Source organism: Sulfurimonas sp., from assembly GCF_047622445.1.
Classification (GTDB): Bacteria; Campylobacterota; Campylobacteria; order Campylobacterales; family Sulfurimonadaceae; genus Sulfurimonas.
Genome location: NZ_JBLHOE010000002.1, coordinates 1 through 57671 on the forward strand (window position 1 = coordinate 1; position 57671 = coordinate 57671).

60 protein-coding genes and 1 tRNA gene are annotated in these 57671 nt (G+C 32.7%); 31 read left to right on the forward strand and 30 right to left on the reverse strand.

The window, feature by feature from the left end:
• Positions 1 to 30: 30 nt before the first annotated feature.
• From ACI9TV_RS00650 to ACI9TV_RS00665, 4 genes are all read right to left on the reverse strand, one after another.
• Entirely contained in the window at positions 31 to 309 is a 279-nt protein-coding gene (locus ACI9TV_RS00650; RefSeq protein WP_415248911.1) for a diguanylate cyclase domain-containing protein, read from the reverse strand.
• Positions 299 to 796: a PAS domain-containing protein gene (locus ACI9TV_RS00655; protein ID WP_415248827.1), complete on the reverse strand. Its 498-nt coding sequence runs from the start codon at positions 794 to 796 to the stop codon at positions 299 to 301. The genes ACI9TV_RS00650 and ACI9TV_RS00655 overlap by 11 nt, the downstream gene beginning before the upstream one ends.
• A 286-nt stretch (positions 797 to 1082) precedes the next feature.
• Positions 1083 to 1158: transfer RNA gene (locus tag ACI9TV_RS00660), tRNA-Arg, on the reverse strand.
• A 156-nt stretch (positions 1159 to 1314) separates the two neighbouring features.
• Positions 1315 to 1683 carry an ArsR/SmtB family transcription factor gene (locus ACI9TV_RS00665; RefSeq protein ID WP_415248828.1) on the reverse strand — a complete coding sequence of 123 codons (369 nt, stop codon included), beginning with the start codon at positions 1681 to 1683 and terminating at the stop codon, positions 1315 to 1317.
• Between the two features lie 161 nt (positions 1684 to 1844).
• Between ACI9TV_RS00665 and ACI9TV_RS00670 the strand changes: the two genes are divergently transcribed.
• From ACI9TV_RS00670 to ACI9TV_RS00690, 5 genes are all read left to right on the forward strand, one after another.
• Positions 1845 to 2825, forward strand: a complete 981-nt coding sequence (locus ACI9TV_RS00670) for a mercuric transporter MerT family protein (protein WP_415248829.1) — start codon at positions 1845 to 1847, stop codon at positions 2823 to 2825.
• 358 nt (positions 2826 to 3183) lie between these two features.
• On the forward strand, positions 3184 to 3834 hold the full coding sequence (locus ACI9TV_RS00675) for a response regulator transcription factor (protein WP_415248830.1): 651 nt from the start codon (positions 3184 to 3186) through the stop codon (positions 3832 to 3834).
• A complete protein-coding gene (locus ACI9TV_RS00680) occupies positions 3824 to 4909 on the forward strand; it encodes a sensor histidine kinase (protein WP_415248831.1) in 1086 nt (361 codons plus the stop codon). The genes ACI9TV_RS00675 and ACI9TV_RS00680 overlap by 11 nt, the downstream gene beginning before the upstream one ends.
• 50 nt (positions 4910 to 4959) lie before the next feature.
• Positions 4960 to 5109 (forward strand): hypothetical protein, encoded by a 150-nt coding sequence (locus tag ACI9TV_RS00685; RefSeq protein ID WP_415248832.1) that lies wholly within the window; start codon positions 4960 to 4962, stop codon positions 5107 to 5109.
• 67 nt (positions 5110 to 5176) lie between these two features.
• Entirely contained in the window at positions 5177 to 6199 is a 1023-nt protein-coding gene (locus ACI9TV_RS00690; protein ID WP_415248833.1) for a hypothetical protein, read from the forward strand.
• 200 nt (positions 6200 to 6399) lie between these two features.
• Here ACI9TV_RS00690 and ACI9TV_RS00695 read toward each other — a convergent pair whose 3' ends face one another.
• A complete protein-coding gene (locus tag ACI9TV_RS00695) occupies positions 6400 to 6900 on the reverse strand; it encodes a ribonuclease HI (protein ID WP_415248834.1) in 501 nt (166 codons plus the stop codon).
• Positions 6901 to 7025: 125 nt separating this feature from the next.
• On the opposite strand from ACI9TV_RS00695, the gene ACI9TV_RS00700 reads away from it, so the two are divergent.
• A complete protein-coding gene (locus ACI9TV_RS00700; RefSeq protein WP_415248835.1) occupies positions 7026 to 7811 on the forward strand; it encodes an NYN domain-containing protein in 786 nt (261 codons plus the stop codon).
• A gap of 91 nt (positions 7812 to 7902) precedes the next feature.
• Here ACI9TV_RS00700 and ACI9TV_RS00705 read toward each other — a convergent pair whose 3' ends face one another.
• On the reverse strand, positions 7903 to 8064 hold the full coding sequence (locus ACI9TV_RS00705; RefSeq protein ID WP_415248836.1) for a hypothetical protein: 162 nt from the start codon (positions 8062 to 8064) through the stop codon (positions 7903 to 7905).
• Between the two features lie 224 nt (positions 8065 to 8288).
• Between ACI9TV_RS00705 and ACI9TV_RS00710 the strand changes: the two genes are divergently transcribed.
• From ACI9TV_RS00710 to ACI9TV_RS00745, 8 genes are all read left to right on the forward strand, one after another.
• Positions 8289 to 9206: a histone deacetylase family protein gene (locus ACI9TV_RS00710; protein WP_415248837.1), complete on the forward strand. Its 918-nt coding sequence runs from the start codon at positions 8289 to 8291 to the stop codon at positions 9204 to 9206.
• Between the two features lie 106 nt (positions 9207 to 9312).
• The gene (locus tag ACI9TV_RS00715; protein WP_415248838.1) at positions 9313 to 9939 is read left to right on the forward strand and encodes a Crp/Fnr family transcriptional regulator; all 627 of its coding nucleotides are present in this window, start codon (positions 9313 to 9315) and stop codon (positions 9937 to 9939) included.
• Between the two features lie 90 nt (positions 9940 to 10029).
• Positions 10030 to 10458: a globin domain-containing protein gene (locus tag ACI9TV_RS00720; protein ID WP_415248839.1), complete on the forward strand. Its 429-nt coding sequence runs from the start codon at positions 10030 to 10032 to the stop codon at positions 10456 to 10458.
• A gap of 6 nt (positions 10459 to 10464) precedes the next feature.
• Complete coding sequence (locus ACI9TV_RS00725; RefSeq protein WP_415248840.1) at positions 10465 to 10755, forward strand: HPP family protein; 291 nt, start codon at positions 10465 to 10467, stop codon at positions 10753 to 10755.
• 31 nt (positions 10756 to 10786) lie between these two features.
• Positions 10787 to 11005, forward strand: coding sequence for an HPP family protein (locus ACI9TV_RS00730; protein WP_415248841.1), 219 nt, complete (start codon positions 10787 to 10789; stop codon positions 11003 to 11005).
• Between the two features lie 118 nt (positions 11006 to 11123).
• Positions 11124 to 11318, forward strand: a complete 195-nt coding sequence (locus ACI9TV_RS00735; RefSeq protein WP_415248842.1) for a hypothetical protein — start codon at positions 11124 to 11126, stop codon at positions 11316 to 11318.
• Positions 11315 to 11488 carry a hypothetical protein gene (locus ACI9TV_RS00740; protein WP_415248843.1) on the forward strand — a complete coding sequence of 58 codons (174 nt, stop codon included), beginning with the start codon at positions 11315 to 11317 and terminating at the stop codon, positions 11486 to 11488. The genes ACI9TV_RS00735 and ACI9TV_RS00740 overlap by 4 nt, the downstream gene beginning before the upstream one ends.
• Positions 11489 to 11790: 302 nt before the next feature.
• Entirely contained in the window at positions 11791 to 13773 is a 1983-nt protein-coding gene (locus ACI9TV_RS00745; protein WP_415248844.1) for a DUF4365 domain-containing protein, read from the forward strand.
• Positions 13774 to 13913: 140 nt separating this feature from the next.
• Here ACI9TV_RS00745 and hrpB read toward each other — a convergent pair whose 3' ends face one another.
• Positions 13914 to 16430 carry an ATP-dependent helicase HrpB gene (gene hrpB / locus ACI9TV_RS00750; RefSeq protein WP_415248845.1) on the reverse strand — a complete coding sequence of 839 codons (2517 nt, stop codon included), beginning with the start codon at positions 16428 to 16430 and terminating at the stop codon, positions 13914 to 13916.
• A gap of 43 nt (positions 16431 to 16473) precedes the next feature.
• Complete coding sequence (locus tag ACI9TV_RS00755; protein WP_415248846.1) at positions 16474 to 17130, reverse strand: GGDEF domain-containing protein; 657 nt, start codon at positions 17128 to 17130, stop codon at positions 16474 to 16476.
• A 235-nt stretch (positions 17131 to 17365) separates the two neighbouring features.
• Here ACI9TV_RS00755 and ACI9TV_RS00760 point away from each other — a divergent pair, with 235 nt between their 5' ends.
• The 12 genes from ACI9TV_RS00760 (at position 17366) to ACI9TV_RS00815 (ending at position 32864) form a co-directional block, all read left to right on the forward strand.
• Positions 17366 to 17857: a hypothetical protein gene (locus ACI9TV_RS00760; protein ID WP_415248847.1), complete on the forward strand. Its 492-nt coding sequence runs from the start codon at positions 17366 to 17368 to the stop codon at positions 17855 to 17857.
• Between the two features lie 9 nt (positions 17858 to 17866).
• A complete protein-coding gene (locus ACI9TV_RS00765; RefSeq protein ID WP_415248848.1) occupies positions 17867 to 20587 on the forward strand; it encodes a RecB-like helicase in 2721 nt (906 codons plus the stop codon).
• Between the two features lie 90 nt (positions 20588 to 20677).
• The gene (locus ACI9TV_RS00770) at positions 20678 to 22447 is read left to right on the forward strand and encodes a PhnD/SsuA/transferrin family substrate-binding protein (protein WP_415248849.1); all 1770 of its coding nucleotides are present in this window, start codon (positions 20678 to 20680) and stop codon (positions 22445 to 22447) included.
• On the forward strand, positions 22440 to 23987 hold the full coding sequence (locus ACI9TV_RS00775) for a DUF3369 domain-containing protein (protein WP_415248850.1): 1548 nt from the start codon (positions 22440 to 22442) through the stop codon (positions 23985 to 23987). Before ACI9TV_RS00770 ends, ACI9TV_RS00775 begins: the two co-directional genes overlap by 8 nt.
• A 121-nt stretch (positions 23988 to 24108) precedes the next feature.
• Positions 24109 to 26241 (forward strand): TonB-dependent receptor, encoded by a 2133-nt coding sequence (locus ACI9TV_RS00780; protein WP_415248851.1) that lies wholly within the window; start codon positions 24109 to 24111, stop codon positions 26239 to 26241.
• Positions 26242 to 26244: 3 nt separating this feature from the next.
• Positions 26245 to 27057 (forward strand): hypothetical protein, encoded by an 813-nt coding sequence (locus ACI9TV_RS00785; RefSeq protein ID WP_415248852.1) that lies wholly within the window; start codon positions 26245 to 26247, stop codon positions 27055 to 27057.
• Entirely contained in the window at positions 27057 to 28088 is a 1032-nt protein-coding gene (locus tag ACI9TV_RS00790; protein ID WP_415248853.1) for a 4Fe-4S binding protein, read from the forward strand. The genes ACI9TV_RS00785 and ACI9TV_RS00790 overlap by 1 nt, the downstream gene beginning before the upstream one ends.
• On the forward strand, positions 28089 to 28745 hold the full coding sequence (locus tag ACI9TV_RS00795) for a sulfite exporter TauE/SafE family protein (RefSeq protein WP_415248854.1): 657 nt from the start codon (positions 28089 to 28091) through the stop codon (positions 28743 to 28745).
• Between the two features lie 139 nt (positions 28746 to 28884).
• Entirely contained in the window at positions 28885 to 29307 is a 423-nt protein-coding gene (gene rplM / locus ACI9TV_RS00800) for a 50S ribosomal protein L13 (RefSeq protein ID WP_415248855.1), read from the forward strand.
• Between the two features lie 10 nt (positions 29308 to 29317).
• Complete coding sequence (gene rpsI, locus ACI9TV_RS00805; RefSeq protein WP_415248856.1) at positions 29318 to 29707, forward strand: 30S ribosomal protein S9; 390 nt, start codon at positions 29318 to 29320, stop codon at positions 29705 to 29707.
• A gap of 129 nt (positions 29708 to 29836) precedes the next feature.
• Positions 29837 to 31342: a hypothetical protein gene (locus ACI9TV_RS00810; protein ID WP_415248857.1), complete on the forward strand. Its 1506-nt coding sequence runs from the start codon at positions 29837 to 29839 to the stop codon at positions 31340 to 31342.
• A gap of 10 nt (positions 31343 to 31352) precedes the next feature.
• Positions 31353 to 32864: a peptide-binding protein gene (locus ACI9TV_RS00815; RefSeq protein ID WP_415248858.1), complete on the forward strand. Its 1512-nt coding sequence runs from the start codon at positions 31353 to 31355 to the stop codon at positions 32862 to 32864.
• A 75-nt stretch (positions 32865 to 32939) separates the two neighbouring features.
• Here the strand turns inward: ACI9TV_RS00815 and ACI9TV_RS00820 are convergent, their stop codons facing one another.
• Positions 32940 to 34361 carry a peptidoglycan-binding domain-containing protein gene (locus tag ACI9TV_RS00820; RefSeq protein WP_415248859.1) on the reverse strand — a complete coding sequence of 474 codons (1422 nt, stop codon included), beginning with the start codon at positions 34359 to 34361 and terminating at the stop codon, positions 32940 to 32942.
• Between the two features lie 152 nt (positions 34362 to 34513).
• Between ACI9TV_RS00820 and ACI9TV_RS00825 the strand changes: the two genes are divergently transcribed.
• Entirely contained in the window at positions 34514 to 34996 is a 483-nt protein-coding gene (locus ACI9TV_RS00825; protein ID WP_415248860.1) for an OmpA family protein, read from the forward strand.
• 16 nt (positions 34997 to 35012) lie between these two features.
• On the opposite strand, the gene ACI9TV_RS00830 is transcribed toward ACI9TV_RS00825, so the two are convergent.
• The 3 genes from ACI9TV_RS00830 to gltX are packed head-to-tail and all read right to left on the reverse strand — an operon-like array spanning position 35013 to position 39309.
• The gene (locus ACI9TV_RS00830; RefSeq protein WP_415248861.1) at positions 35013 to 36782 is read right to left on the reverse strand and encodes an ABC transporter ATP-binding protein; all 1770 of its coding nucleotides are present in this window, start codon (positions 36780 to 36782) and stop codon (positions 35013 to 35015) included.
• A complete protein-coding gene (locus tag ACI9TV_RS00835) occupies positions 36783 to 37865 on the reverse strand; it encodes an SO_0444 family Cu/Zn efflux transporter (RefSeq protein ID WP_415248862.1) in 1083 nt (360 codons plus the stop codon).
• A gap of 55 nt (positions 37866 to 37920) precedes the next feature.
• Complete coding sequence (gene gltX / locus ACI9TV_RS00840; RefSeq protein ID WP_415248863.1) at positions 37921 to 39309, reverse strand: glutamate--tRNA ligase; 1389 nt, start codon at positions 39307 to 39309, stop codon at positions 37921 to 37923.
• Positions 39310 to 39489: 180 nt separating this feature from the next.
• Between gltX and ACI9TV_RS00845 the strand changes: the two genes are divergently transcribed.
• Together ACI9TV_RS00845 and ACI9TV_RS00850 are read left to right on the forward strand one after the other, a co-directional pair.
• Positions 39490 to 40326, forward strand: coding sequence for a peptidylprolyl isomerase (locus ACI9TV_RS00845; RefSeq protein ID WP_415248864.1), 837 nt, complete (start codon positions 39490 to 39492; stop codon positions 40324 to 40326).
• A gap of 3 nt (positions 40327 to 40329) precedes the next feature.
• The gene (locus ACI9TV_RS00850; protein ID WP_415248865.1) at positions 40330 to 40767 is read left to right on the forward strand and encodes a deoxycytidylate deaminase; all 438 of its coding nucleotides are present in this window, start codon (positions 40330 to 40332) and stop codon (positions 40765 to 40767) included.
• 39 nt (positions 40768 to 40806) lie between these two features.
• On the opposite strand, the gene ACI9TV_RS00855 is transcribed toward ACI9TV_RS00850, so the two are convergent.
• The 8 genes from ACI9TV_RS00855 to tig form a co-directional block, all read right to left on the reverse strand.
• Positions 40807 to 41274 (reverse strand): hypothetical protein, encoded by a 468-nt coding sequence (locus ACI9TV_RS00855; RefSeq protein WP_415248866.1) that lies wholly within the window; start codon positions 41272 to 41274, stop codon positions 40807 to 40809.
• A 2-nt stretch (positions 41275 to 41276) separates the two neighbouring features.
• Entirely contained in the window at positions 41277 to 41726 is a 450-nt protein-coding gene (locus ACI9TV_RS00860) for a hypothetical protein (protein WP_415248867.1), read from the reverse strand.
• Between the two features lie 144 nt (positions 41727 to 41870).
• Positions 41871 to 42437: a hypothetical protein gene (locus ACI9TV_RS00865; RefSeq protein WP_415248868.1), complete on the reverse strand. Its 567-nt coding sequence runs from the start codon at positions 42435 to 42437 to the stop codon at positions 41871 to 41873.
• A 114-nt stretch (positions 42438 to 42551) separates the two neighbouring features.
• Positions 42552 to 42917 carry a hypothetical protein gene (locus ACI9TV_RS00870; protein ID WP_415248869.1) on the reverse strand — a complete coding sequence of 122 codons (366 nt, stop codon included), beginning with the start codon at positions 42915 to 42917 and terminating at the stop codon, positions 42552 to 42554.
• Positions 42918 to 42988: 71 nt separating this feature from the next.
• Positions 42989 to 43396, reverse strand: a complete 408-nt coding sequence (locus ACI9TV_RS00875; RefSeq protein WP_415248870.1) for a group III truncated hemoglobin — start codon at positions 43394 to 43396, stop codon at positions 42989 to 42991.
• Between the two features lie 142 nt (positions 43397 to 43538).
• The gene (locus tag ACI9TV_RS00880; RefSeq protein ID WP_415248871.1) at positions 43539 to 43841 is read right to left on the reverse strand and encodes a hypothetical protein; all 303 of its coding nucleotides are present in this window, start codon (positions 43839 to 43841) and stop codon (positions 43539 to 43541) included.
• Between the two features lie 155 nt (positions 43842 to 43996).
• The gene (locus ACI9TV_RS00885; RefSeq protein ID WP_415248872.1) at positions 43997 to 44662 is read right to left on the reverse strand and encodes a leucine-rich repeat domain-containing protein; all 666 of its coding nucleotides are present in this window, start codon (positions 44660 to 44662) and stop codon (positions 43997 to 43999) included.
• A gap of 21 nt (positions 44663 to 44683) precedes the next feature.
• Positions 44684 to 45937: a trigger factor gene (gene tig / locus ACI9TV_RS00890; RefSeq protein WP_415248873.1), complete on the reverse strand. Its 1254-nt coding sequence runs from the start codon at positions 45935 to 45937 to the stop codon at positions 44684 to 44686.
• 217 nt (positions 45938 to 46154) lie between these two features.
• Here tig and ACI9TV_RS00895 point away from each other — a divergent pair, with 217 nt between their 5' ends.
• The gene (locus ACI9TV_RS00895; protein ID WP_415248874.1) at positions 46155 to 46457 is read left to right on the forward strand and encodes a hypothetical protein; all 303 of its coding nucleotides are present in this window, start codon (positions 46155 to 46157) and stop codon (positions 46455 to 46457) included.
• Positions 46458 to 46519: 62 nt separating this feature from the next.
• Positions 46520 to 46831 carry a hypothetical protein gene (locus tag ACI9TV_RS00900; RefSeq protein WP_415248875.1) on the forward strand — a complete coding sequence of 104 codons (312 nt, stop codon included), beginning with the start codon at positions 46520 to 46522 and terminating at the stop codon, positions 46829 to 46831.
• A 239-nt stretch (positions 46832 to 47070) separates the two neighbouring features.
• Here ACI9TV_RS00900 and ACI9TV_RS00905 read toward each other — a convergent pair whose 3' ends face one another.
• The 10 genes from ACI9TV_RS00905 to ACI9TV_RS00950 form a co-directional block, all read right to left on the reverse strand.
• Positions 47071 to 47295, reverse strand: a complete 225-nt coding sequence (locus ACI9TV_RS00905) for a ferredoxin oxidoreductase (RefSeq protein ID WP_415248876.1) — start codon at positions 47293 to 47295, stop codon at positions 47071 to 47073.
• A 12-nt stretch (positions 47296 to 47307) separates the two neighbouring features.
• Positions 47308 to 48018 carry a 2-oxoacid:acceptor oxidoreductase family protein gene (locus tag ACI9TV_RS00910; RefSeq protein WP_415248877.1) on the reverse strand — a complete coding sequence of 237 codons (711 nt, stop codon included), beginning with the start codon at positions 48016 to 48018 and terminating at the stop codon, positions 47308 to 47310.
• 1 nt (position 48019) lies between these two features.
• Positions 48020 to 48934 carry a thiamine pyrophosphate-dependent enzyme gene (locus tag ACI9TV_RS00915; protein WP_415248878.1) on the reverse strand — a complete coding sequence of 305 codons (915 nt, stop codon included), beginning with the start codon at positions 48932 to 48934 and terminating at the stop codon, positions 48020 to 48022.
• 12 nt (positions 48935 to 48946) lie between these two features.
• Positions 48947 to 50131 carry a transketolase C-terminal domain-containing protein gene (locus ACI9TV_RS00920; RefSeq protein ID WP_415248879.1) on the reverse strand — a complete coding sequence of 395 codons (1185 nt, stop codon included), beginning with the start codon at positions 50129 to 50131 and terminating at the stop codon, positions 48947 to 48949.
• A 12-nt stretch (positions 50132 to 50143) separates the two neighbouring features.
• Entirely contained in the window at positions 50144 to 50857 is a 714-nt protein-coding gene (locus ACI9TV_RS00925) for a carbon monoxide dehydrogenase beta subunit family protein (protein ID WP_415248880.1), read from the reverse strand.
• A gap of 610 nt (positions 50858 to 51467) precedes the next feature.
• The gene (locus ACI9TV_RS00930) at positions 51468 to 51743 is read right to left on the reverse strand and encodes a hypothetical protein (RefSeq protein ID WP_415248881.1); all 276 of its coding nucleotides are present in this window, start codon (positions 51741 to 51743) and stop codon (positions 51468 to 51470) included.
• Positions 51744 to 51892: 149 nt separating this feature from the next.
• Entirely contained in the window at positions 51893 to 52213 is a 321-nt protein-coding gene (locus ACI9TV_RS00935) for a hypothetical protein (RefSeq protein WP_415248882.1), read from the reverse strand.
• A 19-nt stretch (positions 52214 to 52232) separates the two neighbouring features.
• Positions 52233 to 55109, reverse strand: a complete 2877-nt coding sequence (locus tag ACI9TV_RS00940) for a putative inorganic carbon transporter subunit DabA (protein ID WP_415248883.1) — start codon at positions 55107 to 55109, stop codon at positions 52233 to 52235.
• Entirely contained in the window at positions 55097 to 55837 is a 741-nt protein-coding gene (locus ACI9TV_RS00945) for a hypothetical protein (RefSeq protein ID WP_415248884.1), read from the reverse strand. Before ACI9TV_RS00945 ends, ACI9TV_RS00940 begins: the two co-directional genes overlap by 13 nt.
• Positions 55834 to 57444 (reverse strand): proton-conducting transporter membrane subunit, encoded by a 1611-nt coding sequence (locus ACI9TV_RS00950; protein ID WP_415248885.1) that lies wholly within the window; start codon positions 57442 to 57444, stop codon positions 55834 to 55836. Before ACI9TV_RS00950 ends, ACI9TV_RS00945 begins: the two co-directional genes overlap by 4 nt.
• Between the last annotated feature and the right edge of the window lie 227 nt (positions 57445 to 57671).

The window sequence follows — 57671 nt, forward strand, 5'->3', positions numbered from 1 at the left end:
TGAAAAACATGATTAGTATACATCGTGGACTTAGTAAAAGTATGAAGTTAAATTTAGTCGATTATTATCTTGTGAATTATAAGAAAAAGTAGAAAAGTAAGCACCCGTTTTTTTCATTAAGTCGAAAAGTACAATATCCCCTGAATCGTGGCCGTATGTATCGTAGTATTCTTTAAGGTTATTAATATCTATCATTAAATGAGAAAGATATGTTTTATTACGTTTGGCTGTTGCAATATTTTCTTTGAGGCGTCGTTCATAAAAAAGACGATTTGCTAACTTAGTTAAAAAATCTGTCTCACTGCTTATTCGCTTTCTTAAGTTCTTTCATTCGACTTGCTACAACTGATTCAAGTTTAGTATTCATTTGATTAAGTTTTATTTCGGTAGACATACGCTCTGTAATATCTATCGAAACAATCATAAAGTATTCTAATTGATTTTTTTGATCATACATAGGTGTAATTGTTGAATGGAACCATAAATCATTTCCATTTAAATCTTGTAATGAAGCCTCTTGCGTCATACTTTTTCCCGTATCTCTTGCAGATTTTATAGTTTTAGTCATCTCATCGTGGAATGATTGAGGATAAAAATCAAGAGGGTATTGTTTACCGTAATAAGTACTAATATCAGCAATTTGCAAAGCTTCATAACCTGCTCTACTCATGTATTGGAGATTAAAACCAAGGTCTATTATTTTTGTACAAACAGGCGAACTTTCAATCCAAGAGTTACGTCTACTTTTAGCATTTTGTAATAAATCTTGATTATTGGTAGGAGGAGAACTTGGCATTTTAATTCCTTACTTCTTTCGTATATTATGGGAGTATATAATTTGCACTTAACAAGGAAGTTTGAAAGTAAAAATAAAGAACAATGTGAAATTAGGCTTAATGAAAAAAATAGGAATAAAACTAGGTGTTTAGAGATATTTTATCTGAGAAGGTTCTTATCTCTAATTATGCCCAAAGTGAACTAACTAAGGATTACACCAATGTAATAGATGGTGATGTATTTTTCCGATGAATAAGTTACTTAAAATACATAATAGGTTTGATAAAAGTTTGAAGCTAAAAAAATGGTCTCCCCACAAGGACTCGAACCTTGAGCTATCCCTTAGGAGGGGACTGCTTTATCCAGTTAAGCGATAAGGAGATGAAAATAGATGCGTAGTATACAAAAGCTAAACCAATATAGCAATTATAACTACTATTTTTGTTTAATTTATTATCCTCAGGGCATTTTTTGAGATGAATTTAGGTTACCACTCCAAGTTCTAAATAGAACATCTTTAAATAACCTATTATATATTTACTTGGTGTTATCATATTGATAAATAACACCAGATTCATATTCTTGAACTAATGTAGTAAAACATTCTGCTACTTCTTTCATGGTTTCGATATTTGGTTCAATGTAAATTTTATTTTTATTTTTAGTCATAGTTATTATTTTTGCATCTTTTAGCTCTTTTAAATGGCGAGAGATAGTTGGTAATGCAAAATCAAAATGTTCAGCAATGCTAGTGACACAAGTTGCTTGAGCGATTATGTCGTCTGTTGGCTTCGTATCATCAATAGAACAAGCATATCCACCAGTGAAAATATTTTTAAAAATTTTAAATCTTGTTTCGTTTCCTAATGCTTTGAAAATCTTTATTTTATCATTCATATCTAGCATTCAACAACCTATATAATTATTTAATTAAAGTGAATTGTAGCATAAAGTTTTTTTATTTAGCAATTTAGGCAATTAACTTTTATTTAAGTTTTATAGCTGTAAGATAATAAATCTATTTAGCTAATAAGCTAACTAACATAAAAGTAAATTAAGGGAATTTAATGGCAAGTAAAAAAATCATGGCTACCGTTATAACTACAATCGCAGCATCATTATGTTGTATTACTCCAGTTTTAGCAGTTTTAGTAGGTGCAGGTAGTTTAGCAAGTTCATTTTCATGGCTAGAACCTTATCGTAATTATTTAATCGCTATTACTATTCTCGTTCTTCTATATGCTTGGTATGATAAATTAAAACCTGTAAAAGAAGGTATTGATTGCGCCTGTGATGAAAAATCTGGATTTTTTGCTAGTAAATTATTTTTATTTATGATTAGTATATTTTCAATTATAATGCTTAGTTTTCCTTTATGGGGATATCAATTCTTTAATATTGAAGCAGACTGTAATAGCTGTGAAACTGAAATTATAAAGAAAAAGCTACCAGAAATAGAGCTAAAAAAATATGTTAAAACTCCGAAACTTGCTTCTTTAGCATGTGAGACTGGCTCAACTTGTGCGGCTCCATATGAAAAAAAAACAAGAAAAAAAGTGGATGCCAATAGTCTTCCAGTTTTAAAATATATGGATGATGAATATAAAAACCCAACTCCATGTAATCAAGTTCCATGTAGTGGAACTGGTTATGTAGAGTTGGATGCCTTAATGTCTCAAGCTAGAACAGATGTTGAGGAAATGAGCCCAACTGTACTTAAAAAAATGATTGATAATGATGAAGAACTTGTTTTAATAGATGTTAGAGAAGTTATACAAAGATCTGAGGGCGAAATATATGCGAGTGAGTCTTATGCTATTCCTCGAACAAATTTAGAGTTTGAAATATTAAATAAGATAAAAGATAAAAATATAGTTATAGTTTTGTACTCTCGTCAAGGTGCAAGAAGCCTTTTTGCGGCACAATCAATTCAAAAACTAGGATATAAAAATGTTTATAACCTCAGCGCTGGTCTTAAAGGATGGGCAAGAGCAAACTATCCTTTTGATAATGGATTGGGTGTGGTCGTTAAAGTAGAGGATGAATAAACAATTACTGATATGATTGATATTACAGTAGATAAGGGAACATATTGTTTAGTTGAGAGTTCATCTTGTTCTCATAGTGACGAGAATGATTGAGCTGATTGGAAGTAAAGATTATCTTCATGTTACTCCTAAGCCAAGTGAACAAAAAAAAATATTTTGTTATAAACAAGAGAGTAAAACTTTTATTTAAAAATAATTATTCTTTCATTACTTTAAAATAATATTAATAAATCAATATATGTTAATATTTGGATTTAATTTTGCTACAATTTTCTTATTACAAAATAAGAGGACAGTATATGTTATTCGTAATTCGGCAACCTAAAGGTCTTCAAATCCTTACTGTAGATAATATATAATGAAAAAATTATTAATACTAGAAGATGACGTAGTCTTATTAGAAACATTAGAAGATGAACTCAGTAGTGATGATTACAGTGTAGATGTTGCTAAGCATGGTGAAGAAGTTTTGGATTTAACATCTAAGCATCGTTATGATTTGTATATATTTGATATTAATGTACCCTATATTAATGGCTTATCACTTTTAAAAGAACTGAGAGACTCAGGAGATAAAACTGCAGCTATATTTTTAACTTCCAAATATGAAGAACAGAGTCGGATAGAAGGTTTTGAAGTTGGTTGCGACGACTACTTAACCAAGCCATTTTCTTTGAGTGAATTAAAACTTCGAATAAGAGCTGTACTGAGAAGAACAACTAACAACGCTTGCGTAACTTTTGATAACATCAAAATAAATCTACATGACAACACCTTAGTAATAGATGAAAAAATTGTAGATATTGATAAAAAAACTTTAGAGATACTCCATCTACTTATATCTAGTCCAAATGTTATTTTTTCAATGAATAATATTATTGATAAAGTATATAAAGATAAAATACCCTCTCACACAGTAATAAGAGTGCACATTAGTAAAATTAATGCAATGTTCAAGGAAAAACGAATTCAGAATATTAGAGGCTTAGGATATAAATATGAGAGTTAATGAAAAAAAATCTTTATTCCGTTTCATACTCATATATTTAACTATATCACTTTTACTTTTTATTTCTCTCGCCTATTATTATTATGATGATCAAAAGCGGCTTATTGAAGATAGCCTTGCTCTTGAAATGAGCCTTTATGGTGGAGAGTTTAGAGATTTAGGCAAAGAAAAGTTTCCTGAAGGCTTTGAAGTAAAAGTATTACAAAAAGATAGTTATCCATACCCTGCATTTATAAAAAATAAAGACTCATACATAAGTACCTCATGTGGTGGTTTTGATTATCAAAGTAAGATAATTGTCATTGAAGCAAAACCATCAATACTACAAAAAAGAGTGAAAGAGTTAAAAGAAAAACTTTACTATTTTATGGGAATTGCATTTATAGTTAATTTTTTTATTTCTATATTTTTGTCCTGGATTTCACTTCGTCCTGTACGAGAATCCAATTTAGAATTTAGACGCTTTCTAGATGATGTTATACATGACTTAAATGCACCAATTTCTGCTATAGATATAAATCTAGAAAACTTAGCTAATAAGTATGAAGATAAGCAAATTATTCGGATAAGCCGTTCGGTAGAGACTATTAAAAATCTTTATCTAAATCTAGAAGTTTTACTTCAAAAAAGGCATAAAAATATTGTAGAACCAGTAAATATCTCCAAAGCTTGTGAGCATATTGTTTATCAACTTCAACCACTTTTTCCTAATGTATGTTTTAAGCTAAACGTTCCGGATTTAATTGTAAATGTGAATAGCTTTGTTTTTGAACGAATTCTTGTGAATTTAGTCGAGAATGCAGCAAAGTACACAAAAGAAAAGCCTATCGTAACTCTTGGAATAGATGAGAAGCAAAGATTTTATGTAAAAGATAATGGCCCTGGAATGCATACACCAAATGATTTTCTTGAAAGATCAGTGCAATCGAGTACAAAAAACAGTGGTTATGGTCTAGGTTTAAGTATAGTAAAAAGATTAAGTGATGAGTGTGGAATTAAATTGAGTATAGAATCTAGGATAGATGAAGGAACTATTATCTATTTTGATATCTCGAAACAGATAATAGAAAGTTAAAAGAACATTGCAAGGATAAAATCTTCTTTTTAAAATAGAAGATTTATTACATGAAAAAGAAAATGCTATGGGCTTTTCCTATATTATATTTAAAAGCTTTTGGTAATTACTTTCATGGGGGCGGTGCTATTTTAGAATACGATTCAAGCCAAGACCTGATAATACAAACTTGGATTAATCAAGGAGCCAAACAAAACTAGAAAATGAACACTCAGTGAACAATCCTTATGTACAATTTTGTATATTTAAAATATAAGGAAAGATATTATGAACAGAAGAGAATTTTTTACGACAGCTGGTTTACTTACAGCTACAACATATATGAGTGCTTGTGCAAGTAATGATAGCGCTACTCTTGTGCCAATAGATCAAGTAAAACCTGTTGGAGCAGTTACTCTTTATCATGAATTTAAGATAGCTGGTCCGGCAATTCAAAATATGATGACAGCAATGGGAGAGCAAGGGATAGCTTTAGATGCGAAAACAGGCTTTTTAAATTTTACTCTCAAGTTGATGGTTGGAGATTCAACAATGGTAAATAATTTACTTGCAGACACTGGTCTAAAAGGCGTATTGAAATCAGCTTATTATGATGCTGCAGCAGCTGGAAAGCGTGCTTTTACTTATGCTCTACTTATCAGATTTGATTCTTATGACAACATGATGGCATCAGATGTAGAGACATGGTTTACAGATACTATAAAACCTCTTTTATTCGTATATGCTCCAGGAACACCACCAACTAAAACTGCTTTAGCGCTTGATTACTATAAAGGTGTATATCAAACTATCGCAGCAGGCGACGCAAACGGTATATATCAAACTCAAGAAGAAATTGTAACGTTTCTTTCAACGCAACAAGATATGGAAAGTTCTGTGTATCAGCCAATACCTTTGGATGGAACAACAAGTGGAGCGAGCATAAGTGTTAAAAACCATGTAGCAATTTCTGATATAAATACTGATACTATAAATACAATGGCAACAGCTCTTCTAACAGTTGCGCAACAAACGTATCAACCAGAAACAAATGTGACAAATGGTACTTCTGGAACACTTAGTGATAGCAACTACAGAAAAGCTGTAACAACGGAAATATTACAAAATGCTTTTGCATATGGTGAAATGAGAAATTACTTATTTCATGGTGTTTGGGAATCAGTAGCTGATCATGAAAATTCTCATATTGATCCAAGGTTTATGGCAGCAGCAAATCCAGTTGGAGCTTATGTAATTGCTGGCCCATCAGAGCCATTTTACCAAACAATGATTTTACATAATAAACTATAATACTTACAGTATCTCATTCTTAAAAAAGGTATAAATGCTTTTTTATTTATACCTTTTTCTTCATAGTTCTTTGGACTTACCTTTGTAGTTTATCTTTCACAACATTAAAACATGGGTGCCTAAAATAGCGTTTAAACTATGGTGTATTTGGAGTAAACAAAGGTTTATATAAAGCTTTTTTAGAAGAAAAAAGTGTATCATCAACTACTGGAGAACTTCATTATCCTCAGGGCATTTCTTGAGGCTTTATCAACAAGAGTGAAAATTTCATCTATATTATTTTTTTGAGATGATTTTTTATGACCTTTTACTTTAATAAATTCACAATCTAAAATATCTATTTTCTTAAAAAAGTCTTTATATAGTGCATGATTTTTTATCAGCTTACCTTTACTTGTCATATAGTTCTTCTTTTGAAATCCTTCTCTTCTAGCTGATAAGCCAATAATATTTTGACAATCAGTATAGACTACTACTTTACAGTTTTGCAAACTTACTTCACCTAAAGCCCATAAAAGTGTTTCTAGCTCTAGTTTTGTTGAGGAGGTATTGTCAAACTTCTTAATTTTAATTTCTTTTGCTAACTCAGCACAAAAGAACTCTTCATTTTGTAAAAATAGATAAGCCCCAAATCCTATTTCACTTTGAGGGTTTACACTTCCATCAGTAAATAAGTAGGAAATTTTTTTGCTGTTACTCATATCTTATTTTACTGCAAGTTTTTTAAAGAACTATAAACATCTATAAGAAACTTTCTATATTTTATGTACAATACTAAAAAAATCACATACTCTTTAAAAAAATATGAATTTGATCAGGAATTAAAATGAAAATACAACATAAAAATAATATAGCAATGTTTATAGATTGTGATAATGTAAGTTCTAAATATATAGAAAGCATTTTTGATGATTTATCGCAGTATGGTACAGTAAATATTAGAAGGGCTTACGGGGATTGGAAAGATAAAAAACTTTATGGCTGGGAAAATATTTTACAAGATTATAACATTAAACCGATGCAACAATTTGCGTATACAAAAGGGAAAAATGCTACTGACATCGCTATGATAATTGATATCATGGACATACTTTATACAAAAGAGCTTGAAGCTGTAGTTTTAATAACAAGTGATAGTGATTTTACTCCTATTGTTACAAGAATATTATCTGATGGGCTTACTGTTTATGGGTATGGAGAATCAAAAACTCCTATGGCATTTGTAAATGCATGTTCCCAATTCATATATGTTGAAAAATTAAGTGTTTTAGAAAATGATGAAACAATTGAAAATACTGCTACTCACAAGAAACATCCTGCGGTGACTGAAGCTGTCACTAAATATGTTGGAAATAACTATGACATAAGAAAAGATTTTAAACTTATAAACTTACTCAAGCAGGGCGTTGAAAGAACATCAGATGAGCAAGGATGGGCAGATGTTAAAGATATGTCTTTGTATATAAGAAAAAATTCTTCTTTCTCTCAAGTTAACTATGGGTTTAAAAAAATGGGTGATCTTATTAAGGCAGTGGAAATATTTGATATCGAATATGAGGGAGAGAGAAAAACGCAATTAATGATAAGAATAAAAGAGAAATCGTGGAAATGATGTCATAAAAAACATCTTATACATTGACAACAGCTATTGTTAAATTGTAGGATACCTAAGGTATATATAGCTATTGAATTATGTTTATGTATTATGCTTGTGAAGGAGTGGATTCATCTGAAGGAGTAGAAATTTCTTCTTCTTGTTTTTCGTCATTGTTTTTAGCTTGTTTTTTCTTAAGCTTTTCTTCTTTTTTCTTCTTTTTTTCCATCTCTCGACCATGCTTTTCATAACTGTAGTTTGTTTTAGCCATTAATAATCCTATTTTAAATATTTTAAACGTTGTAGTATCGTTAAGTATAGCCAATTTTATATCATTTTTATTGTTTAGCAATCAGTTTTAGCATTTAGAGTCACATTTGTAAGTACTTTCAAGATTTTTTGGCTTAATAAAAACCTCATTAGTTTAAAATAAATACTGAGAGTTTAGCTTTTTATTAAAAGCATGTTATACTTTTGTAAAGTAGGAGGTATATTATGTCATCCGTAGCATTTATTTACGATCCAATATTTTTAGAGCATGACACAGGTATGTCTCATCCCGAAAATGCTAATAGACTTCGAGCTATATTAAAAGCAATCGAACCTCTCCGTGAACGTTTACTTTTTATCGAGCCCAAACTTGCATCCTTAGAACTTGTGATGCAGATACATCCTTCTTATCATATAGAACTTGTTGAAGAAAAAAGTATAGAGCAAGTAGAAATTGATGGAGATACTCAAGTCTCATCTAAATCTTATGAAGCAGCTTTGATGGCTGTTGGAGCTGGAAAAGAAGCGGTAGATATGGTTTCATCTGGTGAAGTGAAAAGTGCTTTTTGTGCAGTACGGCCACCAGGACATCACGCTACAACTAATCAAGCTATGGGCTTTTGTCTCTTTAACAACATTGCCATTACAGCTCGTTATGCTCAATCTATGGGGTATGAAAAAGTAATGATCATTGACTTTGATGTACATCATGGGAATGGAACACAAGAGATCTTTTATGAAGATTCTAGTGTTTTTTACTTTAGTACACATGAGTATCCAGCATATCCAGGTACTGGTGCATTTGATGAGCGTGGGAATGGTGAAGGGGAAGGATTTACACATAACTTTCCACTGCGCTCTTACAGTAGCGATGATGATATTCTTCCTATTTACGAAGAAGAACTTCTTCTTGATGTTGAAAGTTTTGAGCCCGATATCATTCTTGTCTCAGCCGGCTACGACTTACATAAAGCAGATCCTCTCGCGCAACTGCAAATAACTACTCAGGGGATAAAAAAGATTGTAGAGTCAATTATGCGTTCATCGGATGTTCCAAAAATATTTATGCTTGAAGGTGGTTACAATTTAAATGCTTTAGGCGAGAGTGTAGCCCAAACTCTGGATGCGATGATATTGGATTAACCCTAAATAGTTCAAAGGAAAAAAAATAGCTAAGTTGTAAATCCTTTTTTACATTAAGACGTCTTTTACATAATAATTTTTAAGTCATAATAAGTATAATCGAAAAATGAAACATACATCAATAACAAACATGTTAAAAGAGCTATACCTTTTTTCCTCTATGGATAATGATGAGTTAGAAAGGTTAACTGAAATATCCTCAGTTCATAATTATAAAAAAGATGAGCATGTTTTTATGCAAGGTGAATTAGGTCATCATCTTTTGATTGTAGTTGAAGGTATAGTGAGTGTTTTTAAGCATGACAATAAAGGCAATGAGATTATTATTAGTTTTTTTAAGCCTTTTTCATTACTTGGTGAAGCCGCTATTTTAAAAGGTGTTACTTTTCCTTCAACAGCTGTATGTAAATCCGATGGAGTAATACTAAAAATTGAATTTAAAAAGTTTAAAGAACTTTTTATGCATGATCCACATATTTCATTTGAGATTATTCAATCTTTACTAGACAAAATACAGCTTTTACAACAAAATATTCATTTCACCATTGCAAAAACAGCAAAAGAGAAAGTGTTGCATTTTTATGCAAATAATAAAGACTTGAGTCTTGAACTTAAAAAATATGAAATCGCTTCACTCTTAGGAATGAATGCAGAAACACTCTCTAGAAATATTAAAAAACTTATAAAAGAAGGTAAGTTACTTAAAGTTGACAATAGATATAAACTTCTATAAGCTTGCATAAAACATTGTTTTCTTGATAATTGTCAAAAAGTATTCTCATAAAAGCTTGTACTATTCCCCTATCAAAACTAAGGAATAAAAATGAATAATAATACAATAGCAATAGTTAAATCGACAGCACCTTTACTAAAAGAAAAAGGCGATGAAATCACATCTACGATGTATAAGTTTTTGTTTGAGCGTAACCCAGAAGTTAAGGACCTTTTCAAAGATGCAGAGCCAGAGCAGTATAAAAAATTAGCAAATGCTGTTTATGCATATGCGGCAAACATTGACAACCTTGGAGCACTTAAAAAAGGGATTGAAACAATGGCTTCTGTTCATGTTGAAAAAAAGATTCAAGCGAGTCATTATCCATTGGTAGCTGATGCGCTTTTAAGTGCAATTAAAGAAGTTCTTGGAGATACTGCAACACCTGAAGTTATGGCTGCATGGGAAGAAGCTTATTTATTTTTAGCTGATGTTCTTATTAAAAGAGAATCCGAATTATACAAGGAACAAGTAGCATAAGTTTCAATGAATATGTTACATAAAATGATTACATTCACTCAGAGAATGAAAGGCTATGAAAAAGCCCCTAAAAGAAAGCATTTCTCTGAAGTTATATGGTCATGGATAGGTGCATTTTTAGGCATCTATTTAGTGTCCATTTTAAGTAAATCGGCAGGTATCACGAGTACAGATGGATTATTTCTTATAGGTTCTTTTGGTGCATCAGCTGTTTTAATATATGCTGCACCACAATTAGATTTTTCTCAGCCAAGAAACTTCTTAGGGGGACAAGCTTTATCCGCACCCTCCTTTTGAACTTTCTCTTTTAAGTGCTATTGCAGTATCAGTGTCTATTGTTGTTATGCATGTTAGTAAAACTATGCATCCTCCAGGAGGAGCTACTGCATTAATCGCTGTTATTGGAAGTCAAGAGATACATGAACTTGGCTATATGCTACTAATAGCGCCAATTTTATCAGGGTCTATCATAATGTTAATGATTGGCTTAGTTGTTAACAATCTCTCCAGTAATCCAAAAAGACATTATCCACGGTACTGGTTTTAAAAAAAGACTCAAATAATAGCTTTACTTCTTTTCGTTTTTGTGTAAATTTCCACTAAAGTTTAGGTTCCCCACCTTCCATAAAATCTTATTTTTTAAACATATCAATAAAGGAAACCTTATGTTGGAAGTATTGCTAGGGACAAAGAACCGTGAACTAACATTACAGTATCTTCTTACGTTTAAAGAAGGGTATGCTTTTCTTGAAGAGTTAACGGCTCTGCTTAACAAAGCCAAAGAGTACTACAAACCTGAACTCAAAGAGAAATTTGAGCTACAGAGAAAACGACCACGAAGACCAGAGAAGCCACTATGAAAGATAGGTTGGCAGCCTATTATCACGGGGATGATGAGCAGTGTTTACAGCAGGCAGTTTGGATTGCAGAGCAAAATGAGTTTGATTTAGAATCTGTTAAAGAATGCTCAATTAAAGAAGATTCCGTAAAAAAATTTGAGATATTTTTAGATGCAATTACCAAAAAGTAGCCCATTTTCTTTTTATTTTTACTGATATATAAAAAGTGAATATTCACTCACAGGGGTGTAATTAAAAGGTATTTTATCCTGCTAGTTGGATTGTAATAATCTCTTAAAACTAGCCTCAAATTAGACAGACAATAATTTACTAACCTTAACTATCATCGTATACTTCTGAGTTTTAGTATAAGTCCTCAGCGGATATATTAACCGGCGAAAGCTTTTTTCATCTAATTTATCATCAAGTAGGTTTTTAGATGATAGAATATGTTATTAAAAAGTGAAATTATTTACAGAAGGACTTGCAGTTTATGGATATGCCAAAAAGACCAAAGGAACATCAGGTTGAAGATTTATCAGTTTTAGCACTGAGACAAATTCTGCCAAGAGAATGGGTGTACCGTGAAAAAAGTCACGACTATGGTATAGATGGGGAAATTGAAATTTTTGATGAAAATGGTTCTGCTACAGGAATGCTCTTCTATGTGCAACTGAAAGCAACTGATACATCCAATAAAAAAAATCAACGAAGAGTTCAATTAGCAAATTCTGTAATAAACTACTATACGAATTTAGATGTTCCTGTTTTAATTGTTCGTTATGTTGAAGAGACAAAAATATTATATAATAGATGGGCACATAAAATTGATAGATATGGGCAAAAAGAGGGGGCTAGTTCATTTTCATTTATGATGGAAGAGGATGAAGTTTTTAGGTCTGAAACAGCATTTATTTTAGAGAATCAGTTGGTGAAATTAAGAAGATTAGAAAGTGTAGATAATATTCTTCCTATAAAAATATTTTTCAACTTCACATTTTCTAAAATATGTAATATGAGTTCAGCTAGACTTTCCTCACATTTAAGAATAGCTGTCAATCCAAAATCAAACTTGATCCAAATTGTATATAACAAAGATGATTCTGATGCTGTTATCTCATTAACTGATGATACTTTATTTGTTGATATTCTTGAAAAAACAGGTTTCTATTTACATCATATTAATGACACTCCATATCTCAATACTGAAGAATTAATAGGAGATTTATTTGTTAGTCTATCTCTCGCGTTACTACCATTTAATAAAGAACAAAATGCAATAACGATATTAGAATCTTTAGCTTTAAACTCACGTGCTATAAAAAACAAACAAATAGCAGTTACATTTATTCATGTGTATATTTATAACGGTAACCCATACAAAGCTCTTGAATTGTGGGAGAATATACCAAAAGATGAAAAAGATGGAGAAGATGAAATAGGATTTCAAATATTAATATCGTCGGCAAGTCAATATAATCCTGATGATGGAGCAGATGCTTATGAAAAATATTTAATAAACTCAATAAATGAATATCAATTAACAGATATATCTGCAAAAGAAGAGAAAGCTAATTTGGGCATATGTCATTATAATTATGCTAACTTTTTAAGAAGCGATAGTCAGTTTAAAGACTCTGTAGATAACTTTGAAAAAGCTTTAAAATATAATCCTCACTATAACAAAGAGGATTATGTTTTTAAAGAGATGGCAGGTTCATTATTTGAGATGGAAGAATATAGTAAATCAGCTCAATGTTATAAGAATGGACTCTCCTTGAAAAATGACTCATATACAATTGCTTTATATGCAGATGCATTAATGATGAGTGGAGAATATAAACAAGCTAGAGAGCAGTTTCAAAAGTATTTTGAAGCGCATGATGATATTAAAGTTGAATGGTGTCTAAAAGAAAATATTTTGCATTATATTATTGAAGAGCATGGGATAGAAGCTCAAGATCGTAAACCTGATGAAGCATTGAAAACAGATGCTATCAAAAATGCTTGCAATATGGATATCCCTGAAGATGATACTTTAGCTGTACTACAATTAGATGCTCTTTCCCCAGTGCTATGGTACAATTTAGGGCAGAGATATGCTAAAGAAGAAAAGTTTGACGATGCGGCTATGAGTTTTCTCATTTGTGCTCTCCTTAATAGAAAAGACACCGAGGCTTGGATAAATGCTTTCGGATGTGTTTGGAATACAAAAAAAATACCTATTGAATTTTTACTACATATAATTCATGTTGGATATGACTTAAGTGGTGAAGAGTTTATTAATTCTGTATACACTACCTTAGAAACTATTAGCGAACATTTACCAGAAGGAGAAGGCAATATTCTAATTATGAAAATTGATAAAATAATAGAAGCTAAACATAAAATAAATTCAAAACAAGAAACACCTCTTTTGAGGGTTTTTAATGGTGAAAACTTCAAAGGAATTAATAAGTTTTCTTCTGAAGACTAGGGCATTTATTTATGAAGTAATATAGGAATAATAAGGTAATAAATTAAATATGAATTGGAAAGAATATGAACTTTTTCTCGTTCCCATGCTTCTGCGTGGGAATGCATACATCTACATGTAGAAAAAGATAAACTCCATTCTTACTCCTTCAAACCCTTCATCATATGTTTCTTAGTCTTACTAGTAGCAATCGCTTCGAAAGGGTCTTCTGGCCAGTAGTGTCTTTTGTATTTACCTCTTACTTCTTTTCTCACTTCACCGTATGAGTTTTCCCAAAAGCTTTTTAAATCGTATGTTATTTGCATAGGGGTCATTGCTGGGGTTAATAGGTGAACTTGTAAAGCCAAAGTGTTGTTAAGTACTTTTGGTGTTTCATGTAGACCAAAAACTTCTTGTATTTTTACATGCATGGATGGTTTTTCATAGTCTGAGTAGTCTATGTGTATATTTGAGCCACTTGGAACTTTAACGCTTGGCGGTGCTTGTGTATCTAAAAGTTGTTGCTTGTCCCAAGGTAAGAGAGATAACAACATGTTGTACACATCAAGTGCTTCAAGTGCTTTTATAGTGCTTACTCCTGATAAGTAGGGTTCAAGCCAAGTATGCAGAGTGTTAAGTAAAGTTTCATCACTAAAGTCTACAAACTCTGTATGATGATTGAGAAAGTTAACTCTATCTTTTAATCTAGTCGCTTTTTTACTCCAAGTAAGAATCTCTAAACCCTCTTTTCTCACTAAGTCTGAAAGTAGTTTTTTAAAGTCTTGGTTTGGCGCGGCTTGCATTGGTTTTGAGTGAAGTTGTAGCTCTAAAAAGTAAGTACTTTCTCTTATGTCAAATTTCTTAGATTCTTTGTTATACGTTATGGACTGCTTAGAGACAATAAATGAAGAAAAATATTCTTCTATATCCTCCATTGATATACTAAGAGCAGAATTTATAAACGAGTCTTTGTCATGTGCGTTTAGATTTGCTACAACTAAGTATTCTTGATTGAACAAAGAATCTTCATGGTCGAGTATGGCACCTTTGGCGTTACTTAGTTTATACTTATTGTCATTTTTAGATCTTAGACGTGCAAGTCTGTCAGGGTAAGCAAAAAGAAGTAGTACACTAAGCATCTCGGTATTAAGTGAAGTATTCTTCTTTTGCACTTTTTTAATGCTTTTGAGTTTTTTATAAAAAAATTCTGCGCCAGTTACAACTTCTTTAGCTCCATATCTATTTATATAAACACTGTCAAAATCTTTTTCAAAGAGGTGTGTAAATCTAGAGGCTATGTCACTATCTCTTTGTGAGTTTTTGAAAATATCTTTTTCACCTAAAAGTGAAGCTAAGAGACAAGCTTCATATGCAAAACCTAAGTCATTGGCTTTTAAAATCATATAAGCAAATCTTGGGTGAAGTCCTAAGCTCAGAGCATCTTTTCCAAACTGGGTAATTTTAAACGACGCATCAAGCATTTCAAGTTCTTTTAAAACCTCTTTCGTATTTTCAATTATATTTGGATTGGGAATATCTAAGAATTTTAACTCTTCAAAGTCCTCAACTCCCCATAAAGATAAATCTAAAAGAAGTGAAGTTAAATCTGCTCTTAGTATTTCAGGCTTTGTTGATTGTTGTAGTATTTTCCCCTCATGCCAAAGTCTGTAACATTTTCCGCTTGAGAGTCGACCAGCTCGACCAGCTCTTTGCACAGCTGAATCTTTAGAGATAAATGTTAACTCTAAATGATCCATTGCATTTGCGTAGTTGTATCGTGATTGTTTTTCTAAACCAGAATCTATAACAACCTTCACCCCTTCTATAGTAAGAGAAGTTTGTGCGATGTTCGTGCTTAAGATGATTTTTCTCTTTGAAGATTTACTAATCGCTTTATCTTGTTCATTTTTTGGCAAAGATGAGTAGAGTGGCAAGACTAATATTTCTTTTGCCATGGAAGAGCTTGAAAGTGAAGTTTGTAGATTTCTTATCTCTTTAACACCCGGTAAAAAAACTAAGATATCTCCATCATCTTCTTTGATGGCTTTTAGTGTTGTGTTTAGTAGGACTGTATTTAAAGCCCTTGCATCGGGTTGCGAAGTTTTGATATCTAAGTAGTTGTTTTGAACATCATACATTTTACCTTTTGAAGTAATAATGGGTACTTCCCCAAGTAAAGAGGAAATCATGTCAGCATTAAGCGTAGCAGACATAATCAAGATTTTTAAATCATCACGAAGAAGTTCCTGAACTTGTAAAGATAGGGCTAAAGATAAATCAGTGTGAATACTTCTCTCATGAAACTCATCAAAGATAATCATAGCAATGTCACCGAGTATTTGATCACTTTGAAGTTTACGAATTAAAATAGCTTCTGTTACAACAAGGATTTTTGTTTTTTTGCTGTGTACACTATCCATTTTTACTTGATAGCCGACACTTTGACCTAGTTCTTCACCGAGGAGTCTTGCCATTTGTGTTGCAACCATACGTGCAGCAACACGTCTGGGTTCTAACATGATGATTATTTTATCCCCAAGCCAAGTTTCTTTAAGTAGCGAAATTGGCACAACTGTACTTTTTCCTGCCCCTGGTGGAGCTTGTAAGATGAGAGTTTGCTTAGTTCTTAGTGAGATTTTGATATCTTCTAAGACTTCATGTATAGGTAGGGTTTTCATATGGAGTATTATACTCTGTATTAGCCTATTTTAGCTTGATGTATTAGCCTGCAAAAACCTGATTTTTTCCATTATGTTTACTTTTGTAAAGGTTTCCATCTACTTTAACAATTTGTTCTCTTAGATTATTGGATGCATTTAACTCTATTACCCCAAAACTTGCCGTTACTTTTCTAACTTTATCAAAATCATATTCTTCAATACTTTTTCTAAACCGTTCCGCTAAGAGAGAAGAACCAGCTAAATCAGTATTAGGACACAGTGCTATAAACTCTTCACCACCCCATCTAATTAATATATCGCCATCTCTAATTATATTTTCTAAAATGGCAATTGTTTTTTTTAGTACATAATCTCCAATATCATGACCATGGTTATCGTTTACCTTTTTAAAATCATCTATGTCAAACATTATTATCGAAGCATTAGTATTTTTGTATTTTAGATTCCCTATTACTTCTACAATATATTCACTACCTTTTCTTCTATTAAATATTCCAATTAAAGGATCAGTATTAGCTTTAATTAAGGCAGCTTTTAATTCCATAAATCTTCTTAATATAAATATGCTTAAATAAATTGAAGATATTGCAAGAGTTAAAATAATCTCATCTAAGTCATATTCTTCTTGTTCTCGCGAAAATTGATAAAATACTTCTGTTAAGTCGAAAGTACTTAATATAAATCCAGTAGAAATCACAGCTATACACAGAGTAAATATATCTATCCATCTTTTTTTATTGTTCTTGTAATCTTTTCTAATTTTTTTATTTATTCTATGCAGAATTGAAACCTTTTATACATTATATGACTTTTTTTTATATTTAAATATTATATAGTTGAACTACTTCACAGCAGTAGTAATAAATTAAGGCCAACCCCTTTGGTCGTATACTCAAACATAATGTGCTACAATTCGCTCTATAAGGACTACCATGAAAGAGAAACTAAAAACAACTGATTATCCAAGTCGAAATGTAAAAACACAAACCTATGTAGATGGCGATACATTTATTACAAAACATTTTTATGATGCTAGAGATGCTTATGTAAGAGAATTTATTTCTCTCAAAGATGGAGTTCAAGAAATTAAGCACTATACAGATCAAGGTGTTTTATCAAAGTTAGACCATTTTGTAGAAAACAAGAGACACGGATTAGAGACAAAATATATGATTTCTAAGGCAAACAGTAGTGTAAAAAGTACGAAGATGTATGAGAATGGAAAACTACATGGTAAAAATATTACGTATTCTCAAAGTGGTGAAGTAGTTAAACATGAAGTTTTTGCACTTGGAAAACTTGTACTGAAGTATTTACGAGAAGGTAGTGATAGCGATGAAATAACAAAGGTAACTATTATCGATAAAGAGAGTATTGTGAACTTACCAACAACAGAACATGACAAACTACAAAATTATATTTAATACTCAAAGATGTTTAAAAATAATTTAGCTTACGAAGCAAGTGCAGGAAGTGGCAAAACTTTCATGCTTGTAGTGCGGTATCTCTCACTTCTTTTTCAAGGCGCTCAGCCTTCTAAAATCTTAGCCTTAACTTTTACAAATAAGGCTGCTTCAGAAATGCAAGAAAGAGTGTATCAAACACTCGATGAGTTAGAAAATCGTGGCGAGTTAGATGAGATAGTTAAAGTAACAGAATTATCTCGTGAATATATACTTTCAAACCGTAAACGTATTTTAGATGAGTTTCTAAATGCTAGTACAAAGATTATGACGATAGATAAGTTCTTTACTCAGATTCTTAGAAAGTTTTCTCTCTATGCCTCGTTGATGCCAGACTTTTCAACTTTTTCTTCACAGCATGAGCTGAAACTTCTTTCGAGATTTTTGAAAGAGGTAAGTGTCGCAGGGAAAAAAGACACACTGATTTCGCTTTCACTTGATTCAAACAAAAGACTTGAGAGTATTTTTAATTTACTTGATTCTTTGTATGTGAAAAAACAAGAACTAGCACATTTGAAATTTCAAAAAACTGATTTAAAAGAGCATGAAGCTATCGCTCTAGAAGCGTTGTCTTCTTTAAAAAATATTGTCTCAAATTGTAAAGGTGCATCTGCCTCACTTCAAAAAGCTGTTGTAGCAGACAACTTTCATGAATTAAGTAGCAAGAGCTGGATTGTAAAAGATTCTTTAGAATACTGGGTATTTAAAAAATGTTTTACTCCTGAGATGGATGTAAACCTACGAGTAATTCAAGAAGCGGTGAAGAATCACCATTGTGCGAAAGAGCAAAACTTTTTTTATGCACTTTTTGAGTTAGTAGGGATTTATGAAAAATCTAAGAAAGCTTTATATACAGATGATAGTGAACTGAGCTTTTCTGATGTAACTTCACTCGTTTATCATATTCTCCAAGAGATTGAAGATAGTGAGTTTTTATACTTTCGACTAGATGCGCAGATAGAACATATGCTTTTAGATGAGTTTCAAGATACAAGTATAGTGCAGTATGAAATACTAAAGCCTTTGATAAATGAGATAACATCTGGAAATGGGATATTTGAAAACGGAAGCTTCTTTTTTGTGGGTGATGTAAAGCAGTCGATTTATAGATTCCGTGGAGGTGTTTCGGCTTTATTTGGTGAAGTACGAGAGGAACAAAACACTGAAGTAGAACAATTACTTACAAACTATCGCTCTCAAAAAGAGGTTATTGAATTTGTAAATCAAACTTTTGAGAAAAAAATAACGTATTATAAAGCACAAAAAACGAGAGAAGATGCAAATTCGGGTTACGTTGAGGTAATCCAAAATGATGAACTAGTTCTTGAGAGTATAGAACAAGCAAAAAGATTGATTCAACTTGGAGCGAACTTAAACAGTATTGCAATTTTATGTGCAACAAATGGCGATGGTGAAGTTGTCAAAGAGGCTTTGATAGAAGAGGGGATAGAGGTTGTAACAGAGACAACAACAAAGCTTATAAATCAAAAGTCGGTAAAAGCTATTTTAGAGTACTTGAAGTATCTTTATTTTGGTGAAGAGATTTATAAATATAATTTTTTTGCTTTAATTAGTCGTGAGATACAAACAATCAAAAAAGTGAATCTTAACTTTGTGAAACTTATCGATATTGTGAAGTCTGTTATAGATGAATACCAACTCTTTAATGAGGACTTCCACCTCATACGTTTTTTAAATGTAGTAACTTCATACCAAGATATTGAAGCTTTGTTGTTTGAGTATGAAAGACTCGATGCGCAGGCTGCTGCATCGGATTTAAGTGGGGTGAGAGTGCTTACTGTACATAAGTCTAAGGGTTTAGAATATGAGCATGTTATCGTTATGGACAGACTTAAGCGTGCTCCTGCTTCAAAAGATGCCATCATTTATGAATACGACGGCATAAGACTCACAAACATTTACCTACGAACAAAAGATAGAGCTGCCATAGATAGTCAATATGCAAATGCACTTGAAAAAGATAAAGCACTGTCACTCGAAGATAATTTAAATGCCTTATATGTTGCTTTTACGCGTGCAAGAGATAACCTTTTTGTTATAAAAAAGTCAAAGGATTCAAACTTTGATATTTTAGATTTGTCTTGTATGAGTGCGGGAGTTTTGAGAGTAGATACGAGTAGTGCAAGGTTGTCTAAAGTAGTGAGTGAAAAAGATTTAGTGTACCAAGATTTTTATTATGGAACGCAAAGCGATATTTTAAAACTTGAAGAAGAAACGAAAGAAGATTTAAAAGCAATTAACTTTGGTTTAGCCTTGCATTATATGTTGGAGATGTTAGGTTCGTTTAGTGAAGAGTCAATTGAGAGTGCTTCGCATATGATGATTAATAAATATGGCTTTATCCTTGAGCAATTAGAGATAGAAGATATTATTCATCGGGTGAAGTTATTGGTAAGTTCACGAGAATTTCAAAGTTTACTATGTGGTGAAGTATACAAAGAAAAAGCTATTCGCTATAAAAATAACCTTCGATATATTGATCTATTGGTGAAGTCAGACGTAGATGCTATGTGGAATATTATTGACTATAAAAGCTCCTTGAGCTTTTCAGAGCATCATCTTAAACAAGTAAGGTACTACAACAAAGCAGTGAATGCTATTACAGGAGAAAAGGTAGAAGGCTACCTTTGTTATCTTTTAGCTAACGAGGTAAAGCTAGTAAAGGTTTAAAAAAATAGATTTTAGACCCTTAAGAAGTTTCTTTGATATAAGTATGTAAAATATCACATTATTATAATTATTTATAAAGAAGGAAGTTTTGTGCCTCATATTTTAATATTACTATTATTATTATTTACATATTCCTTTTCTAATGATGAGATTGTTAAAATTGGTGTTTTAGCAAAACGTGGAGCTGAAGTCACATACAAAAAGTGGAATGCAACAGCTGAGTACCTCACACAAGAAATAGCAGGAAAAAAATTTCAGATAATCCCTCTTGGTTTTGACAAAGTAATGAGTGCAGCTAATAATACAGAAGTAGATTTTATTTTAGCAAACCCAGGTTTTTATGTAGAACTAGAGTATAGATATGAGGCACAACGTATTTCTACCTTAGTGAACAAACATTTATCTGGTCTGACTCAAAAAGAGTTTGGAGGAGTTTTAATAACTCATATTGATAATAAATCTAAATACAATGTAATTGAAGATTTAGTCAATACGAACTTTACTGCAGTTGATGAGAAATCGCTGGGTGGTTGGCAAATGGCATGGAGGGAATTAGCGGAACATGATATTGATGTACAAAGTGATTTAAAATCTTTAACTTTTAAAGGGACACATGATAAAGTTGTCTATGCTGTATTAAACAAGGAAGTAGATATTGGAACTGTACGAACCGATACAATAGAAAGAATGGCGATAGAAGGAAAAATCGACTTAAATCAGTTACATTTTGTAGCACTCAAAGATTATGAAAATTTTCCTTTTTTAATCTCCACTAAACTCTATCCAGAATGGCCTATGGCAAAACTAAAACACACTTCAGATACACTTTCAAAAGAAGTTGCTATTGCCCTTATGAAACTTCAAAATGGCAATAAAGCTCTTGAAAAGGCAAATATTAGCGGATGGAACACCCCTTTAAGTTATCAGCCAGTTCATGAATGCTTCAAAGTTTTGAAAATACCTCCATATTTTCAAAATATAATGCTTTTAGATGTACTAAAGAAGTATTGGCAGTGGATACTATTTTATTTTATACTTGCAATAAGTGGGATTAGTATGCTTATCTATCAAATAAGACTTACTAAAAATTTAAAAGATACTCAAGAAGAACTTGTTCAAACTGAAAAAATGGCTTCCTTAGGTCGTCTTGTAGCAGGAATAGCCCATGAAATAAATACACCTATCGGTGTGGGAGTTACAGCAGCGTCATACTTACATAAAGAAACAAAGCACTTTAATGAAGAATATATCAACGAGAATGTAACACAGAATGTTTTTGAATCTTTTATTAAAACTTCCCTGCAAAGTAGTGAAATGATACTTGGAAACTTATCTAGAGCATCTGATTTGATACAAAGTTTTAAACAAATATCGGTAGATCAAACGAGTGATGAATCTCGCTTATTTAATCTAAAAGATTATGTGGAAAGTATCATTAATAGCTTAAAGCCGACATTTAAAGGTACCAATCATACTATTGAAGTTAAAGGCGATAAAAATATACTCTTAGAATTAAACGCAGGTATCTTTTCTCAAATATTTTCAAATATGATTATGAACTCTATAATTCATGGATTTGAAAACAAAGATAAGGGAAATATAACTATAATTATCACACAAGTGAATGGCTCCATTAATATAGTTTATAAAGACGATGGAAAAGGTGTTTCAAAAGAAAACTTATCAAAATTATTCGATCCTTTTTTCACGACAAAAAGAGATAATGGAGGTAGTGGTTTGGGAACGCATATAATGTATAATCTTGTTACTCAAAAACTTTATGGAAAGATTAAAGCAGAATCTGAAGTCGGTAAAGGTTTAACATTTATCATAAATTTTAAAGGTGGTCAAAATGTTTAAAGAAGGTAAAATACAATTTAAAAAGGAACCTCTTGAAAAAGCCAGTTCTTTAAGTAAGCGAAAATGGAATGTATTGATTGTTGATGATGAACAAGCAATTCACGATGTGACAGAACTCGCTTTATCTGGCTTTGAATTTGAAAATAGAAGATGTAACTTTATTCATGCTCAGTCAGCTGAACAAGCAAAAGAGATAATAGCTTCTACGCCAAATATAGCCTTGTCTTTAATAGATGTTGTTATGGAAACAGATCATGCTGGACTTGAATTAGTTAATTACATCCGAAATAACCTAAAAAATAAGTTGATGAGAATTATTCTTAGAACAGGACAACCAGGGCAGGCTCCAGAGCAAAAAGTTATTCACGATTATGATATTAACGACTATAAAAGTAAAAGTGAGTTAACAACAGAGAAGTTATACACCTCAGTTTTAACAAGTTTAAGAACCTATAGAGATATGATTTCTTTAGAAAAAAATCGTCAAGGTTTAAAAAATATTATATTATCAACTTCTCGAATAGAAAAAATGATTTCCTTAGAAATATTTTTAACAGCAGTTTTAGAACAACTTAATGTTTTATTACACCTTGGAGATTATGATGATGATGAAGAAGTGGCATCCTTTATGGCTGCTATTGACCATGGAAATTGCATCCAGATTGCTGGAACTGGTGAATTTAAAAACTTAACATCAGAAAATCTTTTCTCAGACTCAAAACAGTTTATTAAGCCCTTAGTGACAGAGGCAATAGCTTCTGGAGAAGAGTTATATAGAGATGGTAATTATATATTATACAGACCTAGCACCTTGGAGTATAGTGGTTTTGTACTCTATCTTAAAGCAGAAAAGATATTGGATGAAATGGACAAAGATCTGATACGTCTATTTTTAGATAATGCTAAGATAGCGTATGAGAATATGTCTTTAACAAAAGAACTTGATGATTCACAAAGAGAGATTATCTTTACAATTAGTGAAATCGCAGAACAGCGTTCAAATGAAACAGGACAACATGTAAAGCGAGTAGCTCTATATAGCAAACTTCTTGGAGAAGCTTATGGATTGGCAAAAGAAGATATTGATGTCATATATGCTGCTGCACCAATGCATGATATTGGTAAAATAGCTATTCCTGATGCGATATTGAAAAAACCTGGAAAATTATCTGATGATGAGATGGCTATTATGAAAGATCATGCGAGTATCGGTTATGACGTTTTAAAGTCTTCAAAGCGAAAAATTCTTCAAATATCAGCAATAATAGCAAATGAACATCATGAAAAATGGGATGGAACAGGTTACCCCAATGGGAAAAAAGGCGAAGATATACACCTTTATGCGAGAATAGTCGCTCTTTGTGATGTCTTTGATGCACTAGGTTCGAGAAGAGTTTATAAGCAACAGTGGGGAATTGAAGAAATTTTGAATCTAATAAAAGAAGAAAAAGGAAAACAGTTTGATCCTAAAATTGTAGACTTATTTTTAGAAAATATGGAAAAGGTTTTAGCAATTAGAGATCAATACAAAGATAATTAATTGTGTATTATTGAATTATTTTGATCTAAGTTCATCAAATAGAAGTCGATAAAACTATTACTTAACATTTATGTAACATTTTTTTTCTACACTTCCTTTAAATTTTAAGGAAGGTTTTATTATGAATAAAAGCACCATTATATTATCAATGGCAGCAATAGTATTTGCTTCGTCATCAAGTTCACAAGAAATAACTTTAGATTCTTTAAGTATTACGGCAACAAAAATTGCTACAAGTACAAAAGAAATTTCTCAATCAATTGCAGTTGTTGATGAAAAGACTATAGAAGATAAAAATATTTTAAATATTCAAGAAGCTATAGAAAATATTCCTGGTGTGAATGCAGAATCATCAACGAATTCCCCGAGTCCTAGACTTATCATCCGTGGAGCTGGCCTTAAGGCAAGGTACGGAGTAAGAGAGATTATGGTAATGAAAGATGGTGTTCCTATGACGGATCCAGATTCATTTACAAGATTTGACTTTATAGATATGCAAGATGTAGCGAGTGTTGAGGTGCAAAAAGGACCAGGTTCTATCAATGCATCTAATGCTATAGGTGGTGTTATTCAGCTTGTTACTAAATCAGTATTTCATGATGATACAAACAGATTTAAAATGGGCATCGGTAATGATGGACAAATAAATATTAACCTAAAGCTTCGTGAAGCAATTGATGATAGTAATTTTGTCTCAGCTACTGTAAGTAGACGTGAGTTAGATAATGGCTGGAGAGATAATAATGACTTTGATGCTACACAAGTAAGCGTAAAGTATGGTCATATATTTGATGATGAGTCTACAGTTGAGACAGAAGTGTCTTACACAGAATCAAATATGAACCTTCCTACATCAATGACAGCATTTGAGTTTCAAACTTTTAAAGAAACTGGTGAACAACATAACACAAGTGCTCAATGGCAACACAGTGCAAGAGACTCAAAAATTCTTAGCTTTAATGCAAAGTATGAAAAAGAAGTAGGGAACATTACATACAAACCAAGATTTTATTTTAATACTTGGGAACATTTTCACCCAGTAACAGGAATGATAAACGATAGCGATGACAATAGCGTATATGGAACAGATCTAGAATTAAATTATGCGCATAAGCTTTTTAATAGTAATGCTACTTTAGTAACGGGCTTGACATATAAAACTGATATCACAAACGATGCTAAAAAATATGAGTATGCAGATGTAGAGACAGCATTTGTTTCTCCTAGATATGGTGCTCCATATAATGAAATAGTGAGAACATTATCAAATAATGAAGGTTCTTTGGCTAAGACAGAAGATAGTAGAACCACTTTGTATGGTGTATATTTAATGGAAACATTTACGCCAATAAAAGATTTTACGGTAGATGTGAGTACAAGGATAGATAAACTTAATTTTGATATTAGTGGAAATGAAATTACAAAGTATGATTACGGTACAAAAAACTATACGACCGGTGTAGGTTTATACTCTATAGACAAATCATTTACTTTAGTATCTGCAAAGCTTGGGGCTACCTATAAGCTTAGTGATACAACCAATGTCTATGCATCGATTGCTAGAGCTAATCAAGCTCCAACGGGAAGTGAGATTCAATCTGCGCAAGAAGAGTCAATTGAGTTAAAGAAAAGTACAAGCACGAACTATGAAGTCGGTTTAAAAACAAGAACTAATAATCTTTCAATGGATATAGCTATATATCAAAATGATGTAGATGATGAGATAACTCAAATTGCAGATGCTTTTGGTAGCTCTATTTACGATAATGCTGGAAAAACTCAAAAGAGAGGTTTAGAGTTTAATGCAGTGTATCAATTCAATAAAAGTATAGGTTTTGGTACTAGTTATGCGTATAGTGATTTTAAATTTGTAAGTTTTCAAGAGCAAGTTGGTTATGGTGGCGGTGCAACGTGGGAGAGTAGAGATGGAAATTCTTTAACATACATTCCTGAGCATCAGTACTCTTTGTTTGCAACATTAAATCTTACAAATGGATTTAAAGCAAGGCTAACTACAAAAAGTTGGGGAAGCTACTATATGGATAATGCAAATTCCCAAAAATATGCAGGTTATGACTTTGTGACAGACTTAATGCTAGGGTACGAGCAAGGAAACCACAACATACAACTCAACATTAGAAACCTTACAAATGAATACTATGCAATGTCAGCTGCAAAAGATGCAAATGGTAATGAAACATACAAAGCTGCAGCACCCGTTAGCGGGATGCTAACATACAGTTATAAGTTTTAGAAAATGAGAATAAAATACCTAATAATTGCTTTATTATTATGCTTATCGCTTGAAGCACAAACATATATTAACTGGCAACCTCCAGTTGTAAAAGTGGATAAAGCACATGCTGCTCATAGCGGAAGAAAAGCGAAACAATTTGAAGTAAATAATTACGATTATGATGCGATGAGTGAAGCATATTATATGATGCCAACTCTAGAAAAAAAGGAATTAACACCAGATCATGGTTTAGTTTCTTTACCCCGAACAGGTATGGATAATTATCATGCTCTTGTGATTAATCAGACAAATGGGAAGAGTATTAATAGTTCTGTACGTTATATTTATGCTCATGGAAAACCCTCTAAGATTTCTCCAACAAAGATTACACAAGTTCAAAAAAGTAAACTCGAAATTCTACCTATACTTCTTCCTCGTGAACATGATGAATACAAAGGCTCAAATACACATAAATTTGAATTACGCTTTAATGGTGAAGTACTACCTCAAGAGAATATTACGTTTAGCACAAGTAACGGAACTAAAGAAAGTTTTCAAAGTGACATAAGCGGTAGATTTTTTGTGAGTATTCCAAATGATTTTGAAGATGTAAAAGTAGGAAGACGTAAAAATAAAGCAGCAGAGTTTATTCTAGGAGCTTCATACATAGACAATGATATTAAATATACAACAACTTTAGCTATGCCTTACTATGTAAATCCTGTTGATTATTGGAATTCACGTGAAGCTGGTTTAGGAGTCCTAATCATAGGCCTAATCTTTGGTTTATACCTCTTTAGAAATATTAATAAAAAGAAAAAAAGGAAAGCATAATGGAAAAATTCTTAACACTCACGTGGCTTAGACGCATAGTCCAACTTTTTATGTTTGTCATTATGGTGTATGGCTCACTTTTCATGAGTACTTTTTACTCTGAAGATAAATTTACTCAGGCACTTCCAGCACTTTCCTGTGCGTACGATAAACAAAGTGGTGATTACTGTAGTTTAATACCTATCCAGCATCAAATGGATCATCGTGTTTCAGGTGCATTTACAGGTGACCTTAGTGTAATGATGGCAATTTTACCTACGCTTATTACTTTAGGAACATTCATTGTTTTAATGGTAATTTTAAACAAGGCTTTTTGTGGTTGGGTATGTCCTCTTGGATTTTTTCAAGAAATAATTCACTCCATAGGAGATAAGCTAGGCTTTAAACGTTATCATACTCTTAGTACTGCAACGCTTAAAAAGGTACGTCCTATAAAGTGGTTGATGCTAGCTTTCTTAGTATTTATTTTTCCACTACTGACGGGAATCGGTTTCTTGGGACATGAATTTGGGGATCCATTTTGTAGAATTTGTCCAAGCCGTATTTTAACAACACTTGCAGTTGGAGATACCTCACAACTATATATTGATAATTCAAGTACAGGGTATATGATTTTTTCTATTATTGCAGACTTACTTTTTGGCTTAATGATTGCAATGGCTCTTGTTATTAAGCAACCATTTTGTCGAATTTGCCCTATGCTTGCTCTTCAAGCAGTATTTAAAAAAGTAGGTCTTTTACGTCTTGTGAAAAATGGTTCAAGCTCTTGCGAAAAATGTGCTTTATGCGCTAAAGTTTGTCCAACAGACATCATAGAAATTCAAGCAGTTGCTGAGAAGCCTACTAATATTACATACTCTGATTGTACATTATGTGGTTTATGTGTAGAGTTTTGTCCAGATGATGATGTTTTACAACTGCAGTACGCAGGTTTTCCAGTATTTAAATCTTCAAAAGAGTACTTTAAAAAACGTAACAAAGACCAAAGAAACTGGGAAAAAGTTGTTTGGGCAGATGTGGCTCCTAAATAGATGGAAGGATTAGCATATACTTCTCTTTTTCTCATAGGTTTGAGTTATGGAGCGACTGCATGCATGCTTTCTTGTATGCCTTTCTTAAGTCCAATACTTTTAGCTAACTCACGTTCTGTGAGTCATGCTATGGCAGTTGTATTTCCTTTTAGTATAGGTCGTGTTGTAAGTTATATGCTTATGGCAGTGTTTGCTTCGATTAGTATGATACAAGTAAAAAGTATTATTAACAATCCTGCTATAGCACAAGTAGTGTTGGGCTCAGCCACTATGCTTATAGCCGTAGTGATGTTTTACCGAAGTTATCAAGACAGACCAAGTAATTGTTCTTCTTCAAAACCAACAAGTTCAAAGACAAGTATCTTAGGTTACTTCACCATGGGATTAGTAATATCCCTTAATCCCTGTGCACCAATAATGACACTTATTACAGCAGCAGCAAATAGCTCCTCAATAGGCAATGCTGCATTTATGGGCTTGTCTTTTGGTTTAGGTGCGATTGCTGCTACGATACTGTTTTATGGGTTTTTAATTTCTTCAGTTGCAAGAGAGATCGTGTCACAATTTTCAGAACATAAGAGAAATATTGAACGTATAGCAGCACTTTTACTAGCAATGGTTGCTGTCTCAGTATTTAATGGCTGGCTTGTGTTGTAGTTTCTGATTAGAGCATAAATATAAAAGCTTAAACAAACCTAAATTTAAGCTATTTATAAGCTAATAAAGCTATACTTCCAACACTAAAACAGCTCTTTTCTTAGAGTTGTTTAAAAATTCAAAATTAAAAGGTTCAAGAATGAAATTTACACAAATTGCAACTTCTGAACAGATAGACCAAAAATGGGTTCTAATCGACGCTGAAGGGAAAACTTTCGGTCGTATGATGACTGAAGTAGCTACTATTCTTCGTGGTAAAAGAAAACCATGTTGGACTCCAAACATTGATTGTGGTGACTATGTAGTTATCATCAACGCTTCTAAGGCTCGTTTCAACGGTCTTGGTAAGATTAAAAATAAAGAGTATTTTTCTCATTCTGGTTACTTCGGTTCAACTAAGAGTGTTAAAATGACTGAGCTTTTAGAAAAAAATCCTGAGAAGTTATTTAAATTAGCTGCTCGTGGTATGCTTCCTAAAACTAAGCTTGGTGCTAAAATGATTAAAAAATTAAAAATTTATGCAGGTGCTGAACATCCTCACTCTGCACAATTAGCTAAGTAAGGACTCAACTATGGCAAAAATATATGCAACAGGTCGTCGTAAAGCGTCTATAGCAAAAGTCTGGTTAACTCCAGGTACAGGTAATATTTCAATCAATGGTCTTTCTTTAGACGCATGGTTAGGTGGACTTGAAGCGAAAAAGCTTCGTGTTAAGCAACCATTAGTTCTTTCTAAGCAAGAGACTTCAGTTGATATCGTTGCTACTACTTTAGGTGGTGGGTTTGGTGGTCAAGCTGATGCTCTTCGTCATGGTATTTCTCGTGCACTAGTTGCATTTGATCCAGCGATTAAAGCAATCCTTAAACCTGAAGGTATGATGACTCGTGATTCACGTGTTGTTGAACGTAAGAAACCAGGTAAGCGTAAAGCTCGTCGTTCTCGTCAGTTCTCAAAACGTTAATCGTTTTACAGAACTTTTTATCAAGGTTTATACCTTGGTAAATCTCTTTTTCTAAAAAATCTTTTAAAACAACCCCAAAATAACAAATATTTCTATATAATGATTCAATTACATTAGGAATACATACTCATGAAAAAAACTTTAATCTACCTTATCTTACTGCTTATTTTTATCGGAATTTCACCAATCATCGGAAATAAAATTGTAGAATACTATGTAGAGGAAGAGATTGTAGAAGTGAGAAAAAAAGGTATTACTTTAAACTTTAAAGGTGAAACAGCTGGTTATTTATACACTTCGCGACAGTATGAATTTATACTTACAGATGTTGATGCCTTCGCACGATATTTGACTGAATATGGAGCAGGGATGTTGCCTCCATATACAGAAGACCTTCTTAAAAGTATAGTTTTTAGACTTGATATGAAATACCATAATATCCCATTTTTAGAGCCTATCTCAATAGATATATATCCTATGTATATATCAGATGGTATCATGAATAAACTCAAAGGAAGTGGAAATATTTTCTTTGAAAAGTTTGAAAAATTTATAATGAGTCAAGGTTTACTTTATCATATTGATTATAATTTATTAAGTGAGAACTACAAAGGCCATATCAAAAACATAGATTATAAAGAAAGAGGTTACGATGGCTCAAATATTATTTTAACCTTGCATAATGCAGTTTTTAACGGTACTGGCTCTTTTAGTACTTCTTCGTCACTTCAAGCTGATGTTGACAAAATTATGCTCAAAACAAGTGATACATCAAAAGACGTAACACTGGAGATTAATAAATTTAGTTCTCAATCAAGCGTTTCCGTAAGTGAAAAAGCAGAAGAATTATATGATAAATCAAAAGAGCTTTATGAAAAAACTAAAGATATGTATGAGGATTCAGACCTTCCTGAACATATTGAGACAGTGCAAGAAAAATCAGAAGATACCGTACGTCAAATGTATGACACGTCTATGAAGATGAAGTCTATGTTTTTTAATACAAAAGATAAGGACTCAGACAAAGAGACAACTATAGAAGTCGAAAATGCTGATGTAAATATTTCTTCAGAGCAAGGCAATAAGAAATCAAAAAATAGATCATATTTTTTTTTTGAATCATTAAACCTGAAAACTAAAGAAATTAATGTTGAGATGTCAGAAATACTCTACAGTGCATCAATGTCAAATATTGACACAGCAAGCTTTCAAGAGTTACAGTCTTTACTCGCACAAGCAAAATCTTCACCATCTGTTGATGTTTTAAGTGATCTTAAAGTGAGTGCAATTAACTTACTGTCTCGTGGATTTAAGATGCAAATTCCAGAACTCTCTGTGCAAAATATACACTTCGAAGGTGAAGACTTAGGTGGGTTAAAACTTATTTCAGCTTTTAATGTAAAAGAAGATAAAAACCTTGCAGCAAAAATGTTGTTTTCACCTCTTTTTATAGTGAAAAATATTGATTTTAAACTACATTTGAAAGTCTCTAAAAAAATATACACTAAATTTGTGCAGGAAGTTCCACTTGCTTTACTAGCAATGGTGGCAACTAAACAGACAAAGAATGATTTAATTTATGATGTTTCGTACATAAATGGGAATTTAAAAGTCAATGGTAACACCGTTCTTTAGTAGGATACTTATGCGTTATATATTTCTTCTTTTAGTTTCAAGTTTTTTTGCTTTTGCTACAACACTTCACCTAGCTACATCTGCAAATCCATCACGGCTTAATCCAATTTTAGCAACAGATTCTAGTTCTTCAGAGATAGCTGGATTCATTTTTAATGGACTCCTAAAGTACGATAAAGATAGTTCCACAATTATTGGAGATTTAGCAAGTAAGTTTTATTATGAGAATAACACAAGTGTCATTTTTGAGTTGAGAAAGAATGTTCAATGGCATGATGGTGAAGAATTTACAGCTAAAGATGTTTTGTTCACTTATGAGACTTTAGTATCGCCAAAAATATCTTCACCATACAGTGCAAATTTTAGGTTTGTAAAAGCTGTTGATATAATAAATGAGTATAAGGTGCGAGTGACCTATACTAAGCCATATTTTAAAGCTTTAGAGACTTGGATGATGGGTATGCTTCCTGAGCATATACTTAAGTCTGAAGAGAACTTAATGAGCTCAAAATTCAATACTGCGCCAGTAGGCACAGGCCCCTATAAACTAGAGCAATTAGAACACTCTAAAGATATTGTTTTAGCTGCGAATGATGAGTATTTTCTAGGTCGCCCAAAGATAGATAAGATTTCTTTTCATGTTATCGCAGATCCAATGACTCGTTTTTTGATGCTCAAAGCACAGTCTCTTGATGTGGGAAATATAGATCCCATGCAATATGAAAGACAACTCGATGAAACATTTTTAAAAAACTTTAACATCTATGAAGAGATAAGCCACTCCTATACATATCTTGGATTTAATCTTAGACGTGAGAAATTCAAGAATCCAAAAGTACGTGAAGCATTATCGCTTGGGATTGATAGAGAAGAATTAGTAAAAATTCTTTTCTTTAAGCATGCCAAAGTATGTACAGGACCTTTTTTACCTGCAACGGGTGCTTTTAACCCAGAAGTAAAAGCTCCTATACAAAATATACAAAGAGCAAAAGAGCTACTCAAGGAAGCTGGGTATGATGAAAAAAATCCATTTGAGTTTGAGATTGTAACTTCAAATTCGAGTAGTATAAGACCTTATGCTGCACAAATTTTACAACATCAACTAAAGAAAGTTGGAGTTATAGTGAATTTACGAGTAATGGAGTGGCAAGCATTTTTAAACATGGTAGTTTTCCCTCACAAATTTGATTCAGTACTTTTAGGATGGGGACTCTCTTCAACTCCAGATCCCTACCTTTTTTGGCATACAGATTCGGACAAAAAGGGTGGTTTTAATCTTGTAGGTTATAAGAATGAAAAAATGGATAAGATGATAGATGCATCACAGAGTATGATAGATAGAAAAGAACTTACAAAACTTTGGAAAGAAATGTTTAAAGTCATCGTAGCTGATAATCCATACCTATTTTTATATATTCCAAATAGTATAACAACAGTGGATAAAAATATTAAAAATATTGAACCAACTCTCAGTGGTATTTGGCATAATCATATTTTATGGGAAAAAGATACTGCTAAATAGATACTCTTAGCTTTTTATGAGATATTAAGAATTGACATATGGAAGTTGATGCCCATATGTCATAAAAGTTTAAAACTACAGTCCTAATGACTCTAGAGTTTTAAGTGTTAAAGCACCTTGAGATAGTTGATTATCTTTTTGGTATGCTTTGATAGCCACATTTGTTTCTTTACCATATACACCATCAATCATAGTAATAGCATAGTCTTTTTCTTTGAGTGCTGTTTGCACTTTTGAAATTACATTTGGGTTAATATTTGTTTCACATAAGATTTCTTGCCATCTTAAATAAGAGTCTGAAGTTTTAGCTGTTGTTGTATATGTTTCATATACAGCAGGAATCTCAGTTTTTATTTCTTGTGCTGGAGTATCTTCAACTCTTGTTTTTACTATTTTAGTAATACAAGGAATTTCTACTGCACGTGTTGTCGCTGGAGTATCTACTACTTGAGTAGCAACAGTTTTATATGCAGCTTGAGTTATAACTTCTTTTGTTGTAGCAGGTGTAACCATTTCTTGAGTCGTAATAGTTTTATATACAGCTGGAGTAACTACTTCTGTTGTATGTGCAGCAACATCAGTATCTTTTGTTGAAACAGTTTTATATACAGCAGGAGTTACAACTTTTTTTGTATGTGCTGCAACATCAATAACTTTTGTACGTACTGTTTTATATTTAGCAGGAACTTCAACAAGACACATAATCTCACCAGTTGAGTCGTCTAGTTTTTGAACCGCACCTTGACCACGTTTCCATGTACTATATGCATCAGCAACTAAAACTTTTTCTGTTTTCATTTTATATGTAGCAGGTACTGTAACTAGTTCAGTTTTTTCAGCAGCAACCATCATCTCTTGTGTTGTTGTTTTATATGTAGCTGGAATAACTCTTAGTTCAGTTTTTTCAGCTGAAGCCATAACTTCATGAGTTACTCTTTTATATGTAGCTGGAACAACTACTAAAGCTATTTTCTCTGGTACCGTCATAACTTGTTCAGTAATAGTTTTGTACGTCGCTGGTACAGGAATAAGCTGTGTACTCGCTTCTCTGATAGTTACTACTTCTTCTATCACTTTATATGTCGAAGGTGTTACAGCAAGGTTAGTTTTAGCTTCTTCTTTTAGTCTCTCTACTGTTGCATTTTCATATACAGCAGGAACAAGGACTCTCGCATAACATTCACCAGTTTTCGCATTTGGTGGGATTAATGAGTTAGAAACTGCGTTCATATCATTTGTTTCTGCTGTTAGTGTTTGAGCAGCAGGTGCTACTTGAGTCATAGTTCTTGACTCTAATTCTTTGATTCTTCCATTTGCATTATTTAATTGTCCATTAGCATTGTCTAACTGTGCCGCTTTTTCATTTGCAGTAGTTAACTCTTGCGTTAATCTTTGAATCTCTTGATCTTTTGCTACGTTTACGTCCATAGTAGAACAGCCTGTAACTGCAAGAGCAACTGAAGCTGCAATAGCAGATATTTTTATATATTTATTCATGTAAATTCCTTTGTTTGATTGAGGAATCCTAACATACAGTTGTGAGTAAATAGTGAGCTACCATATTTGTTCTTAAAGTTAGTATAAAATAATAATAAAAATCACTCTTTACTCACTATTGTGCGATATACTTTTCGCATAAAGGAATTAAAATGAAAAAAATAGTTATATCAACATGCTTAAGTATGTCTCTGTTTGTTGCCTCTTCAATAGCGAAAGAATGTATTATGGTCGAAGACTTAAATGTAGAGTTTAACAATGCTAGTGCAGTTTATAGTAACGATAGTGAAAGACAAGAAATTATAAATTTTGCTAAGTTTATGAAAGAAACAAATGTTTATGCTGTAGTTGAGGGCCATACAAGTTCTCTAGATAATGCAGCATATAATTATAAGCTTTCTACTAAAAGAGCTGTAAAAGTTATGCAAGAATTAAAAAATCTTGGTGTGAAAAAATCTCATGTGAGAGCTATGGGTTTTGGAGAAAGTTCACCACTTTATACTAACAATACGCAAGAGGGTGCTGCACAAAACAGAAGAGTCATTGCAGAGGTGTTTAATTCAGCAGAAGAATTAGATGCATACATGAAATCTCAAAAGAGTAAAATTAAAGATATTCTTTTAACAGAGCAATAAATTTTAAGAGAGAGCATTATAATAATTGGTTTTTAACAAACTCATTATAATGACCCTCTTCTTCTTCCAACTCTTCATGAGTTCCACTTTGAACAATCGCACCATTCTCTAAAACATAAATAGTATCAGCGTTCTTCACGGTACTCAAACGATGCGCTATAGTTATAACTGTTTTATTTTTTAAAATTGGAAGTAAGGCAGTTTGAAGCTGAGCTTCTGTGTGTACATCAAGTGCCGAGGTAGATTCATCGAAGATAACTACACTTGGGTCTGCTATAACCATGCGAGATATGCTTAGACGTTGACGCTGACCTCCAGAGAGTCTTATCCCATGACGACCAACTATCGTATCTAAGCCATCTTGCATATCATTTATCATTTCACTCAGTTGGGCAATTCCAAGTGCTTTTTGTATCTCTGCATCGCTAATGTTTTCTTCACCCATAGTAATGTTAAAGCGTAATGTAGAGTTGAATAAAATTGGCATTTGTAGTACTAGAAATATTTTCTCACGTAAGGATTTCTTATCTATGTTCTCGATATCTTCACTATTATATTGCAGATGTCCAGCTTGTTTTGCATAAAAACCTGAGAGGATTTGGGCAAGTGTTGTTTTTCCACTTCCACTTGCTCCAATGAGTGCGATTTTACAGCCATGTTGTATATTTATAGAGATGTTTTTAAGGATGGGTTTGTTATTTGAGTAAGAAAAATCAAGATCTTTTACATCTATCGTTACTTCATTGCCTACTATTGTTTTTGTACCTGTATTTTCAGTTTGAAGTGTGAGGATTTTGTTTATTCTCTCTAACGCTGCCATAGCAGATGCATATGAGTATTGGATAGAAAGTATCTCTTGGACGGGGGTCATAACAAACCAGATATAACCAAACATCGCAAACATCATACCGATACTAAGATCACTGTACACTACAAGTAAAAAGCCAGATGCACGAAGAATTTCAAACATAGAAAGTGAAATTGCAGTTGAAAGTTTCTCATAAATAACACTTTTAAAACTAAACTCATTTGAAGTTTTTTGGACTCTATCTGCTTTTTTTATTGCGTCAGAAAAGAAGTACTCCTCTTTGTTAGAGGCTTTGATTTGTCCGTAAAGTTCTAAGGTCTCGCCAACACTATTTTGAAATTCCTCGATTGAGTTGTTTTCATCTTTTTTTAAACCACCAACAGCTTTTGCCATTTTTTTACTTATCAAAACATTCAGAGGCTGGATGACTAAGATCATTAAACCTAAAATTGGGTCTAACATAATCATAACAGTACTAACAGCGATGAGTGTTAGTGTTGCTGAAAAGAGTTTTGAGGTGCTGTTCATAATAAAAGCATCGAAAGTATTCACATCTGTAATGAGATTCGATGTGATGGCTCCAGAACCAAGTGTTTCATACTCGTTCATAGAAGTAATTTTGAGATGCTCGATGAGACGTTTACGAATCATAAATGTAACATACTTAGATATTTTAGTGAAAATTTTTGTAATAATCGCACCCAAAAGATAGTAACTTATACGTAAAAATATTACGGTTAGTGTAACAATTGCTATATATATAAAAGCATTTGCTTCACCGATGAAATAGTTGATAGTTGCAACAAAGCTTGCGGGCTTCTCAAGTAAAACTTCATCTACCATCATAGGTAAAATTAAAGGTATTGGCACTGATATTAAAACAGCTAAAAGGGTAATAACCTGACCGTAGACAAGTGCAGGTTTTTTATCTAAGATGAGCTTAAATATAGTTTTGAGTGTTATTTGATTGTTTTGCATTTATATTTTTTTCACATATGGTTTTAGAATATAGTAGAGCATTAAAGCCCAAAGAACTGAGGAGCTGATTATCTCTAAGAGCCCAACTTCTTCATGAATATGAATTAACTTTGAAGCATCAATGTCATTTACATTAAAAATGTAATCAAGTCCAAGACCAAAGATAAGACTTCCAAGAACAATAGTTCCAAGGTAGATATAAAGTGAAGTTTTACCAAGCATAGTCTTTACCACACCAATAGTTACCGTGTTCGTTGCAGGTCCTGCAGTTAAAAATACAAATGCCGCACCTGGACTCACTCCCGCAATCATTAAAGCAGCAGCAATAGGAAGCGAAGCAGTTGCACAAACATACATAGGAACAGCTATCGCAATAGCTACAAGATATGAAAACCAAGAATTATCCATAAGAATTTCACTTAAGTTTTGGGGAATGGCGATAGTAATTAAAGCACCAATAACTAAACCTAAAAATAAGGGTTTTGCTATGTCTTTAAGAAGTGTTCCAAAAGAATAGCTAAAAACTTGCTTGAGTGAAAACTGCTTTTTTTCTTTACCTGTATTAGAACAGCAATTCTCAAGCGGCTTTTCTGTCATTTTAAGGTTTGGAGCTGTTGCAGAAAAAGATTGTTTAGGGGGTACAAAAGTGGAAAAAGCAGGTTTGGGTATTTCTTTGTCTAAAATATTTGTAAGAATTCCAGCTACTGTAGCGATAATCATAGAGGTAAATATTCTATAGATGGTAAAAATCCACCCAAACATTCCATAGGTTGCTAAGATAGAATCTACACCAGTAATAGGTGTTGAGATTAAAAAAGAAAGAGTAGCACCTTTGGACGCGCCACTTTTTTTGACGCTCGTTGCAAGGGGAATAACTCCACAAGAACAAACAGGTAAAGGAATTCCAAAAATAGTAGATTTTATAACGGAAAGGATATCTTCTTTTCCAAGGTGTTTTGTAACAATAGTTTCTGGAATTAGTTCATGTAAAATTCCTGCAAAAACAAGACCAAAAAGTATGTATGGACTCATAGCATGGGAGAGCTCTATGAGGGCATTAAAAAAGAGTGTTGAGTATTCCATAACAGTAACCTTTATTTAGATTAGTGTTATCAGTGTAACGAATGATTGCTTAGGTTTAAGAGTTGGCAGTTATTGCGTTAGCAATCCTAAGCATAGTTTCATTTTTACCTAAAATTGCCATCACGCTATCCAGCCCTGGACCAGACATTTTTCCTAGAAGTGCAACACGAAGAGGTTGACCAATTTTTCCAAATCCTATCTCCATTTCAGTAACAACTTGCTCCATTACAGCATGGTAATCACTTGGTAGGTGAAGTTCTTCTGTAGTGCCGATTTTCGCACCAAAAGCATTTAAAACTTCGAGAGCATTTCCTTTAAAAGCTTTTTTTACTGCTTTTTCATCATAAGAAGTAGGCGTAGTTAAAATCTCTTTTGTTAACTCCGCTAAGTCTTTTAATGTTTTTGCTCTTTCTTTAAGTTCATCGAGTAAAATTTCTTTTTTGTCGTGTGAAGTAAGTACTAAGTCATACTGTGTTAAAAGCTCTGCAAGTTCAGAGTTTGGTGTGTTCTTTATGTAATGAGAATTAAGCCAATCGAGCTTTTCTGTGTTATAAATAGAAGCTGACTTATTGATATCTTTAGGGTTAAAAAGATTCTGCATCTCTTCCATTGAAAATATTTCTTGATCGCCATGACTCCAGCCTAAACGTACTAAAAAGTTAAGAAGTGCCTGCGGTGTATAACCCATCTCTTTGTAGGCCATAACATCAGTTGCTCCATCACGTTTTGAGAGTTTTTTACCTGCAGCATTATGAATCATAGGGACATGGTAAAATTTAGGGATATCAAATCCTAAAGCTTCATATACAACTATTTGTTTTGGAGTGTTAGAAAGATGGTCATCTCCACGTATAACTTCATTAATCCCCATCAAATGATCATCAATAGCAACAACAAAATTATATGTTGGAGCACCATCCCCACGAGCGATAACAAAATCATCTAAGATATCTTCAGCCTGAAAACTTACATCGCCTTTTACGCCGTCATGCACAAGTACTTCACCTGTTAATGGTGCTTTAATTCTGATTACTGGATCTATACCTTCAGGTACTTCGCCGTTGAAGTCACGGTACTTTCCATTGTACTTTGTGCGTTCGTTATTTGCCATTTGTGTTTCACGAAGCTCAGTTAATTCTTCTTTAGACATGTAACATTTATATGCTTTACCTTCATCAAGTAGTTGCTTTATATATTTTGCATAAATGTCATCACGTTGTGATTGATAGGTAATTTCGCCATCATGTTCTAAGCCTAACCATTCAAAAGCTTTGAGAATAGCGTCAGTAGCTTCTTGGGAGTTTCTTGCCTTGTCAGTATCTTCAATACGAAGAACAAATTTACCACCACTTTTTTTAGCCCAAAGGTATGAAAAAAGAGCAGTTCTAAGACCACCAATATGAAGATATCCTGTGGGTGATGGAGCGAAACGTGTAATAACCATATAAAAGCCTTTAATATTATAATGTCAGGGATAAAAGTCCCTATAAGCCCCTAAAGCGACAAAAAATATAATTTTTTGAGCAGTAAGGATTTGTCTGATATTCTTTATACTGGAATTTTAGGCAAAGATTGGTTAAATGATGGTAAAATTAATACCTAAAACTAAATAAAGAGAATGTATATGTATAAATTTTTGATAATTCTAGCATCTGGACTAGCTCTTAGTGCAAATATGGTTGCCGGTGTAGCGATAGTGGTGAAAGATAGAGCAATAACACTTCATGATATAAAAGAAGAGATGCAAATATCTCAGGTTAATGAGAAAAGAGCTGTGAGTACCCTTATCCGTAAAAAACTTGAAGAGTCTGAGATTAAAAATCGCAAAATTTCTGTGAGCAGTACTGAAGTCTATGATGACATTAAGGATACAGCTAAAAGAAATAATATGAGTATCAGTGATTTATATGAAGCTGCTTTAAATGCAAATGGGATAAGTTCTGCTGATTTAAAAATAAAGGTAAAAGAAAAGCTTTTATCGAAAAAACTTTATGGTGCTATTGCTTATTCTAAAGCTTCTAAGCCAGCAGATAGTGAGCTTGAAGAGTATTATGATTTAAACAAAGAAAGTTTTTCTCATCCAGCATCATTTACAACTGTTATTTATCAAACAACAGATAAAAATGCCCTCAATAAAAAGATAGAAAACCCAATGTTTTATGCACCTCAAATTCAAACACAAGAACAAGAATTACCATATGACAAAGTCTCTCCTGAGTTGGCTAAACTTTTACAGCGTACTCCAGTCAATACTTTTTCACCAATAGTCCCAGATGGTAAAGGTGGATATCTGAGTTTTTATATTCAGGGTGTAAAAGGTGTTCAAGATCTTGGTTTTGAAAAAATGAAAGGTCAGATTGAAAATATGATTATGGGTAAAAAACGAGAACAAGTTTTAAGCGATTATTTCGCAAAATTAAAAGATAACGCAGATATTAACATCTTGAGAAGTGTCAAGTAAAAGATGCTTAGTGACAAAAATTTTATAAATATAGCAACAGAGTTAGCAACGGCTTCGAAGTGTGTGTCAAAACAAGTGGGGGCAGTGATAGTCAAAGATGGACGTATTTTAAGTACAGGATACAATGGTACTCCAACTAGATATACTAACTGTGTAGACCATTGGGATGGAGAATATACTCCAGAACATCATGAATGGTCCAAAACCTATGAAATCCATGCAGAGATGAATGCAATCATCTGGGCAGCACGAAAAGGAATTTCTATAGAGGGTGCTACGATTTATGTAACACTTGAGCCATGTAGTGAATGTAGTAAAAATCTTATTGCTAGTGGTATAAAAAGAATTGTATATGCTAGAGCGTATGAGCATACTCACTCAGCAACTATTTCGAAGTTTTTAAAAGATAATGGTGTTAGTATAGAAAAGCTAATTATTTAGTGGCTACTTAGAGTCTCTAATAGCCCATTTCAAGTATTTTTACTTTGCTTGAAAAGGAACTTCGTCTAAAGAAAAGTCTTCTAGTTTATTTTCTATCCATTGACGTACACTTGAGTTTTCATTAAAATATATATAAATACAACCGCCATCTTCGTCATTTCTGACAAGTATGCTGTCATTAGTTTCTGACTCCCACGCACTTAGGGATTCATATTCTATATATTCTTTTTGTATTACGTAACTTTGTAGGGTGATTTCTTTTTCTAGAGAGTAAAAAAGAAATCTCTTTGAAGCAACATCCTCTACCTTTACTAAAGTAGACGAACTTAAGTTGTGTATGGAAGAATCTAAATTTTCTAAAAGTGCAGATAAAAAAACTTTACTCCAAGAAAGTACTTGCTTCATACATTTTGAAGTTGCTGGATCTAAGTTATCTCTATCGAGATATGCTGTATTATAGTCTTTACAGATGTTACTATAGTCAATTGAAATACCTATTTTCTTCATGATTAAGCCTCTGATATTATCTTGACTTCATCTCCAACTCTCATTTGGCCATCATCAACTATAGATACAAAAAGACCACGATTTCCTTCAAGTAGTTCAGGAAGTTCAGGTGCAAAAGCATAAAGGTAACGATAATCTTCACATGGTCCAACTACTTCTAGAAGCAGATCGCCTACCTCAATAATAGAGCCTTTTTTAAGATGATAAAGGTCAATATCTACATGAATATCTTCCATTAGAACACCTTGTTCTAAAACAAGTTCTGCTTCTTCTATGATGTCATAACTTTTTTGTGAAATGAGAACCATAGTATGTTCAGTCCCATTTTCATAATCTCTACTACCCATGATACCATTTTCATCACAGTCCATGTCTTCAACTCTCATACGGTGTCCAGCACGTATCATGTCAGGCATAGTCATATATAATGTTAATACTTTTCCAGTTGTCATTTTTTGTCCTTTATAATAATTAAAATTTTGGAGGATATTAGCATAATATCTCTGTAATCTTAGTGCCCTTTTGAATTAAACGAATAATATAATAATATATTAACATCTATCAAAAAAAATAATAATCAAGTCTGGATTAATTTACTAAATTAATCCATGCACTTTTTTATACATTCGCTTTACAAAGCTTGGTTTGAGTCCTGCGATATAAAGCTCGTCTTCCTCTTCTTTTAGATGCTCTTTTTTAATGGATATAAGCATCTCTAACCTATTAACTAAAACTGATTTAACATCTGCTTCAAAGTTACCCTCATAGCTAGGTTCAATTGTAACCATTTTTTCTACAACATCACAAAACTCTGTTTCTTTAATAAGATTTAATTGCTCTATGGGATGTGTGTTTTCTGTTTCAACCTTATATGTCCAAATAGCTACCAGTACAGATTTTAACTCTTGTGTATAATTTCTTTGTTCATCTGGGAGTTCTTGTGTTAAAGCTGTGGCAAGATTTTTTAAATTATTTGCATTTACAATTGCTAGCTCTTTCTCAAAAGCCTCTAGCTCTTCTTCATACTCTGCTGCATCATTCCACATATTTGCAAGTTCCATATTTTTTTCATTAGTATTGTTATTAATCTTTTTCTTGGCAGTAGGTTCCTCTTTAACGAGGCCTTCACCACCATCTTCTAAAAAATCTTTTAGTGCATCCATAATGTCCATATCCCATAATAAATTTTTCGTATTTTAGCATTATGTTATTGTAGTTTTCAATTAAATAATGCAACTTATTTAATTTATAATACCTATTTAAAGTTCTTTACAGTCTTAAGCTTTATTCTGCGCTAGATAGACCTTATTTACATCTGCAATAAATATGTCTGTAAACATTTCTATTTCTTCTTCATCTTCATAATGATACTCTGCAAACCCAAAGAAATCTTCTGGCGTAATATTGTAGTCAATCAGTTTATTGATGGCTTGTATTTTCTCATTTTTCAAGAAAAGACTCGCAATTTCTTCTCCTAGATAATCATGCTCAGAATTATCAAGCTCTTGAAAACATTTTTGCTCATGGAGTAGGTCTTCAAGGTGATCTATTTTCTTACCTTCTTCTTCTGACACAGATCCTGTTTTGAGAATATTCATAACTAACTCTTGCATTTGGGCTAATATTTTTGCTTGTTCACTCATCGTATTTCCTTTTCTAAATTCTTAGCAAAATTTTTCTAATTATATCTTCTTCAACTAAGCTAGAGATATGCTTATTCGTCTTCTTCACCAGTTATTTCTAGTCTCTCTATAAATTGCTTTGCTAGTATTTCACTTTTTCTATAAAATTTATCAGCAATCTCTGGAGTATAGTACTTATTTGAAAGCTCTTTAAAAAGTTCTAACCAGCGTTCAAAAGTTTCAGACTTAAGTTCTCCTAAAAATGCATGTGGACCAAATGGATCACCAAAGTAGCCAGGTTCTCCATTCATTAGCATAAGCCAAAATTTATTGAGAATTTGATAATGTTCATACCACTTTTCATTTTTTAAATCTGCACCTAGTGCTCTAACAAAGTACGGACCGACAAGATCATCTTCAACCAAAATTGCGTAAAACTCACGTACCATTTTTGCTACGTTCCCTTCATTAACAGTGTCATAAAGCATAATATTTTGCATAGTGTCTCCTGGTTTTTATGATGGAATTATAGCAAAATCACGATAATTATATCGTATTAAAAAAGTGAAGTTTTATTACATATTTTTTAGTAGATGTATATGTTTATATGAATTTGAATGGGCTCTCTCAAAGAGAGAGCGCTTAGCCCATCTCTACAGAATCTATTTCGCCTTTAAACTCTTCAATAGAGAAAGTAACTCTATTGGCTACTTCTTCGGCTGTGCTCTTAAGCAGAGTACTTCCTAAATGGATTATTCGTGTTGGTTTAGTATACTCACTTACAACATATGTTAGTAAAATATAGGGGTCACCTGATGTCTTACAATCATCCAATGTTGTTTCTACTCCGGGTATACAATAATCAACATCAATGTCAGGATCAATCATTGCCTTATTTACAAGTAGTACAATCTGCTCTAATTTTTCTTTAGTTTCTTTTTCCATGATAGTTCTCCTAATGTAGTGAGTTATTTTAAATCATAAATATGAAAGATGCTAATGTCTAAGCATTATCTATAGCATTAGTGACTTTGATTTTATCAAAATAACTGTAACAATCAAACAAATTTTTTTAGGGGATATTTTAAATAGCTGATTTTTTATACAGATACATCACAATTTTTAGTTAGTAAGCTTTCTAGCCATTGTATATTTGTGTCAGTAAACTTTAGGTTATTGTAAAGAAAATCAATTTCTAGTAAGTCTAAAAGATTTTCTATTTCTATAGGTAGTGTTGTGAGTTTATTTTTCCAAAGAGTTAATTTATTTAAATTTGAAAGTTTTCCTATCTCTTTTGGTAAAGATGTAAGCTTGTTCCCGCCAAGTTCTAAAGTAGTTAAATGGAGAAGTGCTCCAATCTCTTTGGGTAGCGTGGTAAGATTATTTTCTTGAAGAAGAAGAAGCTTTAAATTTTTTAAAGCCCCTATTTGTTTTGGTACTTCTTTTAATTGGTTTCCAGAAACATAAAGTTCTTCTAAGTTAATAAGACAAGCTATTTCATTTGGTAGTTGGGTTAGCTGATTTCCCAAAAGGTAGAGCTTTTTTAAATGAACAAGATTTCCTATTTCTACTGGGAGTTGAGTGAGCTGGCTTCCTAAGAGATTAAGTTCTGTTAGATTAAGTAACTTTTCTTTTTCTCTTGGTAATCCTCTATAGTAACCAGTATTGAGATAAGAATCATGTTCTATCCATTCTAAATCAGAAATATTATTTTTATCTGCCCAATTCCAAATTTTTTGAATCCAGTTCTTATCTCTTGTATTCATATACTAATTACTCATAGTTTATTATTTATCAAATCCAAGCATGATGCCAAAAAGCTTATCTTCTGTGAGTCCCATTTTAGCTGAAGTCATTAAGTTGTTTTCTTCATAGTACTTAAGTAACTCATCTCCATCTTGACCTGTCATCATAGCTTGATAACCAAGAGCAGCATGTACTTCTTGATCAGGAACTACAACACCTTCTTTTTCAGCTATAGCTTCTACAATAAGAGCCTTTTTGATACTAGCTCTTGCTTCTTCACGTACAGATTCTCTAAGCTCACTAAACTTGTTTTTATCATCTGTATAAATTTTATGCTCAGCTTCACTGAAAGATCTTGTTTTGTCACGTACTTTTGCATCTATCTCTTGTTCTACTATATTGTTTGGTAGTGTAAAGTCAAACTTTGAAAGTAAAGCTTCTACAAGTTTTGGTTTAAGATCACTCATGTAAAGTTGTGAAAGTTCTTCAGATGTAACTTGATCTGCAAATTTCCCTTTGAGTGTCTCTAAAGTTGCCTTAGGATCAGCGAGTATCTTTTTTGCGAATTCATCATCTGGAGTCTCTGGTTTTTGTTCTTGAATTTCGTGAAGTTTTACAATAAATGTAGTTTCCTTACCTGCTAAATCTTCTGCTTGGTAGTCTGTAGGAAAGGTAACTATTATAGTTTTTTCTTCACCATAATCCATACCAATAAGTTGTTTTTCAAATCCAGGTATGAATGAGTCAGAACCTATTTTAAGGTTGAATTTCTCAGCACTACCACCTTCAAATAGTTTGTCATCTATATATCCAGCAAAGTCAATAACAGTCACATCACCATCTACAGCTGATCTTGGCTTTTCAATCTTTGAAAATGGAGCTTGTTTAAGAGCAAACTCTGTAAGTTTAGCTTCAATAGCTTTTTTGCTTGCTACTGGCTTAGTGAAGCTAGGAGCTGAATCCATATAGTTTACATCTAGATTGATTTCAGGTGAAGTAGATAAAGATACTTCAAAATAAACACCATTTTCTTTTGGTTCATATTTTAGAACTCCAGGTTGCCCTAAAATACTTTCAACATTAATGTTTGCTTCTTTGATACCAGCAGCAACAAAATCTTTAAATACTTGTCCGGCAGCTTCTTCTTCAAAATTCTCATTTTGGGAAGTCTCATTCTTTGGTTCTTTAGCTGCTTGTTCTTTTAGTATAGCAATTCTATCTTGTATTATTTTATTATCAACTGTACCGCTCATAATAAAGTTTATATCATCTACTTTTTTTACTGTAACTTTCACTACAATCCTTTTAGTTTTAATTATGTAATTTTAACATTATTGTCTAAAATTAACTTATTAAATAATAAAAAATAAATTCATTAAAATATTTCTATAAAAAAATAGAGATTTATTATCTTTTTTTATACTTAAGTATTTTTAGTGATTATAGATTATAGATTATTATTATAAATTATTATGATAGTCTTTTAATAGGTAGTAATTAAGGAGAATTCTTATGGAAGCAGAACTCAAAATAAAACTGGAAAAAGTTGTAGAACTTGTTGATAACCTAATGGTTGATCCTGAGATTGATATTGAATATTGTATTCCTGGAGTCGCTATGACTTCTGAAGTATGTGATATGTCAAAGGGTCCTTATATCGAATTAAAATATATTATAAGTGAATACACACAACCTACACGTAAAATTCATTTAACAAGTACATATACAAGTCCAGAGGCAAAAGTTATAGCGAATTTGGTTACATTCTCTGTTGAAGAATTTAAGGCAGAGATAGACTCTGTAGAGATGGGATAAGATTTATATCCCTTATTAAGATACAACTACACGCAAGAGATGTATCTTAAAGGAGAAACATTATGTTTGTTCAAGAAAAAGAAAAATTAGACACAATGGTAAGACTCGTGGATAATATGTCCGTTAATCCTGATATTAATATTGATTATTTTATTCCTGGAGTTTTAGTAACGACAGATAGTGGAAAAGTTGATTCGGGTGGTCCATATATTGAGTTTTCATACGCTAGAGATGGTTTGGATCCTCACGTACAACATATGCCTTTAACGCATAGTTACCTTGAAAAAACGCCTCAGGATTTAGCAAATTTGATTACTTTTTCTGTAGAAAGATTTATGGAAGAAATTGATTCACGTCAATACGGGGCACAGTAAACATTTATTATAGAGTTATGGTTTATCTATAGCTCTATATTCAAAATCTCATTACATACTACCAATTCCCTCAATCAAAAAAAATTTAATTTATAAGTATAATCTTACTATATATCTTGGAGTTGTAAATAATTGCATTTTAGAGGTTAGGGAAGAAATGATTTAGTTTTGTATTACTTAATGGTAAAAGTTACCATTAAGTATACTTACCCGAGAGGGTAATTAATGACTAGAAGAGATTATTCTTCGTGACCAGCCATTTCCATTGTTATACAGTTACGATCAAGCATATCAGTACAAACGTATACACAAAGTGCACACCCTTTACATCTGTCTTCATCTACCCAAGATGTGTTACCATCTTTGTCAAACATAAGCGTATTTGCTTCTGGACAATATAAAGTACAAGTATTACACTTGTACTCAGCACACATATCTGAATTAACTTTTGCTACATAATACATTTATATCTTTCCTTATACTTTTAGTCTAACGATTAGCTCAGAACCTGAGATATCTACAGTGTTTGCCATTTCAAAAGTTTTATAGATTACATCCATATTCTTTTGAAGTAGTTCTTCTTTCTTCTTAAACTTTCTCTCGATTGCAGAATCAAGAGCAGCAGTACCACCAGAAGCAACAAATGAGTTTCCTAAGAATCTCTCTTTAACTGCTGCTTCAATGTTATCTGTGTTTACAAGTTTAGTAAGACCAAGAACCATACCCATCATTGCCATGTTTGTTGCAAGTTCAGTACCCGCAACATCTTTTGCAAGTTTTGTAGCATCGAATTGTACCACAGTTGCATTAAGAGCGTTAAGAACTGCAGTATCATCTTCAGTTAGAACATCAAAATCAGTATTAATAATGATTAAGCTGTTTGGCTTTAGACCAGTATAAAAAGGCATTGTGTATGATTTACCATGTGTTACAACTTGAGAATGGTAGATCAAAATGATATCTGGATAAATTACTTCACCCACTTCGTAGATTGGCGCTGTAGAAGCTCTAACATAAGCCTCAACAGGTGCCATTCTTTTTTCAGAACCAAAGAAAGGAACTAAAGATGCAAATTTACCTGCATTATCCATTGCTGCACCAAGGATATGGGCAGTTGTTACAACACCCTGTCCACCTAGTCCAGAAATTCTAATATTATATCTTTCTGTTTTTTGTTTTTCAGCCATATTAGTTTACCTCTGCTGCTGCTTTAGATGCAGCTTTTCTTGCTTTAGATGCTGCTTTTTCTTCAGCTTCCACACGCTCAATTACTTCTTTAGCTTCGTCTGTCATGTACTCTTCAAATTGAAAACGAGTTTTCTCTTTGTCTTTAGCATCTTGGAATACATCTTCAGTAGGAATTGAATACTCAATGTTACATGAAGTATATGCATGAATAAATGTTGGACCAACTTCACGAGCTACAAAAATTGCACGTCTAATAATCTTAGCCGCTTTTTTGATATTCGTAGGAGACATTCTAACAGTATACACACAACCAGCAGCTTGCGCTAAACCTGTTGCAGGCATCTTGTCAAAATCTTTACCCATTGGAGCCATCTTAAGAACAGCGCCCTTAGGAGACATACCAGATGATTGACCACCAGTATTTCCATAAACTTCATTATCAAGCATGATTGTAGTGAATTTTTCACCACGAATCCATGAATGCATAGTCATAGAGAAACCGATATCCATAGTACCACCGTCACCGGCAATAGTAATAACATCTTTAGTCTTATCAGGGAAACGTAATCTAAATGCACGAGTAAGGCCAGAAGCCATTGCATTTTGATCACCATAGTTACCGTAAATAAATGGAACAGCAGCTTGAGAAATCGCAAGACGACCACAACCAGCTGTACCTAATGTTACTGTTTCTTCTGGACATGGAAGAGAAGCAAATATCAATCTGATATAGTAAGCCATCCAACAACCAGAACACATTGGGTGTTCTTCCATTAACTCTTTGAATTGACCCATGTTACCTGGACCAGCTTCATCTTGAGTTTTTCCGAACGGACCGTAATCAACTAACTCTACATAGTCTTTTGGCAAGTATCTTTTAAGTATAGCTGCCGGAGTAATATATTTTAAACTCATTTGAATCCTTTCTTATAATTTAAGATCGTACTTTAAACCTAGAGCAGTATAAAGTTCTTTCATGATTAGTTCTACTGGAAGTGTCATACCACCGTATACTCTTGGACCATCAACAACAATTCCACCATTAGGGATTGCAGCTTTAACTTCTTGCGCTAACCAACCAACAATATTGTGCTCAGGAACGATAAGTGCCGTAGCATTTTTAGTTGCTTCACGGATTTCTTTAATTGGAAAAGGTCTGATTGCTCTAACTTTAATTAGACCAACACTTAAACCATCTTCCTGTGCGTATCTATGTGCTTCTCTACCTTGTGCAGCAGCACAACCAGATGCAACAACAAATACTTGAGCTTCAGGGTTAAGAACCTCAATTGGTCCACCAAGATACTCATAGATGTACTTCATAGCACGGCTATTTGAATCCCAGATCTCTTGTTGCCATACTGAGTGAATTAAGTAACTCATAAAGTTTGACTTTTGAACAGGAGCATCTCTTTGAATTCTAGCTGGAGGAGTTTCATTATCCATAGCTGGAACTGGTGCAGCAACTGGATCAAACTCTTTATATACTAGATCTTCATCCATCATATCAACATAACCTTTTGCATGTGTTACGAAGAAACCTTCTGTAGCAACTGCAACTGGAATATATACATCAACTTTTTCAGCAATAGCAAATGCTGCTAATGTGAAGTCAAATGTATCTTGTTGGTTTTCAGCATGTAATAGAACCATACCTGAATATAACAAGTATGCCATTTCAAGATTATCTGGTTGAATTGATAGTGGTGCATTAATAACACGAGTTAAAACACCTAGTACTGCTGGAACTCTATGTCCTGGCCATGAAACAATTGCTTCAAGTCCACGTAAAAGTCCAGGTCCTGATGTTGCTGTAAACAGACGAACACCAGCTCTTGATGCACCAGCAATTGCTGACATCGTACCAAGCTCTTCTTCAGCTCTATAGTACTCTTTAATATGACCTTGAGCAAATACATCACCAACAAGGTGCATTACCTCTGATTGTGGTGTAATTGGGTAAGCAATTGCCATGTCTACATTAGCTCTTTTAACAGCTTCAGACATTGCCTGAGCACCTGTAATAAAGTGCTTAGTTCTTGGAGCTTCCTTTAACAGGTAGTTCATTTCTACGGATTTTTTATTTAATTGTGGTCTTACATTTGGACTCATCTATTTTCTCCCTTATTCAGTATCAGTAACATGTTCACCTTTTTTGGTCATGATGAGGCTTCTATACTCTCCATAATCAGCTGGTGACAGTGTACCGTTGTCTTCTTTTTCTAAAGACGGATTTTCAGGTGGTAAAGTAGTTTCCCACTTAATTCCTAGCTTATTTCTTTCTTCAATAATAATATCTCTGAATTTAAGAATATCAGATGCATGTAAATCTCTGATTGAAGCCATAGCTTCTTCATGACCCATGTATGCACATAATGCAGTTGTATAACAGTTAGTACCTGCACGAATCATTCTAAGTGAAAGATTTGCATAGTGACAATGTACACCTATAAAGATACAAGCTTCGATTCTATTATCTAGAATTGTAAGATTTGGATGATTTGGATTAATTTCAGCTTTAACATCAATTTTTGGATATTTAGGTCTGTAATCTGGCATTGGAATAATTTTACAATTAGGAATCTCAGATGCAAGATCTAATAGAGCTGCAGCTTTAGCGGCAACATCATCTTTCCAATCCCATAGAACTTGTGGACCAGGGAAAATTGTTGGATTCTTTCTTGTAAGTAATGCTACTGCAGCATCTCTCATTGCTTCTTCCGGTGTAACAGCATTACCATAAAGTAAAGCTTGACCTTCCGGTGCAATTTCGACTCCCATAGCTGGTGCTGATTGAGGCATATAGCCAGCAGGGCCTACTTCTATTTTTTTTGTCATAGTTTAACTCCTTATATTTATGAAAAAGTTTCAATAAAACACACAAATGTGCATAAAACATTTTAAATCCTATAGTCTAGATTAAAAATCTAGCTATATAGTTTGTCTAAAAGGTATCATCTACCTTCTTCGATAAACATGAATTTGTGGCTTATTGTAGCGAATAAATCTTTAAATATACTAAGTACTCATTTTCTTTTAATGTAAAAAGTAGAAACTAGGCTTATGAAAACCTTATGAATAATAGAATTTCAAATTGCTACTAACACTTGATAAACTTCGATGTGATAGGACTTTGTCGCAGTAAATCTGAAGTATTTACAGTTCATAAATTAGGATATTTGCAATGAATATCAGTCTGAAAAATGAATAATATATGAGAATGTAAAATTATTTATATGAGTAGAATAGTTACACTATTTATACCATTAAAGCATTTGATTGTACGGAAAGGTTACACTTTATTGCTAATATTTGGGTGTTAATTAGGTTTGGAATGAGCTAGTATATTGAGAGTGTTGGTGTATTAAGTGGGGTGGGGTATTGCTTATATAAAGTACAGATGATTTATCTGAACCTTATGAAGCATAATTTTTTATATTGAATCTTATTAACAGCCACAACTTCCAGAACTACAGCTACTATCTTCACTACCCGTACCACATGAGCTACCTGCATTAGGATTTGCACTTACTCGGATGAGAAAATCACTATTAGTTGTTAGTTGAGCTTCAAATACGTGCGTAGAGCAGAAGTCTTCATTCATAAATTCTGCTACTTGATGTGCATAGTTATATGCATCCTTTTGAAAGTTAAATGACATTTCTTTTTGATAATCACTTTTTTTGAAACATGCGCATTCCTGTTCCATATATACTGTATACATATATTTTCCTTGCTATTGTTAATTTTTGGAATTATAGTGATTAAAACAAAAATAGAAATGCTTTTGAAAAGTAGTTATGCTTTGTAAGGGGATTTGAATTTGAGGTTACATAAAGAGTAGATTCTTTGATCTACCCTTTGAAGTTTAGATTAGTTTCCGCCTGCTTTTTTTGGAGATGGCTCACTTGCATCAAATCCAATTACTACGTTAGAGTTTCGTACAAGTGTCCCTGCATCTTCGATATGATCTTCATCTTCATCATCTGCAGGTCTCAAACTACTATGTATTACTATTTTATCGCCATAATCTACTGCATCAAAAAAGTGTGTCATACAAAATTCTTGATTCATTCGGCACTCTAAAACTCGTGCTTTATTATACATATCTTCTCTTGTCTCAAACTCCATTACCTTATCTAAACCACTTTTAATTACACAACTACATTGTTTTTCTATTTCTATTGTATACATTTTATATCCTTAATATTTTTTATTTTAACTCTTTAATAACTTTAAAGTCTCCCGATTCATACGAGTAAACTTTTTTTGCTTCTTTATCTATAATGATAGGTCTGATCCATTCATTGAGTATAAACTCTTTAGCTACAGACCTTTCTACAGCTTTTCCTACTTTTTCTAACGATGCTTCCATATAAGTAAGAAGTCTTACTGGTTCATGATACGCTTCACCCTCTGATAGTACAGACTGTGTTGGAAGACCGATTTTGAGGTCACTATAGTTACCATTAAATACACCAATTTTTGAAACGATGTTATGATAGACTTTAGAGCCAGCACCGTAGATACTATTGTCAACGGTAGAAAAATAGTGTTCTAGGTTAATCCATTCACCAACAACAAGTGGGCCGTCAAATATTCGCGTAAGTATATCAGCATCATCATTATCTAAGCTTGAATCATATGAATGCATGAAAAGTCTATTGCCAAATTTCATATGCTTTATCGAATTTCTTGGACCTGCAAATACACCCATGTTACCGGCTAGACCCCATTCAGGTCTAGGCTCTGACCAGTCCATAGATTTTATCATCACATCTTGTTGCGTATTAGTATATGGTAATTGCTTTGCTCTTTCTTCACGTGCAAGTTTAGAAGCTTTAGTAAAGTCGAATATTATTTTCATAAACCTTTTCATCTCAGCATTTGTTAACATATCTACATCGTAAAATTTTATTTCATCAGTCGAAGTAATGTGTAAGGTTGGCATAAATTTAACATCATCAGGAATGAGTATACCTTTTTTTGCGATAGCTTCTCTAACATCTGGTGAATTTGCAATCATACAAATTGCTCTATTATTAGGAATACTACTACTTCCACCACATGCACCACAATCTAGTGCAGACTCAAAAGGATTATTGTCTGAAACACTAGCATGTCCAGATAAAAGAACAAACTCAGCGAAATTATCTACTTGACCTATCATTGTAAGTAAGTTATATAAGTATTGAACTTTTTCTTCAAGTGTGAATCCAACTGTAGAGAGTTTTTTCTTCTGGTATTCATAATCTTCAGGTGTTATTTTATAGCCAGACTTTAAACTTTCTAATAAGTCTAATGGTATTTCTAAAGATAGATCACTACCTAAAATAAGGTGATCTCTAATAGCTTGGACTTCTTGCGCAGAATATTCTTTAGATGAATTGTTAACAAGTACACCACTAATAATATGGATATGAAGTTTATTTACGTAGAGTTCAATGTCTTCACCTGAGAGCTTATCTAGTGTATATGTTGTTTTTGGTTTGATAGGTTTGAAACTTGAGAAAAGCTTCTTGGTTCTTTTTGGTAAAAATGTTTTCCCAAAAAGATTAATACCAAAAATCCAACCTATAGCTTCAACCATAATATAAGGTGTATATGGATTATTTTTTAAATCACTTACTACTTTTTTAGTAGTTTTAGTTATTACTTTTTTTGAATTGTACTCTCTACTTGATTCTATGGGCACTTCAAACACAATGTTTGCTGGTGTGACAACCGCAGGACATAGCATTACTTCATGTACCTTGTCAAACTCCACAAATGAGATAGGAAAACCTAAAAATCCTCCCGCACCAAATGTTTTATATGGACCAGTACTTTCAACTGCTCTTCTAATAGTTTCGGATCGCACATCTAAACAAAAAGTTGCCGAGGCTAATGGTCTTGGCTCATTATTTTTATTGCTCAAATCCATCTCGTCAATAAATGAATGAATATAAGTATCTTCGAGAGATTTAAGCCAAATATATCCGTCGTCTTCTCGTAATACTTCCATGATTTTTGCAAGTTCAACTAACGGTATCTCAGTATTGTTGAGTATATCATTTGCTAGGTGAACTTGCTTCGCGTCAAGTTGAAGCTCATATTGTATGAAGCTTTCTAAGATAGCATCATAATCATCAGACTCTTCCATAGCATCTATAAATTTTCCAGGCAGATGGCTTTGAGACTTAACTACTTTAAGTATCATATATGCACCATTGTCTTCAACATAAGTATCTAATAGTGTGAAATTATTGATTTCTCGATGCTTTAAATATGCTAGCTCATAATAGAGTCTAATGGCAATATAGTCCATAAGTGATGATGGGTATTGTTGTTGTGCATAGTAATTAGGATCTTCAGAACGGTACTTGATAAATCCAGCCCATCCATGTAATTTTAGGACATGCGTTAAAAGGTATCTTTCTTTATTTTTCACCTCTAGTTTTTCCAATGCTTCTTCAACAAATGTCTCCGAGTCATGTGGATACTCAAAATCTTCATAAAGTTTAAATGTTTCAAACATTCCGAGTTCTCTATTTGCCATTGGAATGGTTGCTTGCCCTTCATCTAAAAAACGAGAAATATATTCTATAATTTCTTTTTCAATTACTTCTTTATCATCACGATTAAAAAGAACATCATTAATCTCATAAAGAGTCATATGTTTTGTTAATTTCTTTAAGAGTTTTGGTTTATTGTGGTAAAAAAACTCATCATCTAGATAGGCTAAAAGGTCTTCATCAATAGCATGCTCTTTTGTTGATGCAGTACGTCTAAAATGATTCCATTGAGGGTTTACTTCCAGTAAACATTTCATAGCTAGATCATAATATTCTGCTAATTCATCAACCTTAAGGACCTCTTTTAGGTTTGACTCCAAGAGTGAGTGTGATATTTTCCCCTCTTTATAAAACTTCAAATAATAAGAGGGCTCCATATACACTTTACCACCATATATCTTCTTTGCTTTACTCAGCCCATCTTTAAAGTTAAGATGCTCAAATCCCTTCAATGGATTATGGTGAATAAACGAACCAATAGGCCAATAATGTGGAACTGTTTTTTTGACAGTATCTAATTTTTCTATAATACCCATGAAAGTATCTCCTTAACCCCATAAATACTTAATAATACAAGTAACGCTAGAATAATCGAATGGGTAATTTTTTCTTTAAAATTTAAATCAACATAATGAATACTTGGATTTGTTTTTCCAAAAATAGATTTTTCCAATACCTTCATAGATATTAAAAAGTTAGCAAAATAAATAGTGATAACCACAATATACCAAAGTGCATCAGGTTCACTATTAAAAATATAACTTAAAAAAAATAGAGAGTTCGGTAAAGGTGGATAAAGCCCTATAGTAATCAAATAGAGGGTTATATAAATTCCAACCAATGGAGTAGCGAGCGTAATACCTCTGACATAGAGGTAGTTTGCGCTTCCATAATGCTTCTCATAAAAACTTGCAATTGCATAAAGACCAGTTAATGAGACTAATAGTGATAAACTGTAAAATGCTCCCTGTTCTTCAAAGAGAAGAAAAAATGGTGCATTTATAAAAATGAAATAGTAACCTAGCTTATAAAAATTTGTTGTTTTAGTTGCCCTATATATAGAATAGAGTGCACTGATAAAAGCGATTATAACAAATGGCTCAGAGTGTGCATTGTGGACGAATAAAGAAAGTAGTATCGCACAAAGGAGTAAAAAACCACTTAATAAAAATATAGCTTTACTACTGAATTTATTGCTTTTTTCCAATACTATATAATAAGGTAAGCCTGAAACCAATAATAAAAATAAAATATTAGTGATCATACTTTGCCTTTTTTCGAATGTTTAAAGATATCAAAGTAATACCCCTCTTTAACTAGTAGTCTGTAAAATTTCCATTTTGACTTGTTTGCTTTAACTCCACGACTTGGAGCTTTACTAAAGTGTTGTTTATGCATAAACAGCCCTCCAGCAATCATAATAAAAGATAAAACTCCAAGTGCGCTTACTAAAGTTACATTAAGTGTTGCAGCTTCATAAAAAAGTAAAGCATCTTTGCCGTAAAGAAAGTGTTCTAAGGCTAAGCCCAAAAATTCATATGAAAATAAAACTAGAATAAATGTACCAATAAGTGTTACTATCACCTTAAATGAATCACTCTTAGATACTTGGAAAAATGATAAGAAAAGCTGACTTCCACTAAGCCAAGCAAATGCTAAAATAACTATGGCTGCATTAAATTCAAAGAACTCAGGAGCAAGCACTAGTTTTGCTGCTATAAATGCAATAACTGGCACGATGGTAAAGATGGCCATGAGTTTAAATGTTTTAGTACTTTTATATTTTGTGTCTTCTTCAGAGAACGTTTTATACGAAAGACGTTCTGGAATATTTGGATCAAGCCTTGCGGATTTAATTAAACTACCTGATTCCAAGAAAAGTGTAGCTTTAAAAATTCCGTGAACAATAAGGTGATACACTGCAAGACTAAATGCACCTAAACCAACTTCCATAATCATATAACCCATCTGTCCAACGGTCGAATATCCAAGTGAGCGCTTAATATCTGAAACTACAAGCATCAACATAGATGCAAAAATCGCAGTAAAAAGACCAATTACAAATGCAATGTTAAGAACTAGCGGTGAAAGAATAAGTAAATATGCGAGTTTATTCAGTAAAATTCCTCCCACGTTTACAACACCAGCATGCATTAATGCAGATACAGGTGTTGGTGCTTCAGATGTATACGGTAACCAAATATGAAAAGGTACAATCGCAGATTTCATCATTGCTGCTAGTAAATAAAGGAAGCCAACTACGAAAATCATTGGATCTTCAATAGGACTCTCAGACATTATTAGCCATGTTTCTCTTAATGTATCAAGATCAAAACTTCCAAATGCTTTATACGTCAATATAACAGCAAGTAAGAATACAAAGTCAGCACTTTTGTGAATATACATAGTCCATCTTGCATTTTTTACAGCAGTTTTTGAAGCTACATTAAATGACACTAAAAGGTATAAGCCAACGCTCATAAGTTGCCATGCTAAAGCTAGTACGATAAGGTTATTGCTCATTACAAGTAAATAAATGGATGAGAAAATAAAGTTTAAAAGGATAAAAAATCTTTTATATCCTGCCTCGTCCCACATATATTTTGTTGCATATCTTCTGATTACTAAGCCTAATATGGCAACATAGGGTACTAAAATTGATGAGAGTTCATTATAAATAACAAGCCCATTAAAGCCTTCAATAGACTTACCAGTATACATAACGTAAAACGTCCCACAAAGCGCAAGTAAAGCTACCATACTTGAAAGTATGATACTAATTCTCGGCATATGTTCCTTCTTATTAACAAATCCAAGAATGATTGCTATAATAATTGGGATAGCTGGAATAAGTAATATAATTTTTTCCACTAAAAAAACTCCTATCTTTTGGGTATATATTCGCCATAATTACGGCTAGAACACTTACTAAAAATAAATTTTACAATGAAAGGCTATCAAAATACCTCTTAATAGCCTTGTAATTATAAGTTTTATAAGTACAAAGTCGTGTTCAAGACTTATAATGTAACAGTTCATTGTTTTTTCATCTGAAATAAAGATCTTCAAATGTGTAACTATTTGTAATAGAGGTTTTT

Excerpts from the sequence above, each read along its gene's own strand:
- ACI9TV_RS00665 (WP_415248828.1), bottom strand. The coding sequence starts at position 1,683 with ATGCTAGATATGAATGATAAAATAAAGATTTTCAAAGCATTAGGAAAC.
- ACI9TV_RS00935 (WP_415248882.1), bottom strand. The coding sequence starts at position 52,213 with ATGTATACAATAGAAATAGAAAAACAATGTAGTTGTGTAATTAAAAGT.
- ACI9TV_RS00880 (WP_415248871.1), bottom strand. The coding sequence starts at position 43,841 with ATGGAAAAAGAAACTAAAGAAAAATTAGAGCAGATTGTACTACTTGTA.
- ACI9TV_RS00905 (WP_415248876.1), bottom strand. The coding sequence starts at position 47,295 with ATGTATTATGTAGCAAAAGTTAATTCAGATATGTGTGCTGAGTACAAG.
- ACI9TV_RS00940 (WP_415248883.1), bottom strand. The coding sequence starts at position 55,109 with ATGGGTATTATAGAAAAATTAGATACTGTCAAAAAAACAGTTCCACAT.
- ACI9TV_RS00830 (WP_415248861.1), bottom strand. The coding sequence starts at position 36,782 with ATGCAAAACAATCAAATAACACTCAAAACTATATTTAAGCTCATCTTA.
- ACI9TV_RS00705 (WP_415248836.1), bottom strand. The coding sequence starts at position 8,064 with ATGGCTAAAACAAACTACAGTTATGAAAAGCATGGTCGAGAGATGGAA.
- ACI9TV_RS00900 (WP_415248875.1), top strand. The coding sequence starts at position 46,520 with ATGTTTGTTCAAGAAAAAGAAAAATTAGACACAATGGTAAGACTCGTG.
- ACI9TV_RS00855 (WP_415248866.1), bottom strand. The coding sequence starts at position 41,274 with ATGAAGAAAATAGGTATTTCAATTGACTATAGTAACATCTGTAAAGAC.
- ACI9TV_RS00860 (WP_415248867.1), bottom strand. The coding sequence starts at position 41,726 with ATGACAACTGGAAAAGTATTAACATTATATATGACTATGCCTGACATG.
- ACI9TV_RS00810 (WP_415248857.1), top strand. The coding sequence starts at position 29,837 with ATGAAAAAAACTTTAATCTACCTTATCTTACTGCTTATTTTTATCGGA.
- ACI9TV_RS00930 (WP_415248881.1), bottom strand. The coding sequence starts at position 51,743 with ATGTATACAGTATATATGGAACAGGAATGCGCATGTTTCAAAAAAAGT.
- ACI9TV_RS00675 (WP_415248830.1), top strand. The coding sequence starts at position 3,184 with ATGAAAAAATTATTAATACTAGAAGATGACGTAGTCTTATTAGAAACA.
- ACI9TV_RS00695 (WP_415248834.1), bottom strand. The coding sequence starts at position 6,900 with ATGAGTAACAGCAAAAAAATTTCCTACTTATTTACTGATGGAAGTGTA.
- ACI9TV_RS00785 (WP_415248852.1), top strand. The coding sequence starts at position 26,245 with ATGAGAATAAAATACCTAATAATTGCTTTATTATTATGCTTATCGCTT.
- ACI9TV_RS00670 (WP_415248829.1), top strand. The coding sequence starts at position 1,845 with ATGGCAAGTAAAAAAATCATGGCTACCGTTATAACTACAATCGCAGCA.
- ACI9TV_RS00700 (WP_415248835.1), top strand. The coding sequence starts at position 7,026 with ATGAAAATACAACATAAAAATAATATAGCAATGTTTATAGATTGTGAT.
- ACI9TV_RS00655 (WP_415248827.1), bottom strand. The coding sequence starts at position 796 with ATGCCAAGTTCTCCTCCTACCAATAATCAAGATTTATTACAAAATGCT.
- ACI9TV_RS00715 (WP_415248838.1), top strand. The coding sequence starts at position 9,313 with ATGAAACATACATCAATAACAAACATGTTAAAAGAGCTATACCTTTTT.
- ACI9TV_RS00850 (WP_415248865.1), top strand. The coding sequence starts at position 40,330 with ATGCTTAGTGACAAAAATTTTATAAATATAGCAACAGAGTTAGCAACG.
- ACI9TV_RS00685 (WP_415248832.1), top strand. The coding sequence starts at position 4,960 with ATGAAAAAGAAAATGCTATGGGCTTTTCCTATATTATATTTAAAAGCT.
- ACI9TV_RS00835 (WP_415248862.1), bottom strand. The coding sequence starts at position 37,865 with ATGGAATACTCAACACTCTTTTTTAATGCCCTCATAGAGCTCTCCCAT.
- ACI9TV_RS00845 (WP_415248864.1), top strand. The coding sequence starts at position 39,490 with ATGTATAAATTTTTGATAATTCTAGCATCTGGACTAGCTCTTAGTGCA.
- ACI9TV_RS00725 (WP_415248840.1), top strand. The coding sequence starts at position 10,465 with ATGAATATGTTACATAAAATGATTACATTCACTCAGAGAATGAAAGGC.
- ACI9TV_RS00765 (WP_415248848.1), top strand. The coding sequence starts at position 17,867 with ATGTTTAAAAATAATTTAGCTTACGAAGCAAGTGCAGGAAGTGGCAAA.
- ACI9TV_RS00820 (WP_415248859.1), bottom strand. The coding sequence starts at position 34,361 with ATGAATAAATATATAAAAATATCTGCTATTGCAGCTTCAGTTGCTCTT.
- ACI9TV_RS00745 (WP_415248844.1), top strand. The coding sequence starts at position 11,791 with ATGGATATGCCAAAAAGACCAAAGGAACATCAGGTTGAAGATTTATCA.
- ACI9TV_RS00865 (WP_415248868.1), bottom strand. The coding sequence starts at position 42,437 with ATGGATGCACTAAAAGATTTTTTAGAAGATGGTGGTGAAGGCCTCGTT.
- ACI9TV_RS00740 (WP_415248843.1), top strand. The coding sequence starts at position 11,315 with ATGAAAGATAGGTTGGCAGCCTATTATCACGGGGATGATGAGCAGTGT.
- ACI9TV_RS00925 (WP_415248880.1), bottom strand. The coding sequence starts at position 50,857 with ATGACAAAAAAAATAGAAGTAGGCCCTGCTGGCTATATGCCTCAATCA.
- gltX (WP_415248863.1), bottom strand. The coding sequence starts at position 39,309 with ATGGTTATTACACGTTTCGCTCCATCACCCACAGGATATCTTCATATT.
- ACI9TV_RS00795 (WP_415248854.1), top strand. The coding sequence starts at position 28,089 with ATGGAAGGATTAGCATATACTTCTCTTTTTCTCATAGGTTTGAGTTAT.
- ACI9TV_RS00875 (WP_415248870.1), bottom strand. The coding sequence starts at position 43,396 with ATGCAAAATATTATGCTTTATGACACTGTTAATGAAGGGAACGTAGCA.
- ACI9TV_RS00680 (WP_415248831.1), top strand. The coding sequence starts at position 3,824 with ATGAGAGTTAATGAAAAAAAATCTTTATTCCGTTTCATACTCATATAT.
- ACI9TV_RS00735 (WP_415248842.1), top strand. The coding sequence starts at position 11,124 with ATGTTGGAAGTATTGCTAGGGACAAAGAACCGTGAACTAACATTACAG.
- ACI9TV_RS00775 (WP_415248850.1), top strand. The coding sequence starts at position 22,440 with ATGTTTAAAGAAGGTAAAATACAATTTAAAAAGGAACCTCTTGAAAAA.
- ACI9TV_RS00895 (WP_415248874.1), top strand. The coding sequence starts at position 46,155 with ATGGAAGCAGAACTCAAAATAAAACTGGAAAAAGTTGTAGAACTTGTT.
- ACI9TV_RS00885 (WP_415248872.1), bottom strand. The coding sequence starts at position 44,662 with ATGAATACAAGAGATAAGAACTGGATTCAAAAAATTTGGAATTGGGCA.
- ACI9TV_RS00790 (WP_415248853.1), top strand. The coding sequence starts at position 27,057 with ATGGAAAAATTCTTAACACTCACGTGGCTTAGACGCATAGTCCAACTT.
- ACI9TV_RS00710 (WP_415248837.1), top strand. The coding sequence starts at position 8,289 with ATGTCATCCGTAGCATTTATTTACGATCCAATATTTTTAGAGCATGAC.
- ACI9TV_RS00815 (WP_415248858.1), top strand. The coding sequence starts at position 31,353 with ATGCGTTATATATTTCTTCTTTTAGTTTCAAGTTTTTTTGCTTTTGCT.
- ACI9TV_RS00945 (WP_415248884.1), bottom strand. The coding sequence starts at position 55,837 with ATGATCACTAATATTTTATTTTTATTATTGGTTTCAGGCTTACCTTAT.
- ACI9TV_RS00870 (WP_415248869.1), bottom strand. The coding sequence starts at position 42,917 with ATGAGTGAACAAGCAAAAATATTAGCCCAAATGCAAGAGTTAGTTATG.
- ACI9TV_RS00690 (WP_415248833.1), top strand. The coding sequence starts at position 5,177 with ATGAACAGAAGAGAATTTTTTACGACAGCTGGTTTACTTACAGCTACA.
- rpsI (WP_415248856.1), top strand. The coding sequence starts at position 29,318 with ATGGCAAAAATATATGCAACAGGTCGTCGTAAAGCGTCTATAGCAAAA.
- rplM (WP_415248855.1), top strand. The coding sequence starts at position 28,885 with ATGAAATTTACACAAATTGCAACTTCTGAACAGATAGACCAAAAATGG.
- ACI9TV_RS00760 (WP_415248847.1), top strand. The coding sequence starts at position 17,366 with ATGAAAGAGAAACTAAAAACAACTGATTATCCAAGTCGAAATGTAAAA.
- ACI9TV_RS00910 (WP_415248877.1), bottom strand. The coding sequence starts at position 48,018 with ATGGCTGAAAAACAAAAAACAGAAAGATATAATATTAGAATTTCTGGA.
- ACI9TV_RS00780 (WP_415248851.1), top strand. The coding sequence starts at position 24,109 with ATGAATAAAAGCACCATTATATTATCAATGGCAGCAATAGTATTTGCT.
- ACI9TV_RS00920 (WP_415248879.1), bottom strand. The coding sequence starts at position 50,131 with ATGAGTCCAAATGTAAGACCACAATTAAATAAAAAATCCGTAGAAATG.
- ACI9TV_RS00825 (WP_415248860.1), top strand. The coding sequence starts at position 34,514 with ATGAAAAAAATAGTTATATCAACATGCTTAAGTATGTCTCTGTTTGTT.
- ACI9TV_RS00720 (WP_415248839.1), top strand. The coding sequence starts at position 10,030 with ATGAATAATAATACAATAGCAATAGTTAAATCGACAGCACCTTTACTA.
- ACI9TV_RS00915 (WP_415248878.1), bottom strand. The coding sequence starts at position 48,934 with ATGAGTTTAAAATATATTACTCCGGCAGCTATACTTAAAAGATACTTG.
- hrpB (WP_415248845.1), bottom strand. The coding sequence starts at position 16,430 with ATGAAAACCCTACCTATACATGAAGTCTTAGAAGATATCAAAATCTCA.